This is a genomic window from Phycicoccus sp. Root563, from assembly GCF_001427915.1.
Classification (GTDB): domain Bacteria; phylum Actinomycetota; class Actinomycetes; order Actinomycetales; family Dermatophilaceae; genus Pedococcus.
The window spans coordinates 3,550,878-3,608,548 of sequence record NZ_LMGM01000001.1 but is presented as its reverse complement, the minus strand read 5'-3'; the positions used below and the strand labels follow the sequence as shown (position 1 = coordinate 3,608,548).

The following is a 57,671-nucleotide window of genomic DNA, read 5'->3' as shown; positions in this document are numbered from 1 at the left end:
GACGACCGAGCCGCCCGTGGACCGCTCCCCCGAGCCGCTGCCGCCGGTGTCCACACCGGCCGAGGCGATCCGCGCCCTGGCCGACGGCCGCCACCAGCAGCCGCACGACCTGCTCGGGCACCACCTCGAGCCGGCCGGGCTGCGCGTGCGCGCCTACCGGCCGTTCGCGTCCACCGTTGCCGTGCGGTTCGCCGACGGCACCCGCCTCGACCTCGAGCACGAGTCCGACGGCGTGTGGGGCGGGCTGCGCGAGGGCCAGACCGAGACGCAGGACTACCGCCTCGCCGTGAGCTACGCGGACGGCGTCGAGCACGAGATGGACGACCCGTACCGGTTCGCCCCGACGCTCGGCCCGATCGACCTGCACCTCATCGGTGAAGGCCGCCACGAGCAGCTGTGGACCGTCCTCGGCGCCCACGTGCGCGAGTACGACGGTCCGCTCGGCCACGTCGTCGGCACGTCCTTCGCCGTGTGGGCGCCCCGGGCGCAGGCCGTGCACGTGGCCGGTGACTTCAACGGCTGGGACGGCCGCAGCCACCCGATGCGCCTGCTCGGCGAGTCCGGGGTCTGGGAGCTGTTCGTCCCCGGCGTCGGTGACGGAACGATGTACAAGTACCTCATCCGTGGCGCCGACGGGAAGGTGCGCGAGAAGGCGGACCCGATGGCCCAGGCCACGGAGCTGCCGCCGGCGACCGCGTCCTCGGTCGTCCAGTCGCGGTACGACTGGAACGACGGCGAGTGGCTGGCCGAGCGCACCGGGAGCAACCACCACGAGCAGCCGATGAGCATCTACGAGGTGCACCTCGGCTCGTGGCGCCGGGGCCACTCCTACCGCGACCTCGCGGAGCACCTGGTCAACTACGTGGCCGACCTCGGCTTCACGCACGTCGAGTTCATGCCGGTGATGGAGCACCCGTACCCGCCGTCCTGGGGCTACCACGTCACCAGCTACTACGCGCCGAGCGCGCGGTTCGGCCGCCCGGACGACTTCCGCTACCTCGTCGACCGGCTCCACCAGGCCGGCATCGGCGTCATCCTCGACTGGGTGCCCGGCCACTTCGCCACCGACCCGTGGGCCCTGGCCCGCTTCGACGGCCTGCCGCTCTACGAGCACCCGGACCCGCGCAAGGGCTGGCACCCCGAGTGGGGCTCCTACATCTTCGACTTCGGCCGGATGCAGGTGCGCAACTTCCTCGTGGCCAACGCGGTCTACTGGCTCGAGGAGTTCCACGTCGACGGTCTGCGCGTCGACGGCGTGGCCTCGATGCTCTACCTCGACTACGCCCGCAAGGACGGCGAGTGGGTGCCCAACATCCACGGCGGTCACGAGAACCTCGAGGCGGTGGGCCTGATCCAGGAGGCCAACGCCACGGCCTACAAGCGGGTCCCCGGCGTGGTGATCATCGCCGAGGAGTCCACGTCGTGGCCGGGCGTCACCAAGCCCACGAGCGAGGGCGGGCTCGGGTTCGGGCTGAAGTGGAACATGGGTTGGATGAACGACTCCTTGAAGTACCTCAAGGAGAACCCCATCCACCGCCAGTACCACCACCACCTCCTGACGTTCTCGCTCATGTACGCCTTCAGCGAGAACTACCTGCTGCCGATCAGCCACGACGAGGTCGTCCACGGGAAGGGGTCGTTGCTGCGCAAGGCTCCCGGGAGCCGCTACGACCAGCTGGCCACGGTCCGGGCGTTCCTCGCCTACCTGTGGAGCCACCCGGGCAAGCAGCTGCTGTTCATGGGCAGCGAGTTCGCCCAGGAGGCCGAGTGGGCCGACGGCCGCGAGCTCGACTGGTGGCTGCTCGACCACGCGGCGCACTACCGCGTGCACAACCTCGTCAAGGAGCTCAACCGCGTCTACCGAGAGAACTCCGCCCTCTGGGCGCTGGACTCCGACCCCGCGGGTTTCGAGTGGCTCGACGCCGACGACAACGCCGGCAACACTTACTCCTACCTGCGTTTCGGCACCCGCGACCGCCAGGGTCCTGTCGTCGCGGTCGCCGTGAACTTCGGCGGCCTCGCGCGGGAGTCCCTGCGCCTCGGGGTTCCCCGGGCCGGCGACTGGAAGGTCATCCTCGACACCAGCGGGTACGACGAGTTCGGCACGCCCAGCCAGGCAGAGGTGGTCGTCACCGCCCAGGAGCACGGGGCCCAGGGCCAGCCCTGGTCGGTCGAGGTCCGGGTGGCCGCCCTGTCAGCCGTCTACCTCGCCCCCGTGTCGAACGGCGACCAGGCGTCGGTCGAGTCCTCCGTCGCCGGGTCGCGCCAGGTGACCGCCGGGGAGGACACCGCCGGGTGACCCACGTCTGGGGCTACCGCATCCCGCTGCTCGTGGTCCCGGTGGTCCTCGCGTATGCCGCGGTGGCGGCGTGGTGGGTGTGGCGCGGCCGCGCCCACCTCGCCGTCACCCTCGAGCGGGTCCTGTTCGGTGGCGCGGTCGTGTTCGCCTCCGTCGTGACGATGTCGCCGCCCGGTCGGGCGGACAACGGCGTGCTGGCACCGGACCGGTCCTGCGCCATCCACGCGGTCGACCTCGGGCTCGCGGCGGTCACCGCCGACGACCAACGCATCCTCAACGTCCTCCTCCTGCTGCCCGTCGGGTTCTTCGCCGCCGCCGTCGCGGGCCGGCTGCGCGGTCCCGTCGCGCTGCTGGTCGTCATCGGCGCCGCGGCACTGCCCGTGGTGTTCGAGACCGGCCAGCAGGTGTTCCGCGGCCTGGACCGCGCGTGCGACACCACCGACCTCGCCGACAACCTCACGGGTGTCCTGCTGGGCCTGGCCGCCGGCGCCCTCGTCGTGGGACTGCGGTGGGCAGCCGGCCGCAACGCTGGCAGAGTGGCCCCATGAACGACCCGCGCGCAGGACAGCCCGCAGAACCCTCTGACCTGGTCGACGTGCCCCATCTCGTCACCGCGTACTACACGCTGGTCCCCGATCCCGACGACCTCGACCAGCAGGTCGCGTTCGGCACGTCCGGGCACCGGGGTTCGAGCCTGCGCACCGCGTTCAACGAGACCCACATCCTCGCGACGACCCAGGCCATCTGCGACTACCGGTCGTCGCAGGGGTACGACGGTCCGCTCTTCGTCGGCCGCGACACGCACGCGCTGTCGGAGCCCGCGTGGGCCTCGGCACTGGAGGTGCTCGCCGCCAACGACGTCATCGTCCTCGTCGACGACCGCGACGGGTACACGCCGACCCCGGCCGTCAGCCACGCCATCATCCGCGCCAACGAGGGACGCACCAGCGGCACCGCCCTGGCCGACGGCATCGTCGTCACCCCGTCGCACAACCCGCCCTACGACGGTGGGTTCAAGTACAACCCTCCCCACGGCGGGCCGGCGGACTCCGACGCCACCAAGGTGATCGCCGCCCGGGCGAACGAGCTGATCGCCGGCGGCCTGGCGGACGTCCGCAGGATCCCCTTCGAGCGGGCCCGCAAGCACGCGCAGGGCTACGACTTCCTCGGCACCTACGTCGACGACCTGCCCGACGTCGTGGACCTCGCCCGCATCAAGGAGGCCGGCGTCCGGATCGGCGCGGACCCCCTCGGTGGCGCTGCCGTCGCGTACTGGGGCGAGATCGCCGACCGCCACGGGATCGACCTCACCGTGGTCAACCCCCTCGTCGACCCCACCTGGCGCTTCATGACGCTCGACTGGGACGGCAAGATCCGGATGGACTGCTCGTCCCCCTCGGCCATGGCCTCGCTCATCGCCCGCAAGGACGAGTACGACATCGCCACGGGCAACGACGCCGACTCCGACCGCCACGGGATCGTCACCCCCGACGCGGGACTGATGAACCCCAACCACTTCCTCGCCGTGGCGATCCAGTACCTGTTCGGTGGGGCGCGCCCCGACTGGCCGGACGGCGCCGCCATCGGCAAGACCCTCGTGTCCTCGTCCATGATCGACCGCGTGGCCTCCGACCTCGGGGCACGGCTGGTCGAGGTGCCGGTCGGGTTCAAGTGGTTCGTGCCCGGGCTCATCGACGGGAGCTTCGGGTTCGGCGGCGAGGAGTCGGCCGGTGCGTCCTTCCTGCGGCGCAGCGGCGCTGCCTGGACGACCGACAAGGACGGCATCCTCCTCGCCCTGCTCGCGTCCGAGATCCTCGCGGCGACCGGCACGTCACCGAGCCAGCACTACGCGGACCTGACCGCCCGCCACGGGGACCCGGCCTACGCCCGCATCGACGCGGCCGCCGACCGCGAGCAGAAGGCGAAGCTCGCGGCCCTGTCCCCGGAGGACGTCGCTGCGAAGTCCCTTGCAGGAGAACCGATCACGGCCAAGCTCACCCGGGCCCCCGGCAACGACGCGGCGATCGGGGGGCTGAAGGTGACGACGGAGAGCGCATGGTTCGCCGCCCGCCCCTCCGGCACCGAGGACGTCTACAAGATCTACGCCGAGTCCTTCCAGGGCCCCGAGCACCTGGCCCAGGTGCAGGCCGAGGCCAAGGAGGTCGTCGACGCCGCCCTGCGCGGCTGAACCCGTGGCTTCGCTGTGAGCGGACAGGTGTGAGGAACAACTCGGACATCCGTCGGCGTTGACACCGACATGACGCCCACGAACACCCCACGCCAGCCCGGGCCCCGCACCTTCCCGCGTGCGAGCAGCACCGGTCCGAACCTCGCCACCCTCGACCGGGTCCGTGGCCTGCGCCGCCCCAGGCTCATGCAGCCGGAGGCCCGCCGCCACCAGATCGAGCAGGAGTGCCGGGCCTGCTGAGGTCCCACCACTCCTGTCGTCCGACGGGCTCCGCCACCTCGGCGGGGCCCGTCAGTCGTGTCCGGGGGCCCGTCGGTCGTGTCCGGGGCCGTCGGTCAGTCCGTCAGGGCCGGCGCCGGCCCACCGACGACGGCCTCGTCGGCCGCCGAGGGCCCGGGGCGCAGCCGGGACGTCTCGTCGGACACCCACAGCCGGGTGAGGCCACCGAAGTGGCCCTCGAACTTGTCCCACTCGTGCTGTGGGTAGGTCGAGCGGATCGTGTCGGTGAGGAGCCCGCGGAAGTCGGCTGAGTCGACCCACTCGAGCACCATCTCGTCGAGGTGCGGCAGGGCGGCATCGCAGAACTCGCGGTACCGGTCGGTCTCGAAGTGGTCGTCCGCGAGCCCCTGGTAGGCCGCGAGCTTGGCCTGGTAGTCCAGCGCGGGGTCGTCGGCGATCTCGAACCACGGCCCGGTGTCGACCTGGGTCTTGGCCTTGCGGCCGGTCGCGACGCAGAACACCGACCACTTGAGCAACGCCTTCATCGCCCACGGGAAGTAGTAGTGCAGGGACGTCACCGCGACGTCGGGGCAGGCGTTGGCGTAGTCGATGGGGTAGACCACTCCGTCCTTGACGAGCATCTCGCAGGAGTTGAACTCCCACCGGAAGAACGCGTTGACCGTCTGGGCGATGGTGACCGCCTCGGTGCCGACGCCCTCGGAGAGGAAGCCGTGCTCGACGGCATACCGGTTGTGCATGGGCTCGTCCGGACGGAACTTCATGACCATGCTCTCGGGCCCGATGGTCAGCGCCCGCGCGAACACCTCGAACCCGTCGACCGACTTCTGCAGGTGCATGAGCATCTCGCCGGAGTCGTCGTAGGCCTCGTGCAGGTCGGCCCGGTCCTTGATCTGGGAGACACCGCGCCAGGCACCACCGTCGAACGGCTTCATGAACATGGGGTAGCCGAGCTCGTCGGCGATGCGGTCGAGGTCGAAGGACTTGTTGTACTTCTCGGAGGTGAAGGCCCAGCGCGCGTTGTCGAGGGGGTTCTTGTACGGCACGAGGACGGTCTCGGGGACGTTCATGCCGAGCCGCAGCAACGCGCAGTACGCCGAGTGCTTCTCCATCGACTGGAACGTGAACGGGCTGTTGAGCAGGTACACGTCGTCCATCAGGGCGACCTTCTTGAGCCATTCGCGCGGGTGGTAGTACCAGTGCGCGAGGCGGTCGATCACGAGGTCGTGCCGGGGCTTGTCCCGCAGGTTGAAGGGTTCGATCGTGACGCGCTCGGTCGAGACCCGGTGCTCGGTGCCGTCCGGCCCGGTGACGACGCCCATGCGCTGGGCGAGCGTCTCGAACGCGCGCGGCCAGTCACCCTCCGCGCCGAGGAGCAGGCCGATGAGGTGTTCCTTCGAGTTCGCCATGCGCCCCATCCTGTCGGCTGGGGCGCCTGCCCGAAAGTGGAGACGTCTAGAACAACGCGCTCATCAGGGAGGTCCGCGCCCTGCGCACCCGCTCGTCGTGCGCCCCGACCACGGCGAACAGCTGCACGAGGTGGACCCGCGCCTGCTCACGCTCGTCACCGCTCGTGGCACGCACCAGGTCGATGAGGCGCAGGAACGCGTCCTCGACGTGGCCGCCGAGGATGTCGAGGTCCGCGACGAGGCTCTGGGCGGCGACGTCCGTGGGGTTCTCCGCCGCTGCCGCGCGGGCTGCCTGGAGGTCCGCCCCTTCTGTGCGCTGCATCAGCCCGACCTGGGCCAGGCCCAGCTCGGCGTCGCCGTCCGCGGGGTTCGCCTTGAGCGCCTGCGTGTATGCCGCGTGGGCGGCGTCGAGGTCGCCCCGCTCGATGGCGTCGTACGCCTCCTGGTGCAGCGGCGGGAGCGGCGGCTCGGCCGCCTCGTCGTCGCCGTCCTGCGGCTCGGCCGCGGTGACCTCGACCCGGCCGGTCACGCCGTGCTGCACCGCGAGCCCGAGGAACTCCTCGAGGATCGGGCGCACGGCCTCGGCCGGCTGGACCCCCGCGAACATCGGGACCGGCTGGCCCTGGACCAGGCCCATGGTCACCGGGACGCTCTGGACCTGGAAGGCGCGCAGCAGCGTGGGGTTCTGCTCGACGTCGACGCTGACCACCTGGAGGCGACCCGCGTGCGCCCCGGCCAGCTCGACGACGGTGTCGAGGTAGGCGCGGGACTCCGGCACCTGCGAAGCCCACAGGACGAGCAGGAGGGGGACGCTGACCGAGGCGTTCGCGACCTCCTGGAAGTTCGCGTCCGTGCCCTCGACGACCAGGCCCGAGCGACCGGGGACGCCCGTGGCCGCAGCGCCGCCCTGGCTCGCCGCCCCCTGGCCCGCAGCCGGACCGGCGCCGGCGGCCCCGGCCGGAGCCCGGGTCGGGGTGGTGCCCTTCAGGCCGGTGAGGTCGACGGCCCCACGCAGGCCTCCAGCGGTGAACGGCTGCTCAGTCATGGTCCCGATTCTTCCTCACTGCGCGACCTCGTGCGTACGCGGCCTCCTGCAGGCTCAGGAACCCTTGGCGGAGAACAGCACCTCGTCGGCGCCGACGACACCGGCCGTCCCGTCGGCGGGCACGGTGAACACCACCGTCTCGTACGACTTGAGCTCGGCACTGGTCGTCAGCGTCTTCTTCTTCACCAGGCGCTGGAACTCGGCGCTGGGGGTGAGCGACTTGCCGCCCGCCTTGAGCGTGATCGTGTCGGTGCGCTCGAGGAGGGAGAACACCAGGGCGCCGCCACCGCGCAGCGCGATGGACACCGTCTGCTCCGGCTGCGCCTCGTGCACCTGCTTGAGCGTCGCGAGCTTGCCGAAGGCCTTCGCCTGCGCGGCGGCGTTGGCACGCACCGAGGCCGCGAAGGGGTCATCGGTGCCGACCGCCTCGGCCTTGGCCGGGGAGGGGTAGGCGAGGCTGGCGGCATACTGCTTGACGAGCGCGTCGGGAGCGACGGCGAGCCTGGTGTCCTTGGTGACCATGGGGGAACCGGAGTCCAGGGAGTCCAGAGCAGCGACCTGCGTGCCGGGCGCCATGGTGACCGACATGCTCAGGCGGAACGGCGTCTTCGCGTCGGGCGAGGTCAGCAGGTTGATCCGGGCCGCTCCCGTCGCCGTCGTGGTCTGGGCCAGGATCAGGCGCGGGAAGGTCGTGCCGCGCGACACCGCGAGCACCTTGGGCGCCTCGGTCCGCTTGAGGGGGGCGGGAGTCGTGGTGGCGGCGGGGTCGACCTCGAGCTTGCTCGCGGCGATCGCGACGGCGAGCGCGCTCCCGGTCAGGGCCCGCTCACGAAGGGCCTGGCCCTCCGCGGCGGGGGCCGCGGCGGCCTCGTCGGCCTGGGCGATCACGCGCTCGGCGATCTTCTGGGCACTGCCCGCGTCGACCGGGGCGGTGGTCGTCACCTGGGACGGTGCGTCGTCCACACCGACCAGGGCGCTGCCCGCACCGCAGCCCGTGAGGGCGAGGGTGAGGGCCCCGGCGGCGACGATCGCGGGGGTGTTCAGGCTCCTCATACGGTCGCCTCCTCGATGGGGCGGGCAGGTTCGGTCGTGGCAGGGCGGGCTCCGCGGCGGCGTTCCTGCCACAGCCCGGCGACACCGGCCGCGGCGGCGAGCAGGCCGACCAGGCTGACGAGCAGGGCCTGGAAGAACCAGGTGCGGCGCTCGATGGTCACGGTGAGGCGGCTGATGTCGGCGGGCTTGCCGTCGGCGGTGGCGAGCACGACCGCCTCGGGGGCGTTCTCCTGGCGCACCTGGAGGCGCACTCGGCCGTTCCCTTGCACCGCCTCGCGCCAGATGTCGGCTCCGGCGAGAGCGGGCGCCGCACCGGCACCCGACTGCGACGCGACGAGCGACCAGGAGCGGACGTGCGCACCGGTGACGCGCGTGACGTCGGCGCCGCCGACGATCGCCTCGGCGTCGGACGGGGTGGCGCGGCCGGCGAACACCGGGCTCTTGCCGCGCGTCACCGCCGTCACCGTGGTGGGACGGTCGACACGGTTGAGGACGGAGGGCTCGACGACGACGATGCTCCCCTTCGCGGGCGTGGTCGTGAACGTCGCGCTACCGGTGGGACCCAGGTGGAACGTGAACCACGACCCCAGGCCGAGCAGCACGATCCCGACCACGGTCAGCACGGCCAGCACAGCGCGTTTGGCCACCTTCGACACAGTCAGATTCCTTACGTGAGTGGGCCGGCACGGGAGAGTTCCCCGCACCGGCATCGTCCTCCACCATGACCCAGACGCCTCCGGAGGACAAATCCTCCGCCCCACAAACCGGGACGTCGGTGGCATGATCGCCCCTAATGACCACTCGAGCCCGGCACAGTCGCCACCGCCGACCCGGACGCCCCCGCGAGGAGTCGACGGAGCAGGCGATCACGGCCGCGGCACGCCAGGTGCTCGCCGACAAGGGTGTCGCGCGGATGTCCATGGAGCACGTCGCGGCCAAGGCCGGTGTGGCCAAGAGCACGCTGTACCGGCGGTGGCCGAGCAAGGTCGAGCTGGCCGTCCACGCCGTCGCCGCGACGTTCGACGAGATCGAGGTCGGCGACCACGGATCGCTCGCCGAGGACATGCGTTCGGGCATCGAGGAGGCCGCCCGCCTCCTGCGCGACCCCTCCACCGGCGGAGCGTATGCCGCGTTGCTCGCCGAGTCGGCCCGCGACCCCGAAGGCGTCGGGAAGCAGGTCCGCGAGTCGCTGTCGACGCGGCTGCACGCCCTCGTCGCGACGTCGGTCGCCCGGGCCATCGAGCGCGGGGAGATCCGCGACGACATGGTCGACGTCGACCTGCTCGCCGACGTGGTGGTGGGTTCGGTGATGCACCGTTCGCTGGCCACCGGGGTGCCGGACCAGGCGTTCGTCGACGGCCTCATCGAGCTGCTCGCCGACGTCGCGTACGCCCGGCTGCACCGCGCCGCCAGCGCTGCGCGCGCGGCTCAGGACCGCTGACCGACGAAGGGTCGGGCGGGAGCGTGCAGCTCCGCCCGACCCTCGGTCGGTGTCGACCGTCCGGTCAGAAGCGAGCCGGCTCGCGGTAGATGCCCCACTCGTCGCGCAGGGCGTTGCAGATCTCTCCCAGCGTGGCCTCGGCCCGGACCGCGTCGAGCATGGCCGGGAGCATGTTGTCGTCGGTGCGGGCCACCTCGACCATGTGGGCCACGGCGGCACGGACGGCGTCCTCGTCGCGGGCCGCCTTGCGGGTGGCCAGAGCCGCCACCTGCTCGGTCTCGACCTCGTGGCTGACGCGCAGGATCTCGAGCTCGTGGGTGACCGAGGCGGTGTGGCAGTTGACGCCGACGACCTTCTTGTCACCCTTCTCGAGGGCCACCTGGTACTGGAAGGCGGCCTCGGCGATCTCGGACATGAACCAGCCCTCCTCGATGCCACGCAGGATGCCGCGCGTCATGGGCCACTCGCTGCCGGGCTTGCCGGTGTTCTCCGCGACGAGCGACGCCAGCCCCTCGGTGTCCTTGGTCGTCAGGTCGCTGCCGCCCATGGTGAGGATGCGGTCGAAGATCTTCTCGGCCTCGGCCTCGATCTGGTCGGTGAGCGCCTCGACGTACCAGCTCCCGCCGAGCGGGTCGGCGACGTTGACGACACCGGTCTCCTCCATGATCACCTGCTGCGTGCGCAGCGCGATCTCGGCGGCCTGCTCGCTCGGGAGCGCCAGGGTCTCGTCGAGGGCGTTGGTGTGCAACGAGTTCGTGCCACCGAGGACGGCGGCGAGCGCCTCGACGGCGGTGCGGACGACGTTGTTGTACGGCTGCTGGGCGGTGAGGCTGACCCCGGCGGTCTGCGTGTGGAACCGCAGCCACTGCGCCTTGTCCGTCTTCGCGCCATACACGTCCCGCAGCCAGCGGGCCCAGATGCGGCGGGCCGCACGGAACTTCGCGATCTCCTCGAAGAAGTCCAGGTGGCTGTCGAAGAAGAACGAGAGGCCGGGCGCGAAGGTGTCGATGTCCAGACCACGCGAGAGACCCAGCTCGACGTACCCGAAGCCGTCGGCGAGCGTGAACGCCAGCTCCTGCGCAGCCGTGGAGCCGGCCTCGCGGATGTGGTAGCCGGAGACCGACAGCGGCTTGTAGTCGGGGATCTTCTCGGCGCAGTACTCCATGAGGTCGCCGATGAGGCGCAGGTGCGGCTCGGGCGCGAACAGCCACTCCTTCTGCGCGATGTACTCCTTGAAGATGTCGGTCTGCAGGGTGCCGTTGAGCACCCCGAGGTCGACGCCCTGGCGCTCGGCGGCGACGAGGTACATGCAGAACACCGGGACCGCCGGGCCGCTGATGGTCATCGACGTGGTGATCTGCTCGAGCGGGAGCTCGTTGAACAGCACCTCCATGTCGGCGGCCGAGTCGATCGCCACCCCGCAGTGGCCGACCTCGCCGAGCGCCATCGGGTCGTCGGAGTCGCGGCCCATCAGGGTCGGCATGTCGAACGCCACGGACAACCCGCCGCCGCCACGCTCGAGGATCATCTTGTAGCGCTCGTTGGTCTGCACGGCGTTGCCGAAGCCGGCGAACTGACGGATCGTCCACGTGCGACCTCGGTACCCGGTCGGGTAGAGGCCACGGGTGAAGGGGAACTCCCCCGGCCAGCCGATGCGCTCGGGGGCCTCGCCGTCGGTGGGGCCGTAGGCGGGCTGGACCTCCATCCCGGAGAGCGTGGTGAAGTCGGCGTCGCGCACCCGACCGGTGGACTGGGCTGCGTCGTAGCGCGCCTGCCAGCGCGCGGCGCCGGTCTGGTCGGGAGTGGTCTGCGTCATATCCGGCAATTTACTAGGACGTCCTACTAATCACCAATCCCTCGCCGGATTGGGTGCCCAGAGGGTCGGAAATCCGACCGTCTGGGCACCCAAACGGCAGAGAGTATGGTGCCGGGCTGGGTCAGGCGTCGAAGTCGGCGGCGCCGATGCGGACCTTGCGCAGGAGCTCGAAGAGCTGCTCGTGCTCGGCGGCGGTGAGCATGCCGAGGCCGAAGCGCGACTCGACCAGGTCCTTGGTCGCCGCCTCCATGGCATCCCGCCCGGCCGGGGTGATCACGGCGAGGGTGCCGCGGCCGTCGTCGGGGTTGGGGATCCGCTCGACGAAGCCCTGGGCGTCGAGGCGCTGGACGATGTTGGTCGCACTGGTGGGGTGCACCATGAGGCGCTGGCCGATCTTGCTCATGCCGAGGCGCCCGTCGCGGCTGAACGCCAGCAGCACCAGGGCCTCGTACCGCGCGAAGCTCAGGCCGTGGCGCCCGACCAGGGCGTCGTAGTCGGTGATGAGGAGCTGCTGGACCCGCATGATCGAGGTGGCGCTGGCCATGGCCAGGGGCTGGGACGTCCGCCCCCAGCGCTTGGTCCACAGCTGTGCCGCACGCGTGATCGGGTCGAACGGCAGGCGGATGGGCTTGGGCACGCGCAGCAGGCTAGCTGCGGGGAACGCGCACCGTCTCGAGGTGTCCGTCATCGAGACGGATCTCCCCGTCGGCCTGCGCCGCGGCCTCCGGGTCGTGGGTCGCCATGACGACGATCGCGCCGCGCTCCGCCTCCGCCCGCAGCAACGCGAGGACCTTCTCCCGGTTGTCGTGGTCGAGCTCCGAGGTGGGTTCGTCGGCGAGCAGCACACGGCCCCGCAGGGCCAGGCCGCGAGCGACCGCGACGCGCTGCTGCTGTCCACCGCTCAGCTCCTCGGCGAGGTGGCTGCCCGACTCCTCGAGGCCCACGGCGGCGAGGGCCGCCTGGACCCGGTGGCGGGTGTGCTCGGCGGACACCCCGCGCGCGAGGAGCGGCAGCTCGAGGTTTTCCTGCGCCGTCAGCAGGACCGCAAGGGCACTCCCCTGCGGGATCACCTCGATGCCGAGCGACGCCCCTTGGGAGCGGTCGGTGACCAGGTCGTCGCCGAGCCGGACCCCGCCCTCGGCGGGCACCGCCCCGGCGAGGGCCCACAGCAGTGAGGACTTGCCTGCACCGCTGTGACCCGTGACCGCGATGAACTCACCTGCGTAGGCGTCGAACGAGGCCGCGTCGACGGCGACGGTGTCGCCGTACCGGACGGTGACGGCGTCCACGACGAGCGGCGGGGTCTCGAGCTCCTCGTCGGGCTCCCACGAGTGGCGCTCAGTCATCGGACGAACCTCCGACCTGGGGGATGAGGGTCCAGACCCCGTCGACGTGGTGCACCCGCACGAGGGCGCCCGGCGGGAACGCGTCGACGGCCGCCGCCGGGAGCGGGAGCGACCCGTCGGCGGACACGACGGCATACTCCTCGCCGGCGCGCCCCTCGCTGCCGACGCGACCGTCGCGGATCGTGACGGTCCTCGGCAGTCGCGCAGCCACGTCGGGGTCGTGGGTGACGACGACGATGGTCGTGCCCCACTCCTCGTTGACCCGGTGCAGGGCGTCGAGGACGACGTCGCGCGAGGTGTGGTGCAGCTGGCTGGTCGGTTCGTCGCCGAGCAGCAGGCCCGGCCGGCTGGCCAGCGACACGGCGAGCGCCGCGAGCTGCAGCTGGCCCGGGGGCAACGAGTCGAGCGGTGCGGTGGCGGCGTGGCCGAGCCCCACGAGCTCGAGCACCTCACCGGCCGCGGGCACCCCACGGCCGGCGCGCACGGCTGACCGTTGGGCGAACTCCACGTTCTGTCGGGCCGTCAGGTAGGGCAGCAGGTTGCGTACAGCTCCCTGCAGGATGATCCCCACGTCGGCGGCACGGAAGCGGTCCAGCTCCGGCTCGGTCATCGTGGACAGCTCGTGCTCCCCCACCCGGACCCGCCCGGCGCTGGGGCGCATCAGGCCGCCGAACAGCGTGAGCAGCGTAGACTTGCCCGCGCCCGAGGGACCGAGCAGCCCGACGACCTCGCCGGGGTCGACGACGAGGTCGACCCCCGACAGCGCCGCGACGTCGTGGCCCTCGGCACGGTAGATGTGCACCAGGCCACGGGTGCTCACGCCCAGACCGGCCTTCACACGGACTCCCTGATGCGGCGCAGCGCGATCCGTCGACCGCAGCCCACCGCGGCAGCCGCCCCGACGGGCAGCAGCACGAGGAGGCAGGCGACGGTGGCCACGAGGATGGCCAGCACCGACGGCGCGATCTGCACCGCCGGGACCGGGGCCGACGGGTCGTCGAACAACGGGAGCAGCGGCATCGCGACCAGCGCCGAGAGGGCGCCGCACACCGTGCCGACGGCGGTGCCGACGCCGACGAGGACGAGCTGTTCGCGCACGAGGGCGCGCCGCAGGACGCTCATCCGCACGCCGGCCATGTGGAGGGCAGCCAGGTCCCGGGCCACGACCCGCCAACCGGTCACCGTCATGACGATGACGACCAGGGCGGCGAGCACGACGGCCATCAGGCCGGTGAAGACCGCGAGCCGCACACCCCATCCGGAGCCCGAGGTGTCGAGGCGCTGCTTGGCCGCGTCGTAGGTGTTGGTCCGTAGCACTCCGATGCCGTTGTCGCGCAGGGCCTTTCGAACCTCGTCCGCCTGACCGGGGTCGCGCAGCCAGACCGACAGGGTGCCACCGGAGGTGAGGGTTCCGCCGAGCCGTTGCAGGGTTGCGTAGTCGACCATCACCCCACGGGCTCCCACCACGGGGAGGGCGCCGGGCCGTTGTGCCGAGAAGACCGACAACGGCGCACCGGTCAGGCTCGGGGCGGTGAACGCCGCCGCAGTCCCCCCGGGCGGCACCCCGCCGGCGAGGAGGCCGGGCACCTTGGCGGGGACGTCGCCATACGTGCGGGCGACGGCGACGCCCGTGCTCCGGAGGCGGAACTCCATGGTGTCGGCCGAGGGGCTGGCGAGGTCCAGCGCGTCCGTCGTGCCACTCGCCACGGGGGCGAAAGGGTTCCAGCTGTTCGGTGAGGAGATCCCCATGGACGTGCCGTCGATGCCGAGGCCACGGACGGTGACGGTGCCGGACACGGTCTTGGCTGCCGGGTCGGTGGGACGGAAGTCGATGCCGGCGAGCCGGCACGTCTCGGGGCAGAGCAGCGGCGTCGACAGCTGCCGGCTGCCGCTCCCGTTGGCGGGGAAGGTGGTCACCTGGCGGATCAGCGCGGTGCCGTCGGGCCCGGTGACCAGCAGGCGCATCTCTACGGGTGCGAGGTCGGCGGGGCTGGCCGGCGACGGTCCGGAGAGGACGTCCGACTCGGAGCTCAGCCTCCAGGTCACGGTTCCCGTGATCCGCTGTCCCTTGAGGATGACGGTGTCGACCGGCGGCGGCTTCAGGGCCGCCAGCCGCAGGTCCTGGCCGGCCGGGGTGTAGGCCACGGACGCGAAGTGCTCGGCGTCCACGGCGATGGTGGGGGTCGACCCGGCGGCGGTCTGCCTGATGACGGCCACCGGGGTCACGCGGTCCCCCGACGGGTCGATGGCGCGGGCGGCCCTGGCCAGCGTCGTGGGGTTCACGCTGTCGGTCTCGAGGACGAGCGGGGCCCCGGTCTGGAGCTGGGCGCGAGCCGTCCAGTTGCGGTTGGCCACCACCACGGCGTTCGCGGCGAACACGGTCAGCGCGACGGCCACGCTGACCACGGTGACCACCTTGCGCATCGCCGGACGACGCTGGAGCCCGAAGGCCGTCAGCGCCGGGCCGATCCGTCCCCGCGACAGGCTGGTCCGGCCGGTGGAACGGGCCACCGGGACGGCGAGCCGCGAGACCACGAGGCCACCGGCGAGAGCGACGAGCGTCGGCGTGAGCAGGGCCAGCGGTCCGGTCAGGGTGCGGGTGGCCAGCCCCACGATGCCGAAGACTGCCAGTGCCACGGCCAGGATGTCGACCACCGCGAACGCACCCGCCCGGCTGGGGGACACCCGCCGCAGCAGCGACGAGATCGCCTGCCGCTGCAGTGGACGCACTGCGACGACGATCGCGAGGGCGCACACGACCGCGGACGCGGCCAGGGCCGCCACGGACAGGACCGGCACCTCGAACGGCACCCCGGGCGCGAGGAGGGTTCGCCGGACGACCTCCGACAGGGCCAACGCGAGGCCGAACCCGAGGGGCAGGCCCAAGGAGACCGTGAGGCCGAGCTCGGCCATGACGAGTCGCCCCGCGCCCTCGCGGCTGCGCCCGCGGAGGCGGGCGAGTGCGGCCTCGGGTCGGCGCTGCTCGACGGCCGCCTGCCCCACGAGCAGCAGGATCGCCCCGGCGAGCAGGGCCAGCTGGGCCATGAGGAGGGGGACGATGACACGCAGCTGCTTCTGTCCGCCGGAGACGGCCTGGATGACCAGCGGCAGCTCGCTCTCGACGAGGGCACCACCCTGGCTCGAGGTGCTCGCCCGGGCGCCGATCACACCGGTCACCTCGTCGAGGTTGTCCACGGAAAGCAGCTCGCGACGCAGGGGGAAGCTCAGGGTCGACGTCACCTGCCCCCACGCCTGGTCGAACGTGTCCTCGGTGGTCACGAAGTCGTCGATCGCCGGGACGGGTTCGGTGCCGACGACGAGCAGGGTGCCGGACTTGCCGTCGAGCGTCGTGCGGAGCCAGTACCTCGGGTCGGGCTTCACCTCGTAGGCTCCGACGACCTCGAGCTTCGCCTGGGCGTCCGGCGGGCGCGGATAGACGTTGGTGTCCGGCCCGGGCACGGTCGTGGTGAAGCGCTGGCCCAGCTGCCAGTTCCAGGCCTTCTGGTCCTTGGCCGACACGAGGACCTCGTCGGCGGCCGCCGGGCACCTCCCCATCGTGAGGGTGAGGTGGGCGCAGACGTCGGAACGGGCGACCATGCGCCCCGGCGACGCCTTGAGCCCGGTGCGCGGCACGATGTTGATGACGTCGGACATCTGGCCGATCGGTGCCGAGTAGAGGGCCTGCACCTGCGCCGGGACGGCGGCGGCCAGACCAGCTGGTCTCAGGTCCGGGTTGATCGCCGAACGCCCGCCGCGAGCCACCAGGGCGGTGTCGGCCACCGGCGCACCGTCGACGGCCGAACGCAGCAGGGACTGCTCGAGGGCCCGCTCGTAGAGGGGCGCGAACACCGCGCAGGCGGTGACGAGGGTGGACAGCAGGACGAGGACGACAGCCTGGGCGCGGCGATACCTGATCGCTGCCCACATGTCCCCTCGCCTCCCCGCGCCAGCGGGCGCCGACTCATCCTCGGCGCCTCCCGGACGACCTTAGGGTGAGAACGTGCGCCGGAAGGGCACATTCCGGCAACGATTCACGGCGTGGGGCGCCGGACGCCGCACCTACTCCTGCGCGTCGATGGCGGCCTCGAGGCGGTCGAGCTTCGCCGTCAGCTCACCCGTGAAACCGTCGCGGATGTCGGCCTTGAGGACGAGGGAGACCCTCGGCCCGTAGGCGGCGACGGCGTCCACCGCGCCCTTGACGACGGCCAGGCACTCGTCCCACTCCCCCTCGATGGTCGTGAACATCGAGTCGGTGCGGTGCGGGAGGCCGGAGGCGCGGACGACGGCGACCGCGGCCGCGACGGCCTCACTCACCGAGCCGGTGGAGTCGGCGGCGACGGACGGGGCGACGGAGAAGGCGACGAGCATGCCCCCACCGTATGCCGCGGGACCGGGTCCTCCTCCCCGACCCGGTCCCGCGCCCCCACGGACGCCCGCCTCCGGTGCAGCGGGCGTCAGCCTCCGACGTGGCGCTGGTAGGCCAGCACGGCCTCGACGCGTCGGAAGCCGAGCTCCTCGTTGACCCCCACCATGTGCGCGTTCTGCTCCGCGTTGCAGGTCTGCACCCGCTTCGAGGCGGGGGCAACTCGCGCCAGCTCCTGCAGGCCGCGCACCTTGACCGCCATCCCGAGCCGGTGACCGCGGTGCTCGCGGCGCACCAGGGTCCCCCACTGCATCACCTCGTCGGGGTCGTCAGCCGACAGGACGAGGTCGTTGTACGCGACCACCTCGCCGGCCGGCGTCGTGGCGACCGTGTGGATCGTCGTGCGCCCCTGCCGCGTCATGCGGTCGAGCTCCTCGAGGTAGGTCACCGGGGAGAGCGACTCGGCCTCGAAGTCGACGTCCCCGGTGGGGGCATCGACGGCCAGCTGGTTCCAGCAGTCGCAGTAGGACTGCCGCAGCCCCTCCGGGAGGCGCCCGACGTAGGACTCCACTCGGTAGCCCTGGTGCCTGGTCGCGGACTCGCGGGCCAGCTGGTCGAGCCTCGGCGGGTCGACCGGCAGGTCGAGGAGCCGCCGGATCTCGGTGTTGGCCAGGGCGAATCCGTGCTGCTGGGCGAACCGCACGTGGGGGTGGTCCTCCCGCGCATCGTCGGGCACGTGGCTCTCGATGAGCACCGTCGTGCGCCCGTCCTCGCGGGTGCGGTCGACGATCCGCTCCACGAGGGCACCGCCGACACCTCGGCGTCGCAACCGGGGGTGGACGTCGACCTCACCCCAGGTGAAACGGGTGTTGTCGAGCAGCGGGAACCACTGCATCCCGACACCGGCGACCTCGCCCCCGACCAATGCCACCCACGGTTCGAGCCGCTCGATCGTGCTCGTCGACCGCAGGTCGACGAGCAGCTCCCGCAACGACGTCCGCTTCGCCCACGGGCGGCCGTGGTTGCGCGACGCCGTCATCGCCACGTGCGCGGCCGCGACCTCGGCGTCGTCGTCGACGGCCAGCCGCCGGACGACGAATCCACCACCGGCCGCACCGGGGTGGGCGGCCGTGATCGTGGTGCGCGAGGTGCTCGGTGCGGTCATGCAACGAGTGTCGGCCCGTGGCGCCGCCCCCACAACGGGTTTTCGGGTCAGCCGGTCGGGTGCCCCCGGTGCTCACGCCACTCGTCCTCGAGGACCGACATGAGGATCGCATCGACCCACTGCCCGTCGAACCGGAGCGCGTCGCGGCGCACCCCTTCCCGCACGAACCCGGCCCTGGCGTAGACGCGCTGCGCCCGGGGGTTGAACGCGTACACCTCCAGGGACACCCGGTGCAGGCCGGCCACCTCGAACGCGTGGGCCAGGACGAGCCGCGTGGCCTCGGTGCCCAGGCCACGGTCACGACCCCGGGGACCGATGAGGATCCGGAAGTTCACGCTCGCGTCGGCCTCCTCCCACTCGTTGAGGACGACCTCGCCGACGCACTCCCCGGACACCCGGTCGACGACCGCGAGGTCGAGCCGGTCGGTCTGGGCGTTCCGGGTGGCGTACCACTCGCGCAGCCGCTCCCGGTCCGGCGGCTGCGCCGTCTCCTCGGTGGTGTGGAACGAACCCGTGAGCCGACCGACCTCCGGGTCGGCGACCGCCTCGGTCATCGCCGGGAGGTCACCGTCCTCGAACGGCCGCAGCACGACCCGCTCCCCGGTGAGGGTCGGCTTGGCAGCGAACAGCACGGCTCAGCCGGGCTCGACGCCCAGGTCGAACTGCCAGCGGCCCGAGGCGCTCCCGGTGTCGAGGAGCTCGGCGAGGGCAGCGCCGTCGACGTCCGCAGGGAGGTCCGCCGTGACCAGTCCGTGCTCGGTGGCGGTCGCCACGCACCCGTGCGCCGCCAGCTCGGCCACGACCTGCGCGGTCGTCGTCGAGCCCAACGGGGCGATCCGGGCGGTCCCTCGGCCGGAGGCGAGCAGGACCCCCGTGACCCACCAGCGGTCGTCGTCCTCGACCTGGACGACCGAGACGATGTCGTCGACGGCGATGCCGCTGGTGAACACGGGCACGGCCAGCACGGTGCACGCACCGTCGTGCCGCACCTCGACGTCGAGCCGTTCCGCCTCGAAGGGCGGGTAGCCGTCCTCGTCCTGCTCGAGGGCGACCCAGGCGTGCGCGGGCGGGGTCACGGCGTCTCCTGCGGGGTGAGGTGGGCGTGCACGAGGGCGACCGTGGCGGCCCCTTCACCGCTGGCCGATGCGACCCGCTTCATGGAGCCGGCCCGGACGTCGCCCGCGGCGAAGATCCCCGGGACGGTGGTCTCCAGGGCGGCCGGTGGCCGACCTCCCGTCCACAGGTGCTTGGGCACCTCCCTGCCGGTGTAGACGAAACCGCGGTCGTCTCGCTCGACGGCGTCGGGCAGCCAGTCGGCGCAGGGGTCCGCCCCGAGCAGGAGGAAGAGTCCGTCGGCGTCGACCCGGGCCGGGCCCTGCGGCCCCGTCAGCTCCAGCCACTCCAGGTGCCCGTCACCTCCCCCGTCGGTCACCCGCGTGGCTGTCCGCACCGTGATCCGGGCGGTCGCCGCGATCTCTCGAACGAGGTAGTCGGACATCGTCGCGGCGACGTCGGCGCGACGGACGAGGAGGGTGACGGAGGGCGCGTAGCGGGCGAGGTGGACCGCGGCCTGACCGGCCGAGTTGCCGCCACCGACGACGAACACCTCCTTGCCCTCCATCTCGCGCGAGGCACTGGTGGCCGCGCCGTAGTAGACGCCGAGCCCGACGAGCTCCTCGAGGGACTCGATGCCCAGCCGGCGGTACCGGACGCCGGTGGCCACGAGGACGGCACGAGCCCGCAGCGGCCCACCTTCGGTCTCGATGGTGTGGGCCTCCCCCGGCGCCGAGGCCGGGTTGAGGGACTCGGCCGCGAGGCCGGTGTAGATCCGTGCCCCGAACCGGGTGGCCTGGAAGCGTGCCCGCTGCGCGAGCCGCATACCGGAGATCCCCCGGGGGAACCCGAGGTAGTTGCGGATCATCGAGCTGGTGCCGGCCTGCCCGCCCACGGCGTCCTCCTCGAGCACCACCGTGTCGAGGCCCTCGGACGCGCCGTAGACGGCGGCAGCGAGGCCCGCGGGACCGGAGCCGACGACCACGAGGTCGGCGACGTCGTCGGTGTCGACCACCTGGGGTGAGCCGTAGACGAGGCGGGCGACCTGACGCGCGGTGGCACCCTCCAGCACCTGGCCGCCCACCCCGATGACACCGGACGCCACGACGGGGAACGCCGGTGCCGCGCCGCTCTGCACCGAGGGCAGGCCGCTGATGACGGCACGCCCGGTCTCGCTGTCGGGCCGGTGGACCCCGTGCGGGATGCCCATCCGGTCGAGGAAGTCACGGATCCGCGCTACCTCGGCCGAGTTGCCGCCGTCGACGATCTTGACGCCCTCGACCTCGGGCGTGGACGCCGTCCAGCCCCAGTCCGACAGGTACTCCGTGACGGCGGTGTGGAACTCCTCGTCCCGTGGTCCCTGCGGCACGAGCAGGTAGGTGTCGATGCGCCCCTGCTGCAGGGCCTCGCGCAGCTTGGGCAGCGACAACCCGAAGTCGCCCCGGGCGGTGAGGCAGATGCGGCGGGCGGTCGGCAGCAGGGCGTGCAGCTCGTCCATGAGCTCCAGGCCGCTCGCGTGCTCGCTGCCGCCTCCGGGCAGGTGCCAGCCGATGCCCAGCAGCGCCACCGGTTGCCCCTCCTCGAGCGCGGCCGCCACCACGTCCCGCGCCCCGGAAACGCTGTCGGCACAACGGATCTCATAGTCGCGGGCGTACCTCGAGAACTCGCTGTCGACCGTCGCCAGGTGTTCGGGTGCCACGGCCAGGACCAGGGCGGGGCGGACGCGCGCGGGCGTCGGCGACGCGTCGGTAGCGGCCGCCGCGGACATCAGGCCTGGCCGTCGCCGCTGATCAACCACGAGTCGCCCTTGGGCTCCACCGTGATGCGGTGCGTCTCCTGCGAGTCGCTGCCGTCCTCCTTGTGGAAGGTCAGCTGAACGATGACCGTGCCGACGGACGCGTCCGCCTGGGTCTGGCCCACGTCCACCGACTTGATCGTCGACCAGAAGGTCTCGTAACCGTCCCGCCCACCGGTCGTGCTCTGGTAGGCCGGGGTCAGCTCGGCGAAGGTCTGGTCCCGCTTGTTCTTCTTCGTGACGTCGGCGTAGTAGCTCTTGATGAACGCGGCGAGCCCTTCGTTGTCGGGCGCCTTGGTCGTCGTGGTCGTCGTGGTCGACGGGGTCTGCGTCGTCGTCGTGCTGCTGGTGGTGCTCGTGCTGCTCGTGCTCGACGAGCTGGAGCTGGTCGACTTCGAGGGCGTCTTGGTCACGGCGGGGGCGGTCGTGGTGACGGGCGGCGTCGTGGCCGTGTCGGAACCGGTGCCGTTGGGGCGAGTGAGGAGGTACGCGAGCGCCACCACGCCCAGCACCGCGAGGCCCACGAGGATCGGTACGAGAGGAGAGCGCCGCCTGCGGCCGTCGCCATCGTCCGCACCGTCCGCACCGTCCCCGGGGCCGTACCCGGCCGGGGGGCCGGGGGGCAAGGGGTCGTCGTACGGCACGGGATCGGGCTGCAGGCGCTGCGTCGACCCGACCGGTTCGGGGATGAGCTCGGTGGCGGCAGCGCCCCCGAGCGCAGCGCCGGCAGCCCCTGCGCCGACGGCCCCGAGGGGTGTCCCCGCCGGCAGGGCCATGGTCGTGTCCCCTGCGGCGATGCGCTTCAGCCGCTCGGAGGCGGTGTCCATGTCCCAGCGCTGCGCTGGGTCCGCGTGCATCATCGCGGCGATGGCGCCGGCGAGAGGCCCGGCCTTCTCCATGGGCCGTGCCTCCCCGGAGGCGATCGCCTGCAGGGTCGCGAGCGGGTTGGCCTGCGACTCGTAGGGCGGGTGACCCTCGACCGCGTAGTAGAGCGTCGCGCCGAGGGCCCACACGTCGGACGCCGACGTCGGGTCGCCGCCACGGGCCAGCTCGGGCGAGAGGTAGCCGGGGGTACCGGTCATGAACCCGGTCTGGGTCAGCTGGTCGTCGGCCTGCGCCCGGGCGATCCCGAAGTCGCTGATCTTGGGCGTCCCGGCCTGGTCCATGAGGATGTTGCCGGGCTTGATGTCGCGGTGCACGATCCCGCGCTCGTGGGCTCGGGCCAGTGCCCCGGCCACGGCGGACCCGATGGTGGCGACCCTGGTCGGCGACAGTGCGCCCACGTCGCGGATCGTCTCGGCGAGGCTCTGGCCGTGGACGAACTCCATGACCAGCCAGTGCGCGTCGTCCTGGTCGACGATGTCGTAGACCCCGACGGTGTTCGCGTCGTTGAGAGAGGCGGCGATCCGGGCCTCGCGCATGGCGCGGGCCGCAGCAGCCGGCTCACCCGGGAGGGCCCCGACCCGCTTGACGGCGACCTCGCGGCCCAGGACGGTGTCGAGACAGAGCCACACCGTGCCCATCCCGCCACTGCCGATGGCGCGCACGACCTCGTAGCGTCCGGCGATGACCTCGGGCTGCACAGGGATCCTTTCGTCGGGTCGCCCATCACCCTATGGCGTGCGGCGTCCCCTCGACACTCCAGCACACCTGGGTACCACGCTGCACGGACCCGGCCGGGCAGCGGGGGTGGTCCGCAGCTCAGCTCAGGGCGGCGACGACCTCGTCGGCGGCGGCATACGGGTCGGTGGCGCCGTCCACGACCTGCGCAGCGAGCTGGTCGACCCCGCTGCCGTGCCGCAGGTCGCCCATCTTGGCGCGCAGCTGCTGGAGGGCGATGGCCTCGATCTCGTCTCCGGCACGACGGACCCGGCGCTCGCGCAGGGTGCCGGTCTCCTCCATCCAGGCGACGTGCTTGTCGAGCGCCTCCATGACCTCGTCGATCCCCTGGCCCTGTGCCGCGACGGTCTTCACGACCGGGGGGCGCCAGAGGTTCGGCTCCGTACGGTCACCGAGGGAGATCATGTGCCGGATGTCGCGGACGGTCGCGTCGGCCCCGTCGCGGTCCGCCTTGTTGACGACGAACAGGTCGCCGATCTCGAGGATGCCGGCCTTGGCGGCCTGGATGCCGTCACCCATGCCGGGGGCGAGCAGGACGATCGTGGTGTCGGCGAGGCCGGCGATCTCGACCTCCGACTGACCGACGCCGACGGTCTCGACGATGATGACGTCGCACCCGGCGGCGTCGAGGACGCGCAGGGCCTGAGGGGTCGTCCAGGACAGACCGCCGAGGTGTCCACGGCTGGCCATCGAGCGGATGTAGACCTCGGGGTCCAGGACGTGGTCCTGCATGCGGATCCGGTCGCCGAGCAGCGCTCCCCCGGAGAACGGTGAGGACGGGTCGACCGCCAGCACCCCGATCCGCTTGCCCCGGGCGCGGAACGCCGCGACGAGCGCGTTCGTCGACGTCGACTTGCCCACGCCGGGGCTGCCCGTGACGCCGATGATGTGCGCCGAGCCGCTGTGCGGTGCGAGCGCTGCCATCACCTCGCGCAGCGCCGGGTGCGCGTCCTCGACGAGGCTGATCAGGCGCGCGACGGCGCGAGGCGAGCCTGCCCTGGCCGACTCGACCAGGGCAGGGACGTCGACGGTGCGGGGAGCCAAGCGGTGGTCCTCCGGTCGGTGGGTTCGTGCCTCGAGGGTTCGGGTCTCGGGGGTCGGGAGTCAGGCGGTCTTCGGGACCCGGACGATGAGCGCATCACCCTGGCCACCGCCGCCGCAGAGGGCTGCGGCACCGACGCCGCCACCGCGGCGCTGGAGCTCCAGCGCCAGGTGCAGGGCGATGCGAGCACCGGACATGCCGATGGGGTGACCGAGCGCGATCGCGCCGCCGTTGACGTTGACCTTGTCGAGGTCGATGCCGAGCTCCTTGGCCGAGGCGAGGCCGACGGCCGCGAAGGCCTCGTTGATCTCGACCAGGTCGAGGTCGGACGGCGTGATGCCCTCGCGCTCGCACGCCTTGGCGATGGCCCGGGCGGGCTGCTGCTGCAGGGTCGAGTCGGGACCCGCGACCATGCCGTGGGCGCCGATCTCGGCCAGCCAGGTGAGGCCGAGCTCCTCGGCCTTCGCCTTGCTCATGACGACCACTGCGGCGGCGCCGTCGCTGATCTGGCTCGCCGAGCCGGCGGTGATGGTGCCGTCCTTGGAGAACGCCGGGCGAAGCTTGCCCAAGGAGTCGGTCGTCGTGTCGGCGCGGATGCCCTCGTCGGACCGGAACTCGATCGGGTCGCCCTTGCGCTGCGGGATCGAGACCGGCACGACCTCGTCGTCGAACAGGCCGTCCTTCCAGGCGCGAGCGGCCAGCTGGTGGCTGCGGGCCGAGAACTCGTCCTGCTGCTCGCGGGTGAACTCCTGCGACCCGGTGTTGGCCTGCTCGGTCAGCAGCCCCATCGCCTGGTCGGTGAAGGCGTCCCAGAGGCCGTCGAAGGCCATGTGGTCGCGCATCGTCACGTCGCCGTACTTGTAGCCCTCACGGGACTTCTCGAGCAGGTGCGGGGCGTTGGTCATCGACTCCTGGCCACCGGCCACGACGATGTCGACCTCACCGGCGCGGATCATCTGGTCGGCCATGGCGATGGCGTTGATGCCGGAGAGGCAGACCTTGTTGATGGTCAGGGCGGGGACGTCCATCGGGATGCCGGCCTTGGCGGCGGCCTGGCGGGCGGGGATCTGCCCCGCGCCGGCCTGCAGCACCTGGCCCATGATCACGTAGTCGACCTGCTCCGGCGCGACACCGGACTTGTCGAGCGCCCCCTTGATGGCGACGCCACCGAGGTCGGCCCCGGAGAAGCCCTTGAGCGAGCCCAGCAGGCGGCCCATCGGGGTGCGTGCCCCCGCGACGATGACGGAAACGGGACGGTCAGACATGGTTCAAGCCTCCAGCGCCATTGGTGTGGTTCACCCGGCACTGTAGTCCGGCCACCGGGGCGTCGGACCGCCCGGGCGGGTGGCCCTGACCACACGCCGGTATGCCGCGAGGTGGGTTCGTCACCCACCTCGCGACCTCACGTGGTCGCCGTCGCCGTGACCCGCTGTCCCTCGGGGCTGACGACGGTGACCGAGATGGACAGGGCACCGGTGAGGGGGATGAAGGCCTCGTACGGGGGCGGAGCGCCGAGACCACGGCGGAGCCGGTTGCGCACGACGACGATCTCGCCGCTCCTCGGGACCCCGTCGGAGGCCCACGGGATCTCGTCGAACGGGAACGTCCCGGTCAGGGTCCGCGCCCGCNGGCGGGAACGGCCCGACCGGGAACGGCAGGCCGCGACGGAACCCGCCACGGAGGCCACCGCCTCCACCCGCGCCACCACCGGCGCCGCGGGGGAAGCGGACGGGGCCGTCGGGGAGCACCACTGGGCCGACGAGGCGCTGGGAGGCGACGACCTCGAAGACGTAGGGGGGCCGCCGCCGGGCACTGGCGTCGGTCCGGATGCCGACGTGCACGCCGCGGCCGGCGATGGCGAAGACGTCGACCAGCGAGACCGTGACGTCCGGGGGCGGCTCCACCCACCCCGGCACGGTGAGGTCCCGGGTGAGCTCGCGCCCGAGCGGGTCGACCAGCCGCACCCGCACGTCGACCGGGTCGCCGGCGACCGGGCGGGTGAACCACAGGGCGAGCGGTGTCCGTCCCGCGACCCTGGCGCCCTGCTCGAACGTCGGGGTCGTCGCGGCGGCGGGTGGTGGCGTGGTCAGTGCGGTGAGCGCGACGTCGGGCAGGGCGACGGCAGCGACCTCGTCCGCGCCCGCCGACCCGTCGAGGCGGTGCACGCCGGCCGGCAGCACGCGGGGCGGAGCCGAGGTGGCGGACCGCACGACGACCCCCCGGTGGTCGCCTCCCCACACGTCGGCGGTGAGCGGCTCGAGCTCGGGGGCACCGGGTGGGACGGTGACGGCGACGACGTCGGAGGCTGCGGACGGCAGCCCCCGCTCCGCCTTCGCGGGCACCGTGTCCACGGGCACGGCGACCGATCGCAGCAGCCACGGGTCCCACCGCGCCGGGAGGGTGCCGGTCCAGGTGGCCGACCAGACCGGCTGGCCGAGCACGGGGTCGACGTCCGCGGGCGACGGGACCGTGGTGACGACCACGTCGGCGAAGGCTGGACCCATCGTCGACACGTCGCGGGCCGCCTCCTCGGAGGTCGTGCGATGGAGCCTGAACCGTTGCACCGCGATGTCGCTCGCGGCATACAGACGGATCGTGACGGTGCCGTCCAGGGCGACGGACGGGCGCGCGAGCGGAGGTGACGGCCGTCGCAGCCGTGGCGCCATGACGGCCTGGAGGTGCTCGTGGGGCGTTCCGGAGTCCGGCCACGGGCTCTCCACCCCGGACTTCGTCATCGTGGTGACGACGAAGAGGTGGATGTCGGTGGACCCCTTGGGCAGGGTGGCGTCGTAGGTGCGCACGGCCCCGTCGACCTCCTGGAACCTGCGGAAGGCGGCGCGGCGCTGGGTCGGGGTCATCGCGTCGTACGCGCTGCGCAGGTCGACCAGCCGCTGGCCGGGGACGGTCGAGTCGGGCGCCTTCGGCGCGAGCCCGGCCCGCTGGCGCAGGGACGTCTCGTTGACCTCCCAGACGATGCAGGTACGCACGTCGGCCCCACCGGGCAGCGACCACGCGACCCGCACGTGGCTGCAGCCCTGCGCGTCGAGGGTGCTGCCGAGGGGCACGCCGGGCAGCGGTGGCGGCGGGAGGGGGACGACCGGGACGGGGCTGGCGGCGCTGGTGCGGGCGGGGTGGGGTTCCCCGGGCGCCCAGGGGGTGGGGCTGGCGCCGACGAGGAGCTGGCGCCGGGTCCAGACCTGCACCCCCCAGCGTCCGGTGCCGGAGAAGTCCAGCGTCGGCACGTCGGCGACCACGGCGTAGCGGCGACCGCCGTCGCCCTGGGCCGGGCCGGGCACGGCGGTCTCGGTGCCGTCGGCGGACAGCGGTCGGACGGTGCAGCCCGACGGGACCGGGGTGTCGCCGGCGAACGTGAACCCGAGGTCCCGGCGGAAGCACCCGGGCGGGGTGACGGCATCCGGGGACAGGCCCGCGGGCGGCGTGGCCGTCGGTGAGGCCATGGGGAAGTAGATCGCCACGAGGTCGACCTGGGTGGGCGTGCGCTCCTCCCACTCGACGGCGACCTCCGCCTTGAGCGTGCCGGGGCACGACGACGACCCGGTCCACCGGGTGTCGAGGGCCACGGAGATGAGGCGGGTCGGCTGGGGTGCGGGCTCGTCCCCGTTCCACGCCACGTCCTGCCACGGCGACCAGAGCCCGTGCAGGTCGCTCACCGCGACGGCGTACCCGAGGTGGCGGCCACCGCTGCCGATGGGGATCTCCTGTCCCCCGTCGACGAGCGCGATGCGGTTGTTGCCCGCCTCGCCCTCAGGGCCGTCGGGGGTGACGAGCAGCGGCCGGTCGCCACCCGCGTCGCGTCGCGGCAGCAGTGACACCGCTGGTCCTGCGGTCATCAGGTCGAACCTCGCCAGCGCCGACTCGGTCACCGGTGACGTCGCAGCGGCCTTGGGCACACGGTCCCAGCTGAGCCGCACGGACTCGCGCCACGGCGCGTCGGGAACGACCGGGCCGACCAGGCCGGCGCGTTCCGAGGTGAGCCCCGTGGGTGTGGGGACGAGGAGGTGCGGTTCTGGAGCAGGGGCGTAGGCCGCGAACTCCCCTCCCCCGCGCTCCGGCGGTGCCAGCCGGGAGTACTTCGCCGTGACGAGGAAGTCGCAACGGCCCACCGCCACCTGCAGGTCGTCCATCTTCTCCATCGTGTAGCTCGCGCCGAACCCGGTGGCCAGGTTGAGGAAGGGGTCGCTCAGGGCCGGCAGCATGAGCATCGGCCAGGGGCCGGTGTCGGCGGTCGTGCCGAGCGACGACGTCCGCCCGTCCTGCTGTGGCGGGTCGACGGCCCGGGGACTGGTGACGGCGAACTGCTGGTACTCGCGCACCCCCGGGTCGTAGAGGGCGGGCAGCTCGGGGAACAGGTCGCGCCGCACCTCCTCGACCAGCAGCTTGGGGTCGGGGGCCTGCCAGGGGGGCGCGGCCCGGCCGGACTCGGTGACCGGTGCCCAGCCCAGGGGTGGGCCGCCGCGCAGCAGCCGGTGGACGGCCGCGTCGACCGGGGGCATGAGGCGGTCGACGGGCCCTTGGTCGGAGGTGTCGTACTCGAACCCGGCCAACGGCTGGTCCACCGGCAGCCCGACGTACTCGAGCTCCTTCCACCCGTCGTCGTCGACGATCCGCTCGAGCGGGTCGATGGAGACGCGGATGTCGGTGCCGTTGACGACCTTGGCGTACGTCGCCCCGGACGTGCGGACGACGATGGTGAGCGGGTCGGCGCTCGGCGGCTGCAGCGAGCCGGCCGCCACGACGTGGTCGGGGTCGTCACCGGTGCGGAACAGCAGCACGGCGACCGGCTGGCCGGGGTCGACCGGGCGGCAGGTGACCTGCACGCAGCCGGCCTCGACGGGCCCCCAGAGGACGAGGGGGATGCGGTCGGACGACACGAACGCCTTGGTGCGCTTCGGCGCGTCCTTCGGCCTGCGCGTCCAGACGGTGAACGCGCTGCGGGGCACCCCGAGGCCCGGACCGCACGCCCAGCTGAGGTGGATGTCCATGTAGCGCAGCTGAAGCCGGCGGTCGTCGAACGCCGCATGCGTCCCGGCCTCGAGGTGGTCGAGCCGGCGGAGGAGCGCGCGCTGCCGAGCGGCGAGGGTCGCCCAGGGCAGTCGGACGGCCCTGGCGCGGAACAGCGACGAGTCGGACCTGCGTGCCATCAGAGCTCCTCCTCCCAGGGTGCGCGTTGGAGCGGGACGTCGACGGCGACCGCCCGGGACTCGGGGGCGTTGGCCAGGGCATCGGCGGCGACCACGAGGTCGAGGGCCACCCGCGTGCCGCGCGCACCGGCGCCGAGGAGGACCACCGCCCGCCCCAGACCGGGCCCACGGATGATGCGCGTGATCCCGGCGGCGGGCAGCGAACCCGCCGGTGCCGCAGCGGTGCTCGCCTGCAGGGACAACCAGTCGGTCGGTCGCGCAGCCCACCAGTGGTGCGTGGGGTCGACCGAGTCGACTGGTCCCTGGACCTGGGTCGGCATGAGCCTGTTGCGCCACAGGGTCTCGCTGCACTCGACGACGACGGCCAGCGGGGCGGGGACGGCGTCGGTCGACCAGAGGACCTGCACGACCGGCGCGCCGGGGGTCTGCGGGACGGTGAGCCCCGCGGCCTGGAACGCGGAGTCGAGCTGGTCGCCGGTGGGTGCGTCCGGCAGGGCCGTGAGGGGTCCGATCGCCGGGACCACGGTATGGCGCCAGCGCGCCTCCCGGAGAAGTCCGGCCAGCTGGGCGACCGTGCCGAAGGCACTGGTGGTGAAGCCGATCCGGTGCACGAGGGCCCGCGCACTTGCGGGTGCGCCCTTCGGGACGGCGTGGATGTCGATGAGGTAGTCGGTGAGGGGTTCCAGGTCGTAGGGCAGCTCGAGGACGTCGTGGTGGGTCCGCTCACCCGAGACGTCGATGCACTGCTGCCCCTGGCTGAGCACCTCGACGACCGCCTCCTCCCACGGGGTCGTGACGGACAGCCCGAGGGCCTTCTTGAGGTGGATGCCGTCGACCTCGAGGGGCACGGTGAACGCGCTCCCCGGGGCCCCGCCGCCCGGCGGCACCGGGTGCTTGCCCGAGGCGGCCAGGACGATGACCCGCAGCTCCTTGCCGTAGGCGTCGAAGAGGGCCGTGACGTTCTGGGTGGCCAGGGCGATGCGGATCGGCTCGGCGCACAGGACGCCGACGTCGTCCATGCCGGGCGCCGTCGCCAGCAGCCACGGCGAGAGGTCCTTCGGCGACTCGTCCGCCCCGTCGGCGGCGAACCGGAAGCTGTCGCTGTGCCCCCCGTCCCAGGTCGGGGCCACCGTCGGCTCGGCGTCCTGCTTCACCGACGCGGCCTTCCAGGCGACCGTCACGGTGTACGACCGGCCCGGTACGAGCAGCGCGTGGTCGTCGGGGTCCTGGGCCAGCGCGGTCGAGATGGCCTCCTGCTCGCTGGAGACCACGGAGCTGTCCCACTCCCAGCGGGATGCCTCGCTGGTCACGACCCCCGTCATCGCGACGAGGTGGAAGGCGGGCGGCTGCTGGTCCTTCGGGAACCGCCCTGTGTCCCAACCGATCTCGATGGTGGCGACCTCCTTCAGGTCACGCGAGCCCACCAGCAGCAGGGTCTGCGGCCAGGTGGCCCGTGCCGCCGTGCGGGCGGCGACCTGGCCGGCCCGGCAGATCGGGTCGGCCCACGGCCCGTCGCCGTCCATCCAGGTGCCGGGCAGCGGGTTGTCGGTGTCGACCCGGTCGTCGGAGCCCAGGCCGCGCTGGTCGAGGACCTGGCCCTTGGCGTCGAGCCACCGGACGACGAGGCGGTCCATGAAGACCTCCTCGGGGACGAGCAGCAGCATGGTCAGGTCGCCCGCCCCGCCGCCCGGGGTGACCCGCAGGACGTCGCGCAGGTCGCCCGGCTGGAACTTCAGCCGGTCCCACGCCCGCTTGACCCGCTCCATGTCCGACTCGGTGCCGCGGGGTGCCGGCTCGTCGGAGTCCAGCACCGGCGACCTGAGGATGCGTCCCTCGCAGCCGAGCCCGACGGACGCGGCCCGACCCACGGCCACGCCGGCTGCCTGCGGGCCGGCCACCCCGACGGCCAGACCCAGCGCCGGGTCCCAGCCCTGGCCGAGCCGGGTGGCCTGCACGTCGGCGAGGCTCGCTCCGCCTGCCAGCGCCGCAGCGACCTCGCCCCAGGCGCGCTCGTCGGTGGCGGCGGCCCGGTGCGAGAACGTCGCGCCGGCGGTGGCGACCCAGCCCTTGAGCGGGTTCGGCTGGGGACGACCCGGCTGCTTCTCGCAGCAGCGGACGGCGTCACCGACGACCACGGCCGGGTTGGTGCCCTGCAGGACGTCGATGGCCGGGTCGCCCGTGCGCCACGCCTCGGTGACGTCGCAGTCGGCGTGCACCGGCCGGGTGCGCAGCGTGTCGGGCGGGTCGGGCCAGGGGATGCCGGTGAGGTGCCACCCGACGGTGCTCGGCCCGGGCGCCTTCCCGTCGAACGTCCAGAGCACGGGGGCGGGTGGCGCCGCCGGGTTGCACACCGTCCCCCACCGGTCGGTGACGCTCGTGGTCAGGGCCTCGCCGTACGGCAGTGCGCGGCTGAACGGCGTCGGCAGCCAGTTGAGCAGGGCCAGCGCCGGACCGGACGACGGATCCGCCGGCGAGGTCTGCTTCCACCACGAGCTCGGGGTCTTGCCCGCGGGAGCAGCCGGTTGGAGGTCGCCGGTGAGCGTGACCGACGTGACCTGGTAGGTCCACCAGCGGTCCCCGAGCCGCACCCAGGGCCGCGCCCCGCTGTTGCCGAGCGGCGCACCTCCCAGCACCGGCCCACCCACCGAGGGCGCGGTGTTGAAGAGCACGACCGGTATGGCGTCGAGCGGCACCGTGGGCGGTGTGCCCGCGACACCGTCCCCGAGGGCGTCCGCCAGCTTGCCGTCGATGGCACGTTCGCCACCGGTGCCCTCGACGAGGGCGGGCGACCGCGACACCAGGCTCACCCCCGCCACGAGCGGTGGCGGCGTCAGGGTCTCGCTGGGCTGGGAGCCGATGGTGAGTGACACGCAGCCCTTGACGCTGAAGAAGAAGAAGTCGACCTCGCCGCAGACCTCGCCGTGGACGTAGGTGACGTCGGGGCTGCTCGGGGTCGTGCGGCCGACGAGCACGTCGAGCTCCGCGCTGGCCCCGATGCTGATGATGAACAGCCGCAGCTCGCCCCGGACGTAGATCTTGCCGGCGAGGAAGAACGGGTCGAACCCGAGGATCGCGTCGAAGCCGCCGGCGACCTCGAGGTAGAGCCCCACCGCCTTGCTGCCCATGAGGACGCAGCTGATGTGGAATCCCGTGGCGATGGCCATCCCGCCGGTCACGGGCGGCAGCACGGGGATGGTGATGCCGTTGCCGTGCACCATGAGGTAGCCGCTGCCGGTGATGACGTCGAGCACCTCGATCGTCACGCGGTCCTCGTAGGAGCCGAGGTCGACGAGCCAGTTCTGGGGGTTGCGGGTGTCGAAGAACGCCGTGACCGGGACGCGGATCTTGAGCAGGCTCTTGATCTCGTAGGCGGCGACGATGCCGAGGGTGATCGTGCCGCGGCCGAAGTCGATGTCGAGGACGGCGAGGAACGTCGCACTCTGCGTGGAGTCCTTGAGCACCGGCGGCAGCTTGAGGACGTCGGCCTTCATGACCAGCAGCAGGCGCGGGCCGGGCACCTCGATGAGGACGATGCCCTTGAGGTTGACGACGAACCCGCCGTCCACGGTGCCGAGCAGCATGCCCGCCGCGAACGCGTACCCGCCGGGGGTGACGGTCCATCCGTCGGGGTGCATGACCGTGCCCCGCTCGAGCTGCGCCTGCAGCCAGTCGAGGGCGGGCACCGGCCGCGCGGCATACGGGGCCTCGTTGCGCGTGTAGTTGATCCCCACACCGCCGAGGAAGCCGTAGATGCCCAGGCCGGAGTTGCCGAGCAGCAGCGGGACGGGGAGCTCGACCTCGGCCCCGATGAGCACCCCGGTGACGCCGTCGCGGGTCTCGACGGCGAGGACGGCGCTGGCACGCAGGTTGATGGGCGTGACGGTGAGGTCGAAGTAGCCCTTGAACCCGAGCGGCGTGAACTCCAGGGATCCCCTGCCGTGCAACGTCCCCGGCACGTCGATCGAGGCGGCGAGCTTGGTGAGGCTGAGCTCGAAAGGACCGTCGAGCCGCGCCCTGATCCGGACCGTCTCGACGGTGACGATGCCGAGGTCGAGGCCGAGCCCGACCTCCACCTCCATGTAGGTCGGGTTGTCGCGGCTGACGCGGAAGCCCAGGACCCGCAGCAGCTCGTCGAGCGGCGGGCTGGCGGTGAGGGCGCCGGCAGGGATGTCGAGGCTGTAGCCCTTGCTGGGGTCGAACACCGGGACCGGCAGGTAGTCGACGTGGCCCGGGTTCGACGGGTTGGGGGCGGTGTTCCACGACGAGCGGACACCGATCGCCTTGTAGCGCGTGGTCACCGGGTGCTCCGGGTTGACCCGGACGATCGTCAGGTCGAACGTGAAGGTGACCTCGATGTCGAGCAGGATGCTCACCGTCGTGCCGCGCGGGTCGACGGTCGCCGAGCCGTCGGGGGCGATGACCCCCTGGCTGACGACGAGCTCGCCGCCGCGCAGGATGATCTTCTGGGTGTTGATCAGGCTGCTCGCACCGAGGGCGATGCTCCCGAGCGACACGAGCGCGCCGGCGGCCGGGCTCAGCTCGGCTGCGGCGGAGCTGAGCGGCGCGAGGATGCTCAGGGCGCCGAGGACGTTGAGGGCGTTGGGGTTGGAGTGGGCGAGGTCCATCTGGGCGAGGCCGTCGAGGTCCGCCTCCGCCGCCCTGAACTCGGCGCTGACCAGCCACGAGTCGCGGTCCTCGGCGATGCGCAGCCGGACGAGGAACGTGCAGATGCCGTCGCTGGGGTTGCGTGCGCCCTGGCGCAGCTGTTGCTGTCCGTGCTGGCGCAGGGCGGTCTCCGCGGCGGTCTCGATGTCGAACTCGCCGTACACCTCGGCCCGGATGAAGGTGCTGCGCAGGAGCTCGACCCGGACCCCGATCTTGCGGAAGCAGTCCGGCCGGCCACCGGTGGGCGGGGTGCGGTCCACCTCGCGCGGCGGCGGCGTGACGACGCGCTCGACCCTCGCGGTGATCGTCTCCTCACCGTTCCCCGCCGTGGTGGCCCGGGCACGCCACCACGCGCCGCTGCCTGCCGCGGGCGGCGGCGTGGTCCCCTCGACCGACGTCGTCTGCGACTTCGCGAGGGTGAACCCGTCCGCACTCCCGGCCGTGACGTTCGTGAAACCCTTGCTGCGCAACAGGTCCACCATCACGTCGCGGCGGCGCTCGCTGAGCTTGCGGTTGTAGTCCGCGTCCGCGGGGGTGTCGTGCTGGGTCCCCTCCCATGACGCATACCCCTTGACGGTGAGGGCCGTGCCGGCACCGATCTGGGCGATGACCGCCGGCGTGAGGGCCTGGGTCAGTGGGGCAGACCCTCCGGCGTTGTCGCGGCTCGACGCCTGCCCCGTGCGCACGTTGTCGGGGTTGCTCGCCCACGTGTGCAGCGCCCCGGTGATGGTGGGGTTGAAGGGATCCGGCTTCGCGAACAGGTAGTACGCGTCGATCACCTGCGGCTGCGTCGCCGGGAGCGTCGCGGTCACGTCCACGCGGGCCCCCGCCGCGACGGGGACGTCCGCGGTCACGGACGGCCCCACCGAGCCACCCGCCCAGGTCCAGTTCGCCGGCACCGGCGGGTCGGTGGTCAGCCGCACCATCGTGGCGGTCCCCGCCCCCGGCACCTCCCGTATGGCGTGCGGCCGGGTGTTGGTCGGCGTCACCGTGACCGTCGAGCTGCCACCGGTGCCGCTCGGGTCCGTGCGCCGCACCGCGCTGAAGGTGCGCGTGGTCGGGTTCCCTGCACCGTCGGTCGCGGTGACCGTGATGGACAGGCTGCCCGTCGCGGGGACGGTGACCTCGACGCGGTCGTCGGTCGTGACCGTGCCGTCGACGTCGATGCTGACGGTGATGGGAGCCAGACCGCCGGCGGTGTCGACGAAGAGGGTCGCGTGCTCCGGCACCTGTGCGGCGCCCGTACCGGGGTCGCCGATCCACTCCCCCGAGGCGGTGCGGAAGCTCACCGTCATGGTCGGGGTGCCGCCGCGGTTGACCACCTCCGCCTCGAAGATCCCGGTGACGCCGGCGTGGACGCCGAGGCCGATCCACAGGTCGCGCACCCCCGCGCTCACCGCGACACCCTGGAGCCCGGTCGGGGCGACGAAGAGCCGGGCCTCGGGGAGCCAGAAGCCCTGCCAGTCGGCAGGCATCGCGCGCGCTTCGGCCGGCACCCCGGGGCCGGCGGTGCCGGAGAGGTCGAGCACCGCCGTGCGGAAGGCGAAGCCGACGACGTCCGACGGACCGACCAGGGCGTGGGGCGGGTTCATCGAGATGAACTCGTAGATGTGGTCGACCGGCGTGCCGCCGGTCTCGGCGGACAGCAGCTCGACGCCGACCGACTGGCCGCTCAGCTGCTTGGCCCGGATCCGCAGGGCGGGGAGGGTGAAGGTGACGGGCATGCCGTTGGCCCGCAGCTGGCCTTGACCGTCCAGCTCGGCGCCGCGCAGGAACGGCAGTCGTACCAGGACGATCGGCACGCCCAGGGTCACCCGCCAGCCGCCGTCGCCGACACCACCCGACTGGTGCAGGGCGAGCTCGACGCTGACCGTGGGGTCGGGGAACTCGATGGGGGTCGTGCTCGTGGTGCCGCCGTTGCCGAACCCTCCGGAGCCCGGATCGAGGGTAATGGGCGTGGGCCACGTGCCGCTGGCGGTGTAGGCGTGCCAGGTCCCGTCCTCGTCGGTCTGCAGGCCGTCGTCGGTGGCGTTCAGCCCCTGCAGGAGCGGTCTGACCTGGTCGAGGGCACCGGAGCTCTGCGCGCCGGCGGGGAGCTCGTCCCACAGCGACACGGCATACCTCCCTGAGCGGGTGCGGGCACGACGAAGGACGGCCCGTCAGGGCGCCCGGACAAGTGGTCGGCCGCAGGTTCCCCCTCGCAGCCAATCCCCAGCGAATGCAAGCCAATGGTGCTGTTTGCAGGTAACCAGCGGGGAGGCGCCGCGGTCAACGGCCTGTCACAGAACCGCCATCAGCGCCGCCACAAACACCGTCATTCCGGACGGCCGTCGCCCGTGGACGCGCGGCGCCGGTGTCGCGGATCGTCACGCGGTCGGGGTGAGGCCATCTTCGAGCAGGCCGCCGCCGAACTCGACACCGCCCAGTCCCGGTCCACCCTTTCGACGCCGCTACGTCACTGATCGCGCTCCGCGATCAGTGACGTAGCCGCAACACACCCCCTCCCCTCCCCCTCCCGCCCTACCGGACGACCGACCGGGCCCGGGACTCGACCGTGATGGTCACCGAACCCCCCAACGCGTCGAGCAACCCGCCCACCAGGGGCAGGTCCGCCTCCCCCGTCAGCCGGACCACTGCCGTCCGACCGTCCGGGCTGCCGGTGCCCCTCGTCACCCCCCAGGAGCTCATCCCGACCGGGAGCGGCCGCGCCGCGAGGTAGTGCTCTGCCGTGGCAGCCACCGTGGCGTCGCTGACGGGAACCGCCGTGCCAATGCCGTCCTGGTAGGCGCCGAGGTCGAGGGAGTCCGCGGCGTCGAGGGCGGCCCCGTCGGCGGCATCGAGCAGGCGCATCCGGGACAGCTGGGCCGAGGTGACGGCGATCGTGCCGACGACGAGCAGGATCGCCACGACGGTGTAGCCGAGGATGAGGATGCTGACCTGACCCTGTTCGCCACGGCGGGCGAGGGCGCGACGGATGTCGACGCTGCTCACGGACGGGTCCGGAAGCGGTCGACCACCGCGACATGGCTGGCCGAGACCGGGACCTCGAGGGGGACGACGTCGCGTGCGAACGCCGGGACGAACGGCAACGGCACCGTCACCGTCGCGACCACCTCGATCCGTCCCTCGGGCCGCAGGCACGGATCGCCGTCACAGTCCATCGACAACGCTCCCTCCGCCTCGTCGAAACCTTGGTCCTCGAAGGCGATTCGCGCCGCAGCCAGGGCGCGCGGCTCGGCAGCCTCCTGCGAGGTCGCTGTGACGTAGCCGCGGCCGGCCTCGCGAGCAGCCGTCGACGCTGCATACGCCCCGGCCTGGAGGCGCGCCATCGTCATGACGAGGTAGATGAGCGGCACCAGCATCAGCACGCCCAGGACGACGAACTCCACCACGGCACTGCCGCGCTCGCCTCGGTGGCGCAGCCTGTCCACCTCTCGCCTGAGCCGTCGGATCACTGGGACTCCAGGAAGGCGCGGCCCACGACGTCGAGGCTCCGGTCGGGCCCGAGCGGACCGAGGACGGGCAGCGGGGCCCGCACCCGCACCACCACGACCCGGACGCCGCCCACCTCGGTGGTGCTCACGGTGACGTCGCCGGCGAACCGTGGAGACAGCGAGGTCCGGATGAGGTCGCGGGTCCGCTGGGCACCCTCCTCGGGCGTGGCGCCCGCGCGCGCCCCGAGCCGCGCGCCCTCCGAGGCGCAGGAGATCAGGGTGTTGCGGATGTGCAGCGCGAGACCCAGCTGGAACACGGCGACGAAGAGCAGCGTCACGAGCGCGGACACCATGGCGAAGTCCGCGACCGCAGCACCTGACTCGCGCGGTCGTCGGACCCCCCGGCGGTCGCTGATCGCCATGCGTCAGGGGCCGGAGACGGTGCCCATGGCCCGGTTGAACAACGCCCGCAGCTGGTCGTCGGCGACGGTCCAGAGCACCGCCACGAGGCCCGCGGTCATCAGCGTGATCATCACCCAGCCCGGAACGTCACCGCGTTCGTCGCGGCGCGCAGCACCATGGAGCGCGTACTGCGCCCGGGTCAGCGCCTTGGTCAGGATCGTCATGGGTCTACCTTTCGTCGAGCCATCAGATGGAGAACCGCAGGAACGAGAAGCCGGGGTAGATGGCGAAGAGCACGGTGACGGGTAGGACGAGGAAGACGACCGGAACCATCATCGCGATCTCCTTCTTGCCCCCGGCCTCCATCACCGCCCGGCGACCGGTCTCCCGGACGTCCTGGGCCTGGGCCCGCAGCACGTCGGCCAGCGGCGTGCCCCGCTCGACGGCGATGATCATGCCGTCGACGAAACGGGCCAGGCTGACGAGTCCGGTGCGGTCGGCCAGACCCTGCAGGGCGGTGGGCAGGTTGGCGCCAGCCCGCGCGTCGGCAAGGCAGCGGCCGAGCTCGTGGGACAGCTCACCGTGCGAGAGGCGGCAGACGCGCTCGAGCGCACCGACGGCGCCCTCACCCGCACCGACCGCCAGCGCGAGGAGCTCGGCGATGGTGGGGAACTCGGCGAGCATCCTCTCCTCGCGGCGGTTCGCCTCACGGCTGAGCCACTGGTCCCGTGCGACGACCCCGACCCCCGCGCCGCACAGGGTCACGATCACGGCCGGTCCGACGGAGCCGCCGTTGCCCAGCCACAGGCTGACCCCCAGGACCAACCCCACGACGAGGCCGGCCGCACCCCAGAGCACCTGCTCCGCCCGGAACCGCTCGACGTCGGCCGGTCGCCCCGCCCGCAACAGGCGGCGTCGCACGGAGGCCGAGCCGCCCAGCACCCGCTCGATGCGTCGCGCCAGGTCGGCAACAAGGGGCCGGGCGAGCACCCCGAGGACGCCGGCACCCGAGCCCGGTCGCCCCGCGAGGAGCCGCGACGGTCGGGGCGCGTCGCGCAGGTACGGGAGCAGGCGGTCCTCGAGCGTGGCCCGGCGGCGGCGGGGCAGGCCCGCCCACGCGAGCAGCAGGCCCACGCCGGCGCCCAGCCCCAGCAGTGCCCCGGGGAGCGAGATCTCGACGCCCGCAACGGGATTCGTCATCGCAGCACCCGTTCGTCCTCGGGCAGTCGTCCGATGTGGATCATGATGCGGTAGGCGGCGACCGAGATGGCAGCACCGACGAGCAGCACACCCGTGCCGGTGGGGCTGGCGTAGGCCTGGATCGACTCGGGTCGGGTGCACAGCATCGCCAGGACGATCCACGGCGCAGCGACGGCGAGCCGGGCCGCGTTCACCGTCCACCCCTGGCGGGTCTCGAGCTCGGCGCGGGTCCGGCTGTCCTCACGCAGGAACGTGGACAGCGTCCGCAGCAACCGACCGAGGTCACTGCCGCCGACCTCGCGGGCGATGCGCAACGACTCGACCAGCCGGTCCCCCACCGGGTCGCTCAACCGGACCTTCAGCAGGTCCAGGCTCTCCTGGAACCGGCCGGTCGTGCGGTAGTCCTCGGCGAACGCGCGAAAGGCCGGTCGCAGCTCCTCCGGTCCACGCCGACCCAGCTGGCTCAGCGCCTCGGGCAGCGCCATCCCGGCACGAACCGCCGACGCGATGTTGTCGACGGCGTCCGGCCACAGCTCGCGCAGGCTCGCGCGCCGACGGCGTGCCCGCATCCGCACCAGGGCGATCGGGGCGTACCCGGCCATGGCTGCGAAGCAGAGCGCCACGGGGGCCACCCCGGTGGTCGCGGCCACGAGCAGCACCACGAGGGTGAACGCGATGGCGCAGGCGCTGACCAGGCTCCGCGGTCCCACCGAGTCGTAACCGGCCTGCACGAGCTCGTCGCGCAGCCGGTCCGACACGGTCACCCGAGGCGTTGCCACCGCTCGAGGAGCCGGGACCCAGGCCGACCACCAGATGCAGAACAGACCACAGCCCAGCACCAGCCCGAGCAGGGTGCCGGTGGCGCTGCCCCCGACCCCGCTCACCAGCGCGCGCAACCCGTCCACGACGCCGTCCTCAGCCCTGCGCCAGGAGCGCAGCGACATCGAACCCCGCCCGGCGGAACCGCTCCGGGTGCGGCGGGAACCCTTCGGCCCGGCGCAGCACTCCTTCGCGCTGGACGAAGAGGTCGGCGACCTCGACGACGTCGGCCTCGACCCGTCCCGGGACCGCCACGATCTCCCGGACCCGTCGCACCCCGTCGTGCTCCAGTGCGGCGTGGATGACGATGTCGATGGATCCGGCGACGGTGGGGACCACGAAGCGGCTGCCGACGTTCTCGCCGGCCAGCAGCGGCAGCGTGCACATCTTCGTGATCGCCTCCCGGGCGCTGTTGGCGTGGATGGTGCACATCCCGGGCAGGCCGCTGTTGAGGGCGATGAGGAGGTCGAGGCTCTCGGCCTGCCGCACCTCGCCCACGATGATGCGTGAGGGCCGCATACGAAGGGCTTCCTTCACCAGGCGTCGCAACGGGATCTCGCCAGTGCCCTCGAGGCTCGGCTGGCGGCACTGCATGGACGCGACGTCCCGCAGGGGGATCTTCAGCTCGAAGACCTCCTCGCACGTGACCACCCGCTCGCGCGCAGGGATCGCGGAGCTGAGGCAGTTCAGCAGGGTCGTCTTGCCTGCCTGCGTTCCGCCGGCGACGAGGATGTTCAACCCGGCGGCGACGGCGGCACCCAGGAAGGTCGCGGCCTGGGGGGTGAGGGTGCCCAGCGCCACGAGGTCGTCGAGGTGCGAGGCCCGGACGACGAACTTGCGGATGTTCACGTTCCAGTGCGACCTCGTGATGTCGGGGATGACGACGTGCAGCCGGGAGCCGTCCGGGAGCACCGCGTCGACGAAGGGGCTGGAGAGGTCGACCCGGCGCCCGCTGGTCTTGAGCATGCGTTCGACGAGGTCGCGGACGCCGTCGGCCGTGAGGAACGTCGTCGTCAGCTCGGCCACCCCACCGCGGGCGACGAACACCTTGGACGGCTCGTTGATCCAGATCTCCTCGACCTCGGGATCGTCGAAGTACTGCTGGAGCGGGCCGAACCCGGCGACCGCGTCGATCACGGACTTCACGGCGTCCTCGACGTTCGGCAGGCTGGGCAGTCCGCCGTGCAGCGAGCGTTCGTCGTAGTCCGCCACGGCATCACGCACCAGTCGGGTGAGTTCCTTGGTGTCGCGCGCGGGGTCGAGTCCGGAGCGCCGGATCAGTTCGCGCACCTCGGACTCCACGGTCAGGACCGCGTCCATCGTCACCTCCCCCTCGAGCTGCCGTCTGTGCCCGCAGTGGCCCCCGCCACGGACGCGAGCCCGGTGTGTCTGCCGCATAATAGGGCGAACCGCCCACCGCCGTCCCGCTGAATCCACAAGGGTGGATAACCGGCCGCAACGGACACGGCGACGACCTAGCGTCCGGCAGATGCACCTGCGGCTGACCGTCACGCACCGCGCCCCGGGTGCCTCCGCCGGGTTCGCCACGGTGGAGGTGGAGGTCGACGCAGTCACCGGCTCCACCGCGGCCGATCTCGTCGATGCCCTGGTCGACCACCTCGCACCTCGGGCCGCCACGACGGCCGAGCCACCGTCCCTGGCCGTTGCCGGCCGGGTGGTGGCGCCCGGGGCCGTCGTGGGACAGCCGCCGTTGCTCGACGGAGCCGAAGTCACCCTGCAACCTCCACATCTGTTGCAGGACAATGGCTCTCGCCGGCCTTCCCGATCCACGGTCGTCCTCGCCATCACGCACGGCCCCGAGTGCGGGCGCACCCTCGACCTGCAGCCGGGACGACACACCCTCGACCGGTCCACCGAGGCCACCATCGAGATCGCTGACCCCAGCCTCTCGAGGCTGCACACCGAGATCCGTGTCGACGCGTCCGGCGTCACCCTGCGGGACCTGGGGTCGACCAACGGTTCCCGGGTCGACGGCACGCTCGTCGGCGACCAGCCTGTCCCCGTCACCACGGCGAGCGTCATCCACCTCGGAGACACCGTGGTGGCCCTGCGCCACACCGGCGCGGTCCCCGCCTCCACGAGGGCGACCGGCGAGGGCACCGTGGCCGTCAACCGCCGCCCCCGCGTCGTCGACCCTGCGCCGACACCGACGATCGCCCTGCCGACCCCGCCCCCACCCCCGCGGCGCGCCCGCGTGCCATGGGTCGCCGTCCTCCTGCCGGTACCCGTCGCCGGCGTCCTCGCCGTCGTGGTGGGCCCGACCATGCTCGCCTTCGCCCTGATGGGTCCGGTGCTCATGGTCGGCACCGCGCTGAGCGACCGCTGGGGCGCCCGCCGCACGTATGCCGGTGAGCGGGCGGCGCACGACGCTGCGCTCCGGGTCGTGCGCGAACGGATCGAGGCCACCTGCCGCACAGAGGCAAGCACGCTCCACTGCACCTTCCCCGACCCCGCCACGATCCTGGGGATCGCCTCCGGACCCACGGAGCGGATCTGGGAGCGGCGTCGCGGCGACGACGACGCGTGGACCGTCGCGGTCGGTCGGTGTGGTCGCGATGCCTCGCTGCGCCTCACGTCCGGTGGCGAACCGGCCGGGGACCTGGTGCAGCCGCACCTCCGGGACGTCCCGTGCGTCGTCTCCCTCGTCGACGTCGGCGTTCTCGGGCTCTGCGGTCAGCGAGCGGCCGTCCTCGCCAGTGCACGGTCGCTGGTGGGCCAGCTGGTGACGATGCACTCGCCCTCCGACCTGGAGGTCGTCATCCTTGCCGACACCCCGGAACGGGCGACCTGGGAGTGGGTGACCCGGATCCCGCACTGCCACAACAGCTCCCGACGAGGGGGGTCGCCTGACAACACCGACACCACCCTCGCCGACCTGGCAGCCACCGTCCGTCTACGCCGTGCCGACCGCCGGCCCGGTCGGTGGGACGGCCCCACCACCGTCGTCGTGGTCGACGCGATGGTCGGGGCCCGGGAGCTGACCGACCTCGCGACCGTTCTCGCCGACGGACCACGGGCCGGCGTCCTCACCCTGGCCCTGGGCTCGGACCTCCGTGAGCTGCCGAACGAGGCCGGTGCCGTCCTCGAGCTCTCCGGCAACGGCGCACCCACGCTCTCGCTCACCGACCACCGGCACCACGACCTCGTCGTGGACGGCGTCGGGCCCGGGTGGTCGCACCGGCTCGCCCGGTCGTTGGCTCCCCTGCGTGACGCCACACCGACGGACGGGCGGGCTGCCCTGCCCACGAACGTCGGCCTGCTGGCCCGTGACCGACCTGCGGGCGAGGACGGCGCCGACCTGGCACGGCGTTGGCACGACCGCACGCACCGCACGAGGGTGCCGATCGGGGCGAGCAGCTCCGGGGTCTTCTCGATCGACCTCGCCGCCGACGGACCCCACGTCCTCGTCGGGGGCACCACGGGGGCGGGCAAGTCGGAGCTGCTGAGGACCCTGGTCGCGAGCCTCGCCCTGCACAACGCGCCCCAGCACCTGTCCTTCGTCCTGGTCGACTACAAGGGCGGGGCGGCCTTCCGGGAGTGCGCGGACCTACCCCACGTGTCCGGCGTCGTCACGGACCTCGATGACCAGCTGGCCGCCCGCGCACTGACGTCGCTCACTGCCGAGGTGACGCGCCGCGAACGCATCCTGCGAGCTGCCGGTGTTGCCGATCTCGTTGCGTACCAAGCGAGTCCAGCAGGAGCGGCATTGCCGTTGGCCCGGCTCGTCGTGGTGGTCGACGAGTTCCGAGCCCTCGCCGACGAGCTCCCCGCCTTCGTCGACGGCCTGGTCCACCTTGCAGCCCTCGGCCGGTCCCTGGGCATCCACCTCGTCCTCGCCACCCAACGCCCCGCGGGTGTGGTCACCGCCGACATCAAGGCCAACGTCAACCTCCGCATCGCTCTGCGCATGCGTGACCGTCTCGACTCCGAGGACGTCGTCGACAGCCCTGCGGCTGCTGCCCTGCCCCCTTCGACGCCGGGCCGCGCCTACGCCCGCGTCGGCGGTTCGGGCCTGGTCGAGTTCCAGTCCGCGCACGTGGGCGCCCTGGTTCCACAGCCACGGGCGACACCGGTCCGCGTCCGGGCGTGGAGCGCCGACCCTCCCGCACAGCCGCGCACGGGTCCCGCGACGCGCACCGAGCTCGGCGTCATCGTCGACACCGTGCGGCAGGCCACGGCTGCGGGCGGCTTCGTCGCGGCCAGCCCCGCCTGGCTGCCGCCCCTCCCCGTCGAGCTTCCCCACGCAGACCTCGACGCCACCGACGACCCGTTCACCGCACACCTCGGGCTGGTGGACGTGCCGGAACGCCAGTCGCGCGAGATGTTGGCGTTCGACCTGCGCGCCCGCGGTCACTGGGCCGTCGTCGGCGGACCGGGCAGTGGCCGGACCACCGCCCTGCTCACCCATGCCGTGGCCTGCTGCAACCAACGCGACGCCACGTCGCTGCACGTCTACGCCCTCGGTGGCGGCTTGGCCGCCCTGTCGGCCCTGCCACAGGTGGGTGCCGTCGTCGACTGGACCGACCCCAGGCGGGTCGAACGACTGGTCTCGCGACTCGCCACCGAGGTCGCCGAACGCCGTGCCGCCCTGGCCCGCGGCGACGGGACCGCCCTGCCGCCGATGCTCCTGCTCGTCGACGACTGGGACCTCGTCGCCGGCCGGACCGACGACCTCGCCCTCAGCACCCTCACCGACCAGCTCCTCGCTCTCCTGCAGGACGGGCAGGGAGTCGGCCTCACCGCGGTCGTCGCAGGCGGCCGCTCCCTCCTCCTGGGCCGGGTGGCCGGCACCGTCACCCGACGCGTCGTGCTGCGCCTGGCCGATCCCACGGACGCGGTCCTGCTCGGTATGCCGCCGGGCCGGGTCGCTGCCCTCACCTGCCCCGGGCGGGGACTCACCATGGAGGGGAACGAGGTCCAGCTCGCCCTGCCGCCGGAGCCGCGCAACGAGGAAGGCCCGCCGACGACCAGTCCGCCGACGACCGACCTGCCGGGGCGGTCGCCCCTTCGGGTGGACGAGCTGCCCCTGGAGGTGCATGAGGAGGAGCTCCGGCCGCACCCGGACCGGCCGCCGTACCCGGCCGGCATCGTGCCCGTCGGGATCGGGGGCGACGAGTCGACCGTGCTGGGGCTCGACCCGCAGCAGGACGGACGACGCTGGCTCGTCACGGGCCCCGCCGCCTCCGGTGTGTCAAGCGCGCTGCTCCTCCTCGCTCGCCGGCACCTCGCAGCCGGCCGACCCGTCGCGGTCGTCGCACCGCGGGGTGGCCCGCTGGACGTGCTGCGCGCCGAACCTGCCGTCCTCAGCTGGTCCGACGGCACCGACGGCGGCGGTCTCGTCGAGGCCCGTCGGCGGGCTCCCTCGCTGGTGGTGCTGGCCGACGACGTCGACGCGCTGCTGGACCAGCCCGTCGAGGCGGTCCTGCGCGAGGTCTCCCACCTGGCCGACCGTGACCAGGGGCTCCTGGTCGTGGGCGCCGCCGCGAGCACCCTGTCCTCCATGTACCGCGGCGCGGCCCTCGAGGTCGCACGCCACCGCACCGGCCTTCTCCTCGGCCCCGCATCCTCCGCGGAGGCGGACCTCTTCGGGCTGCGGGTCCCCGTGGACCGGCGGGCCCGACCGGGGCGAGGTCACCTGGTGCGGCGGGGATCTGCCACCCCTGTGCAGGTCGCCCGGCCTGGCACCGGGGTCGCCGGCGGCCCGGCGGCTGCCCCGCTCGCTGGCCCTGGTGCACCGGGGTAGCGTCGCGACATGACCACTGCCCCCACCCTCGACGCCCTCGGCGACGAGAAGTTCGTGTCCCTGACGACGTTCCGCAAGACCGGCGTCGGCGTCTCGACCCCGGTGTGGATCGGGAGGGAGGGCGACGCCCTCGTCGTGACCACCCCCAGCGGGAGCGGCAAGGTCAAGCGGCTGCGCAACAACACCCGTGTCGAGCTCCAGCCGTGCTCCCGGCGAGGCACCGTCGAGGACGGGGCACCCACGGTCGCCGCCGTGGCCGAGATCGTCCAGGGACCTGAGGCGATGCGGAGGCTCGACACGGTGCTCAGGCCCAAGTACGGGATCGAGTACCTCATCGTAATGACGATCGAGAAGATCATGCGCCGCGGCCACACCGACCGCACCATGCTGCGCATCACGTCGGCCTGAGCCCGCCGCCCCGCAGCTCTCCTCCACCCGAGGCCCGGGGGTGAGGCGTTGGACGCTACGTCACTGATCGCGTGACGCGATCAGTGACGTAGCGTCCGACCCCCTCAGCCAGCGGTGGGCGGGCGGGCGCCGGCACCGTCGGAACCGTCCGAGGCCTCCGTGGTGTCCGCGCGGACCGCCGCGACGATGCCGACGACGGCCACCACCGCCAGGAGCAGGGCGACGACCCACCGCCCCGCCTGGAACAGGCTCCACGCCACCGGCAGGAGCAACAGGTTCCAGACGACGGTCGGGGTGTTGGGCCAGTTGTCGCCGCGCCACCACCCTCGGGCGAGGGCGCCGATGCCGACGGCGAAGACAAGGATCAGCAGCGCCGACATGACCACGAGGACCGCGTCCTTGCCGGCCCCCTGCGCCAGCTCCCAGAGGTAGAAGACGACGAACCCCAGCAACGACAGGGCCTGGGCGCCGGACAGGGCGGCCGCCAGGTCGCGGTAGACGTCCCGGACGCGCGGCGAGCGGTTACCGTGCGGGGTCGGCTGGGCGGCGGAAGGGCTGGTCGGGCCGGGCTGGTCGCTCACCCCCACAGGGTATTCGCGGTCGGCGTCGTCTCACGGGTCGGGCACTTCGAAACGGGGCCCCGCGGGTTTCCGAGCACGGTCGGGCACGGCGTCATACCCACGCAACGGAGGCAATGTGACCAAAACCTCACCGTTACACGTCGGTTACTTCCGCTCAGGGGTGCCCAAACGCGACGCGATCTGTGACGCTGGAACAGAAACGTGAGACGGCCCGTTGGCAGAACTGTGCCCAGCCCCCCAAAATGGCTAGTCGCACCTCTTTCACCCCCCGTGGTTCGAGGGTCGGCTAGGCTCGCCGGTCGTCCCTGTTCCCCCGGGAGCATGACCCTGCACACCCCGCAATGACGCGCCGTGCCCATCTGGCCCGTCATCCCTGGGTCCATGGACCGGCGCACTTCCCCCTGCACAACAAGGAGCACGATCTTCATGGATTGGCGCGACCGCGCTGCCTGCCTCGACGAGGACCCTGAGCTGTTCTTCCCGATCGGGAACACCGGCCCAGCCATCCTCCAGATCGAGGAAGCCAAAGTTGTCTGCCGACGCTGCGAGGTCGTCGACACCTGCCTCAAGTGGGCCATCGAGTCCGGCCAGGACGCCGGCGTCTGGGGCGGAATGTCCGAGGACGAGCGTCGCGCGCTCAAGCGTCGCAACGCTCGCGCCCGCCGCGCCGGCTGACGCAGCCCCCCCTGCCTCACCCTCTCAGAGTGCCTCAGGTCGCGGATCCCGCGAGCTGGGGCACTCCTTCTGCTGCCCGCGAGCCGTCTGCCTAGGAGCCGTCGCGCCCCAGGGGCCGCAGCCGCGCCACGAACCTGGCCCGCGTCCCGCGCGGCTCGGCCGGCTCCCACACGATCCGCCCGCGCAGGTCCTGCACGAGCGACTCGACGATCTGCGTCCCGAGGCCGGACGCACCCGGCCTGAACCCCTGCGGCAGCCCCACCCCGTCGTCAGTGATCGTCACCGACAGGACCTCGTCACCCCGGTCGTCGGTGGACCGCTGCGCCTCGACGCACACGGTGCCGTCGGTGACGTCGGCGAGCCCGTGCTCGACGGCGTTCTGCACGAGCTCGGACAGGATCATCGCCATCGCGGTGGCGTCCTCGGCCCGCAGCATCCCGAACGAGCCCACGACCTTCGTCGTGATGGGGTGCTCGACCTTGGCCACCTCGGTGATCGCCTGCAGGCCGCGGACGGCGATGTCGTCGAACTCCACCGTCTCGTCGAAGCCCTGGCTCAAGGTCTCGTGCACGAGCGCGATGACCCCGACCCGGCGGACCGCCTCCTCGAGTGCCACGCGCCCCGCCTCCCCCTCGGGGAGCCGCCGCGCCTGCAGGCGCAGCAGGGCCGCCACCGTCTGCAGGTTGTTCTTCACCCGGTGGTGGATCTCGCGGATCGTCGCGTCCTTGGTGATGAGCTCGCGCTCACGGCGGCGCAGCTCGGAGACGTCGCGCAGCAGGAGCAGGGCACCGACCCGCTGCCCACCCTCGGTCAGCGGTATGGCGCGCATCGAGACGCTCGAGCCGCGCGAGCTCACCTCGGTGCGCCACGGGGCGCGACCGGTGACGACGACGGCCAACGACTCGTCGACCGGCGACTCGTCGCGCAGCAGGTCGGCGACGACCTTGGCGAGCAGCTCGCCGATGACGTCGCCGACGTGGCCGAGGCGGTGGATGGCGGAGAGGGCGTTGGGGCTGGCGTACGACACGATGCCGTTGACGTCGAGGCGGATCACGCCGTCACCGACGCGCGGGGCGCCGCGCCGCTGGCCGGTGGGGGCCGACACGTTGGGGAACTCCCCCGCAGCGATCATCCGGGCCAGGGCGTCGGCCAGGGCCTGGTAGGTCAGCTCGAGGCGGCTCGGCGTGCGCATCGCGGCGAGGTTGGTGTGGCGGGTGATGACCGCCAGCGCCCGGCCGTTCTTGACGACGGGGATGGCCTCCTCCCGCACCGGCATGTCGTCACGGAAGATCGGGTCCCGCTCGCGGACGATGCGGCGATCGGCGTACGCCTGGTCCAGCAGCGACTGCCGACCCCGGTGCGTGCGCCGCCCGACGACGTCCTCGAAGAACACCATCTGTCCGGTCGTCGGGCGCACGTGCGCCACGGCCAGCCAGCCCTCGAGCCCTCCGGGGACCCACAGCACGAGGTCGGCGAAGGACAGGTCCGAGATGAGCTGCCAGTCCCCGACGAGCAGCTGCAGCCACTCGACCTCACCGGGGGCAAGGTCGGTCGACGCGTGGAGCACCTCGTTCAGCGTGGGCACCCGGGCAGCCTAGGTCAGGCGCGGACGACCTCGTCGCCGAGGGCCACCCGGCCGGGTGTGACGACCTCGGCGTAGACGCCTGCGACCAGGTCGTGGTGGTCCGCGACGGCCCTGAGCATCCCCGGACGGGCCGGCAGGTCCACCTGGGCGATCCCGACCATGCGGCAGCGCTCCGTGGGTTCGGTGATGCGCAGCCGCACCCCACCGATGGTCACCTCACCGCCCACCCAGGACTCCTCCGCATACGGCTGCTCGGTCTCGACCACGAGGTTGGCGCGCACGTGCCGCGGGTCCACCGGGCTGCCGTCACCCTCGTGCCGGCCGAGCTCGGCCAGGGTGGCCGTCCCCACCAGCGAGATCGGTGCCGCGTCCTGGTGCGGTATGGCGCCCTCCCGCTGGAGGCTCACCGGCTCGCCGAAGTGGCGGCTGAGGGACTCGTCCGTCGCCGCGTCACCCGCCACGAGCTCGGTGCCGTCGGGCAGGACCAGGACGGTCTCGTCCCCGCGCCGGCTCGCCACGAGCGTGAACACCGGGTCCATCCGCCGGAAGCGGCGGGTGTGCTTGCCGGACGCGAGCTTGTCCGCGGCGTCGTGGACCGCCCAGGCGCGGTCGCCGACGACACCCGCGACCTCGACCTCGAGGGCAGGCAGCGACTGCCCACCCGCGGACTTCACGGGGAAGCACCGCAACCCGACCACGCGCGCGGTCACGAGGTGGCGGCTCCGGAGCGGATCACCGAACGCAGGGTGCGCAGGGCGACGGACAGGGCAGCGATGTTGGGGTGGTCGAGCCGCTCGATGCCGGACAGGGCGGTCGTCGCCCGGGTCAGCGACTCGGCGTTGGCGTCGGCCCACTCCTCGTAGCGCGAGCCCGGCGAGCCACCGACCGTCGAGGTGTCCATGACCGAGCGCACGAGGCTCTCCAGCACGGCATACAGGTCGTCGCGCAGGGCACCACGCGCCAGGGCGTCCCAGCGGTCGTCACGCGGCAGGTTCGTGACCCGCGTGAGCATCCCGTCGATGCCGAACTTCTCGGACAGCACGAAGTAGAGGCAGGCGATGTCGGCCGGCTCCTCCCCCGTGTCGGTCGCGATGTCGACGATGTCGAGCAGCGAGAACTGGTCGAGCAGGCTGGCCGAGCGCAGGGCGAGGTCGTCGGGCACACCGAGCTGCTCGAGCCTGGCGGTGTTGCGCTGGAGGCGCTTGAGCTCGGCGCCCTTGAGCATCTCGGGCACCTTGGGGGCGAACTCGCGCACGACCGCGCCGAACCGGGCGACCTCGCCGGCCACGTCGAGCCGCGAGGGCCGGGACGTGAGGAACCACCGGATGGAGCGGTCGATGAGGCGACGGAACTCGAGGTAGAGCTGGCTCTGCACGTCGGTGGAGACGACGTTGTCCAGCGCCTCCACCTCGCGCACGAAGCTCGGCAGGTCGAAGATCTCGCGGCAGACGACGAACGCCCGCGCGATCTGCTCCGGCGTCGCCCCCGTCTCCTCCATCGCCCTGAAGGCGAAGGTGATGCCACCGCGGTTGACCATCGAGTTGACCACCGAGTTGGTGATGATCTCGCGGCGCAGCGGGTGGTCGGCCAGCTCGCCGGCGAACTGCTCGCGCAGGGCCGCCGGGAAGTAGTCGGTGAGCGTCTGCTGGAACCACGGGTCGTCGGGCAGACCCGTCGGCAGCAGGTCGTCCTTGAGCGCCAGCTTGGCGTAGGCCACGAGCACCGAGAACTCGGGGGACTTCAGGCCCAGGCCGTCCTGGAAGCGCCGGTCGATCTCGCTGTCGCTGGGCAGGAACTCCAGCGCGCGGTCGAGGTCGCCACGCTCCTCGAGCCAGTGGATGAGCCGCTGGTGCACGGGAAGCATGGGGTGCTCCTGCGCGCGGGCGTTGCCCAGCAGGACGTTCTGCTCGTAGTTGTCGCGCAGCACCTGGTGCGCCACGTCGTCGGTCATCGACGCGAGCAGGGTGTTGCGCTGCTTGAGCGTCATGTCGCCGTTGCGCACGAGGTCGGTGAGCAGGATCTTGATGTTGACCTCGTGGTCGGAGGTGTCGACCCCGGCGCTGTTGTCGATCGCGTCGGTGTTGACACGCACCCCGTGCAGGGACGCCTCGATGCGACCGAGCTGCGAGAGGCCGAGGTTGCCGCCCTCGCCGATGACCTTGCAGCGCAACGCGTTCCCGTCGACGCGGATGGCGTCGTTGGCCCGGTCGCCGATGTCGGAGCTCGACTCGGAGCCCGCCTTGACATAGGTGCCGATGCCGCCGTTCCAGAGCAGGTCGACCGGTGCCTGGAGGATCGCCTTCATCAGCTCGGCCGGGGTCAGGCTGGTCGTGCCCTTGGCCAGCCCGAGCGCCTCGGTCATCTCCGGGGTGATCCGGATCGACTTGAGCGACCGGTCGAAGATGCCGCCACCGGTGCTGATGAGCGAGGCGTCGTAGTCGGCCCACGACGACCGCGGGAGGTCGAACAGCCGCTTGCGCTCGGGGAAGCTCGTCGCCGCCACGGGGGTGGGGTCGACGAAGATGTGGCGGTGGTCGAACGCGGCCACGAGGCGGATGTGCTCCGACAGCAGCATGCCGTTGCCGAAGACGTCACCACTCATGTCGCCGATGCCGACGGCCGTGAAGTCCTGGGTCTGGGTGTCGACACCCATCTCGCGGAAGTGGCGCTTCACCGACTCCCAGGCACCGCGGGCGGTGATGCCCATGGCCTTGTGGTCGTAGCCGGCCGAACCGCCGGAGGCGAACGCGTCGTCGAGCCAGAATCCGTAGGACTGCGCGACGCCGTTGGCGATGTCGGAGAAGGTGGCCGTGCCCTTGTCAGCCGCGACGACGAGGTAGGAGTCGTCCTCGTCGTGCCGCACCACCGACGCCGGGGGGACGATGTCGCCGCCGACGCGGTTGTCGGTGAGGTCGAGCAGACCGGAGATGAAGACCTTGTAGGAGCCGATGCCCTCGGCCAGCCAGGCGTCGCGGTCGACCGACGGGTCCGGCAGCTGCTTGGCGTAGAAGCCGCCCTTGGACCCGGTGGGGACGATGACGGCGTTCTTGACCATCTGCGCCTTGACGAGTCCCAGCACCTCCGTGCGGAAGTCCTCACGTCGGTCGGACCAGCGCAACCCGCCACGGGCCACCGGCCCGAACCGCAGGTGCACGCCCTCGACGCGCGGTGAGTAGACGAAGATCTCGAACTGCGGCCGCGGGGCGGGCAGGTCGGGCACCTTCTTCGGGTTGAGCTTGATCGAGACGTAGGTCTTGTCGGCCCCGGACTCGTCCCGCTGGTAGAAGTTCGTCCGCAGCGTCGCCTGGATGACGCCGAGGAACGCGCGGATGATGCGGTCGTGGTCGAGGGACTTGACCTCGTCGAGCCCGGTCGTGATCTCCTCGACCAGCGCGGCCTCGGCAGCTTCGCGCTCCCCTCCGGCCGCGGCGCCATACCGGCTGGGGTCGAACCGCGCCTCGAACAGGGCGACGAGCCGCCCGGCGAGCCGCAGGTTCTGCACGAGCGCCGACTCGACGTAGTCCTGGGAGAAGGTCGACCCGGTCTGCCGCAGGTACTTCGCGACCGTGCGCAGGATGACGACCTGACGCCAGGTGAGCCCGGCACCGAGGACGAGTGCGTTGAAACCGTCGGACTCCGCGCGACCGTTCCACACTGCCCCGACCGCGTCCTGGAACAGCTCACGCAGCCGGTCGCGACCACCCTCGCCGGACCACACCTTGTGGTTGCGGACGCGCAGGCCGAAGTCGTAGACCCACAGGTCGACGCCATCGCCGCGCGACACCTCGTAGGGGCGCTCGTCGACGACCTCGACACCCATGTGGGTGAACATCGGCAGCACCTGGGTCAGCGACAGGGGGCTGCGGCGGTAGAGCTTGAACCGCCGCTCGCCGGCCGGGGCACCCGGCTCCTGGTACATGTTGAGGCCGGTGGAGTCGGCGTTCTCGAGCGCGTCCATGTGACGGATGTCGACGACACCGACCCGGGAGGTGAAGTCCTCCTTGTAGGCCTCGGGGAAGGCCCTGCCGTAGAGCCCGGAGAGCCGCGCGGCCGCCTCCTCGCCGTGCTCGGCGCGGGCCGCCTCGGACAGGTCCTCCTCCCACGTGCGCGTGGCGTCGACGAGCTGGCGCTCGAGGACGGCCTCGTCGACCGCCGGGATGGACTCGCCCGAGGGCACGCGCACGACGAAGTGGAGACGGGCCAGGACGGACTCCGAGACCCGAGTCGTGTAGTCGACCGTGGCGCCCGGAAAAGCTTGGTGGAGAATGGATTCCATCTTCAGGCGGACCGCGGTGTTGTAGCGGTCGCGCGGGATGTAGACCAGCGCCGAGACGAACCGGCCGAACCGGTCACGCCGCAGGAACAGCTTGGTCTTGCGGCGCTCCTGAAGGTGCAGGACGGCGGTCGCGTTGTCGTACAGCGACTCCTCGTCGGCCTGGAACAGCTCGTCGCGCGGGTAGTTCTCGAGGACCTCGAGCAGATCCTTGCCCGAGTGCGAGTCGGGCAGGAACCCGGTGCGCTCGAAGATCGCCGCCACCTTGTCGCGCAGCACCGGAACCCGCGTCACCGACTCGGTGTAGGCGCTCGAGGTGAACAGTCCGAGGAAGCGCTTCTCCCCCGTCACGACACCCGCGTCGTCGAACTGCTTGACGCTGACGTAGTCGAGGTAGGTGTTGCGGTGCACCGTCGCGCGCGAGTTGGCCTTGGTGATGATGAGCAGCTCCGGCGCCCGTGCGACGGTGCGCGCCTGCTCCGACAGCAGCACCCCCTCCCCCGTGGGGTCGTAGCGCAGCAGGCCGAGACCGGTGCCGTGGACCGCCTGGAGGGTGTCGGCGTCGGCGCCCCGCACCAGGGCGTACTCGCGGTAGCCGAGGAAGGTGAAGTGGTTGCCGGCCAGCCACTCGAGCAGACCGCGAGCCTGCTCCACCTCCGCAGCCGGTATGCCGTGCGGCGGCCTGACACCGAGCTCCACCGCGAGCGCGGAGCAGGTCTCCTTCATCTTCGGCCAGTCCTCGACGGCCTCACGGACGTTGGCCAGCACGCCGCGCAGGCCCTCGGCGATCGCCTGCAGGTCCTCGGCGTTGCTGTCGCGGTCGACCTCGAGGTGCATCCACGACTCGCGGACCTCGCCGAAGCTGCCGGCGTCGGCGCCGTCCCCCGCGGCCGTGCCGTCGAGCAGCACCTGCTCCAGCTCGCCCGTGGCGTCGCGCCGCACCCGCATGGTCGGGTGCACGACCAGGTGGACCGCACGGTCCATCCGCTGCAGCTCGGCGGTGACGGAGTCGACGAGGAACGGCATGTCGTCGGTGACGACCTGGACGACGGTGTGACCGCTCGTCCAGCCCTGCTCGGCGACGTCGGGGTTGAACACGTCGACCTTGGCCGTCCCGACCGGGCGGCTCCTGGCGAGGTCGCGGTGCGCGAGCGCGGCTCCGAGAAGGTCCTCGGGGGCTCGGGCGAGCAGGTCCTCGGTCGCCACGTGGCGGTAGTAGGCGCGGAGGAACTCCTCGACCTCACCCCCGTCGTGCTCGGCGCGCTCCGCAGCGGAACGCAGGAGTTGCTGACGGGACTGCTCCAGCGACGCAGACATGCTTGTGGTCTTCATCCTCACGGGGTCGTCGTGCATGCGTGGGCGCACCTCGTTGTGCGTCGGGACGAGACTATCGCTCGTCGGCCGCGGGACTCACGGGCCTCCGACGCGTTTCGGCGCCGAGGATGGGCCGCCGGGGGGCCGATGGGGCCGCGACACTCCCGGGCTCCACGCTCCCCGAGTGGCGCTTTGCGTTTGCGCAGGTCAGAGTGTGTGGTTGCAGCGCTCCCCTGCGCGCTGCGTCACATCACCCATACAGAAGGAGTCCCCGTGATCATCCTCGGACTGATCCTGCTGATCATCGGCCTGGTGGCCAGCATCCCGATCCTCACCACGATCGGGGTCATCCTCATCGTGGTCGGAGTCGTCCTGGCTCTTCTCGGCCGCGCCGGCAACGCCATCGGCGGTCGGAAGCACTGGTACTGATCCCCACCGGGTCTCTGCACGACGTGACGGCCCCCGACGACACCCCTGCTCCGGCATGTGGGTATCGCCGGGGGTCGTTCCCGTTCCCTCACTAGAGTGACCGGTATGCCGCCCGCCCCGGTTCGCCCCGAGGCCCTCCTCGCCCTCGGTGCCACCCTCGGAACGCTGCGTGACTGCGCCCGCAGCGGGGCCGACGAGGTGCTCGACCACCTGCCGGAGGTCGGCGACCGCGAGCTGCAGGCGGGCCTCGACGACTACCTCGACCAGGTCGCCGACCTGCTGCGTGAGGTGGATGCGTCGGCCGCTGACGTCGCCGGGCGGCTGCGGGTCGCCGCCGCCCGGCGCAGCCGCAGCGTCGCCGCTGCCGCTGACGACCTCGCCGGCAGCGTCCCCCCACCCCGAGAGTCCTCGACGTCCTCGATCGAGGAGGCCCGGTGACGCTCGTCGCCGGCGACCCGGCCTCCTGCTCACGCGTCGGAGGGTCCCTGCGACAGCTCGCGACCGCGTTGCGCAGCAGCGGTCGAGCCGTCCACGGCGCGATGGCCGACCCCGACCTCCAGCGCCCCGGCACCGTCGTCGCCCGCGCGCGCCGCCGGCTCACCGGCCTCGACGAGGCGGCGGCCGCTGCCTCGGACGAGCTCGACCGGGTCGGTGCCGCGCTGCAGGACCACGCCGCCGACCTCGCGGAGGCCCTGGCCGACGTCCGTGCCCTCGTCGCGCGCGCCGAGGCGGCCGGGCTGCGGGAGACCGACGGTCGGCTCGCACCGGCCTGGGGCGTCACCGGCCTCGCCGACGCCCCCGCGGACGCCGGCCGCGACGTGCAGCGCGAGTCACTCCAGGCCGAGCTCGACCGCCTCCTCGCCGTCCTGGCCGCCCGCCGTCGTCGGCTCGCCGCGGGGATGGCCGCCTCCGGCAGCGTGCTCGCCGACCACGCCCGGGCGCTGCGCCGGTGAGCACCATCGACCTCAACGCCGACCTCGGCGAGTCGTTCGGCCGGTGGACCCTGGGTGACGACACGGCGATGCTCGGGGTCGTCACGAGTGCGAACGTCGCGTGCGGCTTCCACGCCGGTGACCCCACGACCCTGCTCGAGGTGTGCCGCGCCGCGGCAGCCGCCGGGGTGGCCGTCGGGGCGCAGGTCGGCTACCGCGACCTCGCGGGGTTCGGCCGACGCTTCGTCGACGTGTCCGCCGCCGACCTCACCGCGGACGTCGCCTACCAGGTGGGTGCCCTCGACGCGCTCGCCCGGGCCGCAGGGACCCGCGTCACCTACGTCAAGCCGCACGGCGCCCTCTACAACGCCGTCGTGCACCACGAGGCCCAGGCCGCGGCACTGGTCGAGGCGCTCGGTCTCCTCGGTGGCCACCTCCCGCTCGTGGGCCTGCCGGGGTCGGCTTCGCTCGCCCGGGCGGAGGAGGCCGGCATGCCCACCGTCCTGGAGGCCTTCGCCGACCGCGCGTATGCCGCGGACGGCACCCTGGTGCCCCGCGGTCGTCCCGGGGCAGTGCTCGACGACCCCGACGCGGTGGCGGCACGGGTCGTGCGCCTGGTGGTCGACGGCGTGGTCGAGGCCGTCGACGGGAGCCTGCTGGAGGTCCGCGCCGACTCGGTCTGCGTGCACGGCGACACCCCGGGCGCCGTCGCCCTGGCCGGCGCGGTGCGGCACGGCCTCGAGGCGGCCGGGGTGCGCCTGAGCCCCTTCGTCAGGGCGCCCGGCGGGTGAGGCCCGACCCCGACGGACCGGTCCGACCGGGACCGGAGCAGGACACCGGTCGGCTGCTCCCCTACGGCGACCGGGCGGTCCTCGTCGAGCTGGACGACCTGCGCGGTGCCCTGGCCGTGCACGCGAGGCTCGAGGCGGCCACGCAGCGCGTCGCCGGCCTCGCCGATGTCGTCGTCGGGGCACGGACGGTGCTGCTCGTGGCGGACTCGCCGGGCTCACTCCCTGCCGTCCGTGCGGCGGCCCGGGAGGCCCTGGTCGCCGGCAGGACCCGTGAGCCGGGACCGACGACACCGGACGGGGCATCGGCACCCCATCCCCTGGTCGAGGTGCCCGTGCACTACGACGGAGCCGACCTCACCGAGGTCGCAGGCCTGACCGGACTGTCGGTGCCCGAGGTCGTCGCCGCCCACACGGGCACGCCGTGGTCGGTGGCCTTTGCGGGCTTCGCCCCCGGCTTCGCCTACCTGGTGGACGGCGACCCGCGCCTGCGGGTCCCCCGTCGCTCCTCGCCCCGCACCAGGGTCCCCGCTGGTGCGGTCGGCCTCGCGGACGAGTTCAGCGGGATCTACCCGAGGTCGTCGCCGGGTGGGTGGCAGCTGCTCGGCCACACCGACCTCGCCCTGTGGGACCTCGACCGGGATCCGCCGGCCCTGCTCCGCCCCGGGCTGCGGGTGCGGTTCCGCGATGCGGACGCCGACCGGTGAGCACGCGCGACCCGTCACCGTACGCGGAGCTGGAGGTCCTCGAGGTCGGCGCGACGGCGCTCGTCGAGGACCTGGGCCGACCTGGGATGGCGTCCCTCGGGGTGAGCCCGTCCGGCGCCGCCGACCGCGGCGCGCATGCCCTCGGCGCGAGGCTCCTCGGCCAGGCGCCGGAGCTCGCCTCCGTCGAGGTGGTCGGTGGACTCGTGGTGCGGGCCGTCGGCAGCGTCACGGCCGTCGTCACCGGCGCGGCAGGGACGGTCACCGTCGACGGCCGACCCGTGGGGCACGGTGCGCCCTTCCTCGTGCGCGACGGCCAGCTCCTGACGCTCACGCGAGCCACGGCCGGGCTGCGCTCGTACCTCGGCGTCCGCGGTGGGTTCGCCGTCCCGCCGGTTCTCGGATCACGTTCCAGCGACACGCTCTCCGGTCTCGGTCCACCGGCCCTCCGGGTCGGCGACGTCGTCCCCGTCGGCCACCCGGACGGTGCTCCCGGCGGTGAGCTGCTGGTCGACGTCGCCCCGGTCCGCGCCCCCCTCACCGGAGCGGTCGAGCTCGAGGCGATGCCCGGGCCGCGCCTCGCCTGGCTCGCCGACCAGGCCCGGCTCACGTCAGGCGGGTGGTCCGTGGCAGCAGACTCGGACCGGGTCGGCGTGCGGTTCTC

The 57,671-nt window shown here is 72.5% G+C and carries 43 protein-coding genes (2 of these 43 cut by a window edge); 14 read left to right on the top strand and 29 right to left on the bottom strand.

Features of this window, described 5'->3' with window-relative positions:
* The 4 genes from glgB to ASD62_RS20210 all read left to right on the top strand — a co-directional run.
* A protein-coding gene (gene glgB / locus ASD62_RS17005) for a 1,4-alpha-glucan branching protein GlgB (protein WP_235530737.1) crosses the window boundary here: on the top strand, positions 1-2,299 show its 3' portion. Its footprint begins 215 nt before the window's first position; 2,299 of the gene's 2,514 nt are visible here — the last part of the coding sequence; its start codon lies beyond the left edge, outside the window; its stop codon occupies positions 2,297-2,299.
* Positions 2,296-2,847, top strand: coding sequence for a VanZ family protein (locus ASD62_RS17000; RefSeq protein ID WP_056916982.1), 552 nt, complete (start codon positions 2,296-2,298; stop codon positions 2,845-2,847). Before glgB ends, ASD62_RS17000 begins: the two co-directional genes overlap by 4 nt.
* A complete protein-coding gene (gene pgm / locus ASD62_RS16995) occupies positions 2,844-4,487 on the top strand; it encodes a phosphoglucomutase (alpha-D-glucose-1,6-bisphosphate-dependent) (RefSeq protein ID WP_056916981.1) in 1,644 nt (547 codons plus the stop codon). The genes ASD62_RS17000 and pgm overlap by 4 nt, the downstream gene beginning before the upstream one ends.
* Positions 4,488-4,556: 69 nt before the next feature.
* Positions 4,557-4,727 carry a hypothetical protein gene (locus ASD62_RS20210; RefSeq protein ID WP_157581525.1) on the top strand — a complete coding sequence of 57 codons (171 nt, stop codon included), beginning with the start codon at positions 4,557-4,559 and terminating at the stop codon, positions 4,725-4,727.
* Between the two features lie 95 nt (positions 4,728-4,822).
* On the opposite strand, the gene ASD62_RS16990 is transcribed toward ASD62_RS20210, so the two are convergent.
* Genes ASD62_RS16990 through ASD62_RS16975 form a run of 4 tightly spaced genes read right to left on the bottom strand, consistent with a single transcriptional unit; the run spans position 4,823 to position 8,878 of the window.
* Positions 4,823-6,133 (bottom strand): RimK family alpha-L-glutamate ligase, encoded by a 1,311-nt coding sequence (locus tag ASD62_RS16990; RefSeq protein WP_056916980.1) that lies wholly within the window; start codon positions 6,131-6,133, stop codon positions 4,823-4,825.
* Between the two features lie 46 nt (positions 6,134-6,179).
* Positions 6,180-7,178 carry a tetratricopeptide repeat protein gene (locus ASD62_RS16985; protein WP_056916979.1) on the bottom strand — a complete coding sequence of 333 codons (999 nt, stop codon included), beginning with the start codon at positions 7,176-7,178 and terminating at the stop codon, positions 6,180-6,182.
* Between the two features lie 54 nt (positions 7,179-7,232).
* Positions 7,233-8,231: a hypothetical protein gene (locus tag ASD62_RS16980; protein ID WP_056916978.1), complete on the bottom strand. Its 999-nt coding sequence runs from the start codon at positions 8,229-8,231 to the stop codon at positions 7,233-7,235.
* On the bottom strand, positions 8,228-8,878 hold the full coding sequence (locus tag ASD62_RS16975; protein ID WP_157581524.1) for a hypothetical protein: 651 nt from the start codon (positions 8,876-8,878) through the stop codon (positions 8,228-8,230). Before ASD62_RS16975 ends, ASD62_RS16980 begins: the two co-directional genes overlap by 4 nt.
* A gap of 146 nt (positions 8,879-9,024) precedes the next feature.
* Between ASD62_RS16975 and ASD62_RS16970 the strand changes: the two genes are divergently transcribed.
* Positions 9,025-9,672, top strand: coding sequence for a TetR/AcrR family transcriptional regulator (locus ASD62_RS16970; RefSeq protein ID WP_056916976.1), 648 nt, complete (start codon positions 9,025-9,027; stop codon positions 9,670-9,672).
* Between the two features lie 64 nt (positions 9,673-9,736).
* Here the strand turns inward: ASD62_RS16970 and ASD62_RS16965 are convergent, their stop codons facing one another.
* From ASD62_RS16965 to ASD62_RS16860, 21 genes are all read right to left on the bottom strand, one after another.
* Positions 9,737-11,488, bottom strand: coding sequence for a methylmalonyl-CoA mutase (locus ASD62_RS16965; protein ID WP_056916975.1), 1,752 nt, complete (start codon positions 11,486-11,488; stop codon positions 9,737-9,739).
* A gap of 121 nt (positions 11,489-11,609) precedes the next feature.
* The gene (locus ASD62_RS16960) at positions 11,610-12,125 is read right to left on the bottom strand and encodes a MarR family winged helix-turn-helix transcriptional regulator (RefSeq protein ID WP_056916974.1); all 516 of its coding nucleotides are present in this window, start codon (positions 12,123-12,125) and stop codon (positions 11,610-11,612) included.
* A 10-nt stretch (positions 12,126-12,135) separates the two neighbouring features.
* Positions 12,136-12,834, bottom strand: coding sequence for an ABC transporter ATP-binding protein (locus ASD62_RS16955; protein ID WP_056916973.1), 699 nt, complete (start codon positions 12,832-12,834; stop codon positions 12,136-12,138).
* Positions 12,827-13,672 carry an ABC transporter ATP-binding protein gene (locus tag ASD62_RS16950; protein WP_056916972.1) on the bottom strand — a complete coding sequence of 282 codons (846 nt, stop codon included), beginning with the start codon at positions 13,670-13,672 and terminating at the stop codon, positions 12,827-12,829. The genes ASD62_RS16955 and ASD62_RS16950 overlap by 8 nt, the downstream gene beginning before the upstream one ends.
* Positions 13,669-16,761, bottom strand: a complete 3,093-nt coding sequence (locus tag ASD62_RS16945) for an FtsX-like permease family protein (protein WP_056916971.1) — start codon at positions 16,759-16,761, stop codon at positions 13,669-13,671. The genes ASD62_RS16950 and ASD62_RS16945 overlap by 4 nt, the downstream gene beginning before the upstream one ends.
* Positions 16,762-16,893: 132 nt before the next feature.
* Positions 16,894-17,202 (bottom strand): thiamine-binding protein, encoded by a 309-nt coding sequence (locus tag ASD62_RS16940; RefSeq protein ID WP_056916970.1) that lies wholly within the window; start codon positions 17,200-17,202, stop codon positions 16,894-16,896.
* Positions 17,203-17,288: 86 nt separating this feature from the next.
* Positions 17,289-18,362 carry a GNAT family N-acetyltransferase gene (locus tag ASD62_RS16935; RefSeq protein ID WP_056916969.1) on the bottom strand — a complete coding sequence of 358 codons (1,074 nt, stop codon included), beginning with the start codon at positions 18,360-18,362 and terminating at the stop codon, positions 17,289-17,291.
* Between the two features lie 47 nt (positions 18,363-18,409).
* Complete coding sequence (locus ASD62_RS16930) at positions 18,410-18,994, bottom strand: GNAT family N-acetyltransferase (protein WP_056916968.1); 585 nt, start codon at positions 18,992-18,994, stop codon at positions 18,410-18,412.
* Positions 18,995-18,997: 3 nt separating this feature from the next.
* A complete protein-coding gene (locus tag ASD62_RS16925; RefSeq protein ID WP_056916967.1) occupies positions 18,998-19,438 on the bottom strand; it encodes a DUF4265 domain-containing protein in 441 nt (146 codons plus the stop codon).
* A complete protein-coding gene (locus tag ASD62_RS16920; RefSeq protein WP_369796211.1) occupies positions 19,435-21,114 on the bottom strand; it encodes an FAD-dependent oxidoreductase in 1,680 nt (559 codons plus the stop codon). The genes ASD62_RS16925 and ASD62_RS16920 overlap by 4 nt, the downstream gene beginning before the upstream one ends.
* A 68-nt stretch (positions 21,115-21,182) precedes the next feature.
* Positions 21,183-22,793, bottom strand: a complete 1,611-nt coding sequence (locus ASD62_RS16915) for a serine/threonine-protein kinase (protein WP_056916965.1) — start codon at positions 22,791-22,793, stop codon at positions 21,183-21,185.
* Between the two features lie 118 nt (positions 22,794-22,911).
* Positions 22,912-23,874: a methylmalonyl Co-A mutase-associated GTPase MeaB gene (gene meaB / locus ASD62_RS16910; protein ID WP_056916964.1), complete on the bottom strand. Its 963-nt coding sequence runs from the start codon at positions 23,872-23,874 to the stop codon at positions 22,912-22,914.
* 60 nt (positions 23,875-23,934) lie between these two features.
* Complete coding sequence (locus ASD62_RS16905) at positions 23,935-25,137, bottom strand: acetyl-CoA C-acetyltransferase (RefSeq protein ID WP_056916963.1); 1,203 nt, start codon at positions 25,135-25,137, stop codon at positions 23,935-23,937.
* A gap of 3,896 nt (positions 25,138-29,033) precedes the next feature.
* Positions 29,034-35,813 carry a hypothetical protein gene (locus ASD62_RS16895; RefSeq protein WP_056916961.1) on the bottom strand — a complete coding sequence of 2,260 codons (6,780 nt, stop codon included), beginning with the start codon at positions 35,811-35,813 and terminating at the stop codon, positions 29,034-29,036.
* 406 nt (positions 35,814-36,219) lie between these two features.
* The gene (locus ASD62_RS16890; RefSeq protein ID WP_056916960.1) at positions 36,220-36,690 is read right to left on the bottom strand and encodes a pilus assembly protein TadG-related protein; all 471 of its coding nucleotides are present in this window, start codon (positions 36,688-36,690) and stop codon (positions 36,220-36,222) included.
* Positions 36,687-37,130, bottom strand: coding sequence for a pilus assembly protein (locus ASD62_RS16885; RefSeq protein ID WP_157581523.1), 444 nt, complete (start codon positions 37,128-37,130; stop codon positions 36,687-36,689). The genes ASD62_RS16890 and ASD62_RS16885 overlap by 4 nt, the downstream gene beginning before the upstream one ends.
* Before the next feature lie 20 nt (positions 37,131-37,150).
* Positions 37,151-37,555, bottom strand: a complete 405-nt coding sequence (locus ASD62_RS16880) for a TadE family protein (RefSeq protein WP_082580906.1) — start codon at positions 37,553-37,555, stop codon at positions 37,151-37,153.
* A 3-nt stretch (positions 37,556-37,558) separates the two neighbouring features.
* Positions 37,559-37,759 (bottom strand): hypothetical protein, encoded by a 201-nt coding sequence (locus ASD62_RS16875; protein ID WP_056916959.1) that lies wholly within the window; start codon positions 37,757-37,759, stop codon positions 37,559-37,561.
* A 22-nt stretch (positions 37,760-37,781) separates the two neighbouring features.
* Entirely contained in the window at positions 37,782-38,735 is a 954-nt protein-coding gene (locus tag ASD62_RS16870) for a type II secretion system F family protein (protein ID WP_056916958.1), read from the bottom strand.
* Positions 38,732-39,640, bottom strand: a complete 909-nt coding sequence (locus ASD62_RS16865; protein WP_235529126.1) for a type II secretion system F family protein — start codon at positions 39,638-39,640, stop codon at positions 38,732-38,734. Before ASD62_RS16865 ends, ASD62_RS16870 begins: the two co-directional genes overlap by 4 nt.
* A gap of 10 nt (positions 39,641-39,650) precedes the next feature.
* Positions 39,651-40,874: a CpaF family protein gene (locus ASD62_RS16860; protein ID WP_056916957.1), complete on the bottom strand. Its 1,224-nt coding sequence runs from the start codon at positions 40,872-40,874 to the stop codon at positions 39,651-39,653.
* 169 nt (positions 40,875-41,043) lie between these two features.
* On the opposite strand from ASD62_RS16860, the gene ASD62_RS16855 reads away from it, so the two are divergent.
* Both ASD62_RS16855 and ASD62_RS16850 read left to right on the top strand, forming a co-directional pair.
* On the top strand, positions 41,044-45,318 hold the full coding sequence (locus ASD62_RS16855) for an FtsK/SpoIIIE domain-containing protein (RefSeq protein WP_056916956.1): 4,275 nt from the start codon (positions 41,044-41,046) through the stop codon (positions 45,316-45,318).
* A 9-nt stretch (positions 45,319-45,327) separates the two neighbouring features.
* A complete protein-coding gene (locus tag ASD62_RS16850; RefSeq protein ID WP_056916955.1) occupies positions 45,328-45,726 on the top strand; it encodes a PPOX class F420-dependent oxidoreductase in 399 nt (132 codons plus the stop codon).
* 104 nt (positions 45,727-45,830) lie between these two features.
* Here ASD62_RS16850 and ASD62_RS16845 read toward each other — a convergent pair whose 3' ends face one another.
* Entirely contained in the window at positions 45,831-46,307 is a 477-nt protein-coding gene (locus tag ASD62_RS16845) for a hypothetical protein (RefSeq protein ID WP_200956905.1), read from the bottom strand.
* Between the two features lie 426 nt (positions 46,308-46,733).
* Here ASD62_RS16845 and ASD62_RS16840 point away from each other — a divergent pair, with 426 nt between their 5' ends.
* Entirely contained in the window at positions 46,734-46,982 is a 249-nt protein-coding gene (locus ASD62_RS16840; RefSeq protein WP_056916954.1) for a WhiB family transcriptional regulator, read from the top strand.
* Positions 46,983-47,073: 91 nt separating this feature from the next.
* Here the strand turns inward: ASD62_RS16840 and ASD62_RS16835 are convergent, their stop codons facing one another.
* From ASD62_RS16835 to ASD62_RS16825, 3 genes are read right to left on the bottom strand one after another with little or no spacing between them, the layout of a single operon-like run.
* Entirely contained in the window at positions 47,074-48,567 is a 1,494-nt protein-coding gene (locus ASD62_RS16835; protein WP_056916953.1) for a sensor histidine kinase, read from the bottom strand.
* 14 nt (positions 48,568-48,581) lie between these two features.
* The gene (locus tag ASD62_RS16830) at positions 48,582-49,277 is read right to left on the bottom strand and encodes an MOSC domain-containing protein (RefSeq protein WP_056916952.1); all 696 of its coding nucleotides are present in this window, start codon (positions 49,275-49,277) and stop codon (positions 48,582-48,584) included.
* Positions 49,274-54,157 carry an NAD-glutamate dehydrogenase gene (locus ASD62_RS16825; protein ID WP_056917478.1) on the bottom strand — a complete coding sequence of 1,628 codons (4,884 nt, stop codon included), beginning with the start codon at positions 54,155-54,157 and terminating at the stop codon, positions 49,274-49,276. Before ASD62_RS16825 ends, ASD62_RS16830 begins: the two co-directional genes overlap by 4 nt.
* Before the next feature lie 270 nt (positions 54,158-54,427).
* On the opposite strand from ASD62_RS16825, the gene ASD62_RS20395 reads away from it, so the two are divergent.
* The 6 genes from ASD62_RS20395 to ASD62_RS16800 all read left to right on the top strand — a co-directional run.
* Positions 54,428-54,583, top strand: coding sequence for a DUF6131 family protein (locus tag ASD62_RS20395; protein ID WP_164488421.1), 156 nt, complete (start codon positions 54,428-54,430; stop codon positions 54,581-54,583).
* 105 nt (positions 54,584-54,688) lie between these two features.
* Complete coding sequence (locus tag ASD62_RS20850; protein WP_056916951.1) at positions 54,689-55,021, top strand: hypothetical protein; 333 nt, start codon at positions 54,689-54,691, stop codon at positions 55,019-55,021.
* Complete coding sequence (locus tag ASD62_RS20845; RefSeq protein ID WP_056916950.1) at positions 55,018-55,536, top strand: hypothetical protein; 519 nt, start codon at positions 55,018-55,020, stop codon at positions 55,534-55,536. The genes ASD62_RS20850 and ASD62_RS20845 overlap by 4 nt, the downstream gene beginning before the upstream one ends.
* Positions 55,533-56,306, top strand: coding sequence for a LamB/YcsF family protein (locus ASD62_RS20840; RefSeq protein ID WP_056916949.1), 774 nt, complete (start codon positions 55,533-55,535; stop codon positions 56,304-56,306). The genes ASD62_RS20845 and ASD62_RS20840 overlap by 4 nt, the downstream gene beginning before the upstream one ends.
* Positions 56,303-57,010 carry an allophanate hydrolase subunit 1 gene (locus ASD62_RS16805; protein ID WP_056916948.1) on the top strand — a complete coding sequence of 236 codons (708 nt, stop codon included), beginning with the start codon at positions 56,303-56,305 and terminating at the stop codon, positions 57,008-57,010. The genes ASD62_RS20840 and ASD62_RS16805 overlap by 4 nt, the downstream gene beginning before the upstream one ends.
* A protein-coding gene (locus tag ASD62_RS16800; RefSeq protein WP_056916947.1) for a biotin-dependent carboxyltransferase family protein crosses the window boundary here: on the top strand, positions 57,007-57,671 show its 5' portion. It continues 244 nt past the right edge of the window; 665 of the gene's 909 nt are visible here — the first part of the coding sequence; its start codon is at positions 57,007-57,009; its stop codon lies beyond the right edge, outside the window. Before ASD62_RS16805 ends, ASD62_RS16800 begins: the two co-directional genes overlap by 4 nt.

Excerpts from the sequence above, each read along its gene's own strand:
- ASD62_RS16850 (WP_056916955.1), top strand. The coding sequence starts at position 45,328 with ATGACCACTGCCCCCACCCTCGACGCCCTCGGCGACGAGAAGTTCGTG.
- ASD62_RS16870 (WP_056916958.1), bottom strand. The coding sequence starts at position 38,735 with ATGACGAATCCCGTTGCGGGCGTCGAGATCTCGCTCCCCGGGGCACTG.
- ASD62_RS16945 (WP_056916971.1), bottom strand. The coding sequence starts at position 16,761 with ATGTGGGCAGCGATCAGGTATCGCCGCGCCCAGGCTGTCGTCCTCGTC.
- ASD62_RS16825 (WP_056917478.1), bottom strand. The coding sequence starts at position 54,157 with ATGTCTGCGTCGCTGGAGCAGTCCCGTCAGCAACTCCTGCGTTCCGCT.
- ASD62_RS16935 (WP_056916969.1), bottom strand. The coding sequence starts at position 18,362 with ATGACCGCACCGAGCACCTCGCGCACCACGATCACGGCCGCCCACCCC.
- pgm (WP_056916981.1), top strand. The coding sequence starts at position 2,844 with ATGAACGACCCGCGCGCAGGACAGCCCGCAGAACCCTCTGACCTGGTC.
- ASD62_RS16990 (WP_056916980.1), bottom strand. The coding sequence starts at position 6,133 with ATGGCGAACTCGAAGGAACACCTCATCGGCCTGCTCCTCGGCGCGGAG.
- ASD62_RS16875 (WP_056916959.1), bottom strand. The coding sequence starts at position 37,759 with ATGACGATCCTGACCAAGGCGCTGACCCGGGCGCAGTACGCGCTCCAT.
- ASD62_RS16840 (WP_056916954.1), top strand. The coding sequence starts at position 46,734 with ATGGATTGGCGCGACCGCGCTGCCTGCCTCGACGAGGACCCTGAGCTG.
- ASD62_RS16860 (WP_056916957.1), bottom strand. The coding sequence starts at position 40,874 with ATGGACGCGGTCCTGACCGTGGAGTCCGAGGTGCGCGAACTGATCCGG.
- ASD62_RS16880 (WP_082580906.1), bottom strand. The coding sequence starts at position 37,555 with ATGGCGATCAGCGACCGCCGGGGGGTCCGACGACCGCGCGAGTCAGGT.
- ASD62_RS20210 (WP_157581525.1), top strand. The coding sequence starts at position 4,557 with ATGACGCCCACGAACACCCCACGCCAGCCCGGGCCCCGCACCTTCCCG.
- ASD62_RS16940 (WP_056916970.1), bottom strand. The coding sequence starts at position 17,202 with ATGCTCGTCGCCTTCTCCGTCGCCCCGTCCGTCGCCGCCGACTCCACC.
- ASD62_RS16855 (WP_056916956.1), top strand. The coding sequence starts at position 41,044 with ATGCACCTGCGGCTGACCGTCACGCACCGCGCCCCGGGTGCCTCCGCC.
- ASD62_RS16905 (WP_056916963.1), bottom strand. The coding sequence starts at position 25,137 with ATGTCTGACCGTCCCGTTTCCGTCATCGTCGCGGGGGCACGCACCCCG.
- ASD62_RS16980 (WP_056916978.1), bottom strand. The coding sequence starts at position 8,231 with ATGAGGAGCCTGAACACCCCCGCGATCGTCGCCGCCGGGGCCCTCACC.
- ASD62_RS16985 (WP_056916979.1), bottom strand. The coding sequence starts at position 7,178 with ATGACTGAGCAGCCGTTCACCGCTGGAGGCCTGCGTGGGGCCGTCGAC.
- ASD62_RS16970 (WP_056916976.1), top strand. The coding sequence starts at position 9,025 with ATGACCACTCGAGCCCGGCACAGTCGCCACCGCCGACCCGGACGCCCC.
- ASD62_RS16965 (WP_056916975.1), bottom strand. The coding sequence starts at position 11,488 with ATGACGCAGACCACTCCCGACCAGACCGGCGCCGCGCGCTGGCAGGCG.
- ASD62_RS16955 (WP_056916973.1), bottom strand. The coding sequence starts at position 12,834 with ATGACTGAGCGCCACTCGTGGGAGCCCGACGAGGAGCTCGAGACCCCG.
- ASD62_RS20850 (WP_056916951.1), top strand. The coding sequence starts at position 54,689 with ATGCCGCCCGCCCCGGTTCGCCCCGAGGCCCTCCTCGCCCTCGGTGCC.